This window comes from Dyella humi, assembly GCF_044904605.1.
Classification (GTDB): Bacteria; Pseudomonadota; Gammaproteobacteria; order Xanthomonadales; family Rhodanobacteraceae; genus Dyella_B; species Dyella_B humi.
Genome location: NZ_JADIKI010000019.1, coordinates 1 through 53006 on the forward strand (window position 1 = coordinate 1; position 53006 = coordinate 53006).

A 53006-nucleotide genomic window follows, 5' to 3' on the forward strand; every position below is an offset into this window, starting at 1 on the left:
GGTGTAGCTGTAACCGGTGGTGTCCGTGCCGGCCGCCGTGATCTTTTGCTTCTGAATCACTCGGCCCCAGGCGTCGTAGCAGTACACGGTGGTGACGGCGCTCTCGATAATCCGCGTGAGGCGGCCGTTCGCGTAACTGCTGGGGCAACCGGTAACGCTGTTGGCCTCGTCGTAGGCGTAGGTGATGTTCTGCGTGCTGTCCGGGTAGCTGACGGTGAGCGGGCGGTTCAGTACATCGTAGGTGGTGGTGACGGTGATGCCCTTGGCATCGGTGCGGGTCAGCACGTTGCCGGCCGCGTCGAAGGTGCGACTGGTCGTGCCGGTGTCCGGGCTTTGCTGGCCGGTGGCGTTGCTGAGGCCGTCGTAGCTGTAGGTGGTCGCCAGGTTGCTGGGATCGGTCAGCTGGGTGAGGCGGTCCAGGCTGTCGTAGGTGTACGCCGTTTTAGTGTTCTGGGTGGCGCTGTCGGTGCCGTTGTAGTTGTCGAGGGTTTGCACCAGGCGGTTGAGCGCGTCGTAGCCCAATTGGCGCTGGATGCCGAGGCCATCGGCGCTTTGCACCAGGTTGCCGTTGGAGTCGTAGCTGCCGCTGGCGCTGGCGTCGAACACGGTGTGGCTGAGGCCATCCATCACCTTGGTGAGCTGGCCCAGGGTGTTGAAGCTGCGGGTGAGGCTTTTGTGCAGCGTACCGCTGGTGTCGTAGACCTGCTCGGCGGTTTTGTTGCCGGCGGCGTCGAGGGTGTATTGCACATAGTTGCCCAGCGCATCGGTGATCTTCACCAGACGATGGGCAGCGTCATAGCCGTAGGTGGTGACGATGCCGTCCGCGTCGGTGATGGTCTGGACGGCGCCATAGGGTGTGTAGGTGAAGGTGATGGTTTGGCCGTTGATGCTGCGGGAGGCCAGCCAACCACGCGGGGTGTAGGTGAGGTCGGTGTTGACGCCGTTGATGTCGGTGAGGCGCGTGATGCGCCCGGCCCCATCGTAGGAACCGATGGTGGTGACCTGGCCGTTGGCGTTGGTGAGGGTGTGCAGGTCGCCGGCTTGATAGCAGGCGGCTCCGGGCGTGCCGCAGTTCACCGCGCTGCTGGTGAGGTAGTAGCTGTAGGTGGTGGTTTGCGTGGTGTCGGTACGTGGACTGGTGGAGGTCAGCATCAAGCCGACGAGGGGGCATTGCGTGGTGTCGGCGGCGGTGCAGTAGGTGTAGGTGCTGCGGCGAACGCCGGTGGGAACGGTGCCGCTGGTGCTGCATGTGTAGCCCGAGGCGGTGCTGCTGGTGGGGTCGATGTCGCAGCGGGCCAGCGTTTGGCCAGTGGCGTTGTAGACCCATTGAGTGGTGCTGACAGTGTTGCTATTAACATCCTGTACTGTGCGGGTCAGCGGCACACGTAGTGTGGTGTTCCAGGTGAAGTCGGCGGCTCGTTGCGAAGCGGTGTTTTGCGCGTCGATTTTCTGGGCCAACAATCCAGCAGCGTTGAAATTGAACTGCGTCGCAATCCCGTTTCCGTCCGTCTCGACATAAGGCTGGCCGATCGCATTGTACGAGTACTTCAAATTGATGGCAGGCGAGTTGCCTGTAGCGGCGCTGCTGGCGGCGCTGCTGGCGGCACTGATGTGCTGGATGCCCTGTACCACCTGGTATTGATAATTGACGTCGTGACCTAAGGCATCGCTAACTGTGGTTGATCCATCGCCGTTATACGAAAACGTAGTCTGATCTACGCCATTGGCATGCACACTCGACACACCTCGACTTTGACTATCGTATGCCCAGGTCGTATAGCGCACGCCGCTTTCATCGATAAACCCAGTAAGCAACGCACTATTGCTCGTATCTTCGTACATATACCGCTTCTGGCTCGACCCTCCAGACCATGCATAGGTGACCGTAGTTAACTCACCCGGGCCGTTATATGCATACGTAACATTCAAGCCGCCTACCGAGAGAGAAACGGGCCGATTGCTGCCATCGAGCGCAAATGAAAGCGTTCGCCCGAACGAATCCGTTACGGTGACAAGGCTGCCGCCTGTTTGGTTGTCGGTGGAATAGCTCAACGTTTGAGTTAGGCCGCTGCGTTGTCGCCATGCCGATAGACGCCCCTGACTATCGAACGTCATCGAATCGCCATTCGGATCAGCATAAACCCAACTTCCATTGACTTGACTCAATTGACCCAGCTCAGTTGACTCAGCAGTAGCCACACCGTTCGCTAGCGTAAAGAGCGTAGCCTCACCGGTTTCTCGAACGAGCTCGACGCTATCCGTAGTGATAGTGAGATTCGTTGAATAATTGTCGCGCCACACTCCATCCACGCTGTTGTAGTAGCGAATGAACTGAAGTGGGAAAGCCCCCTCCCCCCAATAGTCGGCTTCAGACTCAAACAGATTTCCCGTCGCGGAATTGATCGGCTCGCCCTTGAATGAGGTTGGGCCATTCAACTTGTCGCAGCCGCATCCGATCTGTTTGCGCGGAATGGGTTGACTCGGATCTTCGCATGCACCTGCTACGGAATTATAGGTAGTACCTGTGGCGCAACTATCCCCGGATCGCACCAGGGTAGCTGAGCTAGAACCAAGCAAATAGGCTGTATTTCCAAAACTTAGCTGGCAATACATCGCATTCGAATAAGGTCCCAGGTAAGGGCTTTGATAGGGGTATAGGAAAGACTGTCCGTAATCGGCCTGGAAGGACGGTGTTTCGACCGTGTTGACGTTGTAATAGTTGTAAGCGGCTCTGCATGCCGCATCTGCCGATAGAAACGTTCCAGACGGTCCCAAATTACTAACGATCCAAGCGTAATCGGTCGCCCTTATAGGGGAGATAAGAGCGAAGAAAATTCCAAAGATGAGTGTGACTGCCTTAAATCGCCTATGCCAGCTGACACACAGCGCCCATTTCATTTTCCGGCAAATTCCATTTCGAAATTCAGCACTAACTGACTGAGGCGACCTCATTGCAGCAACCTCGGTCGTGCGCAAGACGCTCTCAACACATTCCATTTGATTTCCCTGTTGTCGTCGACAGACCCCTCGCGAGGTTCCCCTGGAGTCGAAGCCAATTTATAGCAGCCTCTTTCGCCGCTGTCTGCCAGCCTCAACAGCCCGCGTGATAAACGGATATTTCAGTTGCGTTACTTCGCAACTGTATGCCTCGCCCTAAATGCGGCACAACCCTCCTCATTGGCGTGCCGTAGCTGAAGATCATACGGACGCGAACGGCTTATTCGCCTGACTCAGAGTTGAGCGCGTAGGCAAGTACTTGCTTGCCGCGGGATTTAGGTTCGCCGCGAGTTTGCTTCACCCCACTTCATCCCTCGCCCACTACACGTGGGCGAGGGAGAAAGGCGATGGTGAGCTATGGCTTGTTGGACGATGCGTCCTCGGCCGTCCACTTCTTCAACCAGGCATTGACCGTTTCGTGCCATTGCACGCTGTTCTGCGGCTTCAATACCCAGTGATTCTCGTCGGGGAAGGTAAGGAATTCGCTAGGAATGCCCTGGCGTTGCAGTGCGGTGAATGCGCCCAGACCTTGCGTGACGGGGATGCGGAAATCGTTGCCCGAGTGAACTACCAACATTGGCACGCGCCAGTCCTTGACGTGGTTGACCGGATTGAACTTCTCGTAGTTCTCCGGCACGTCGAATTGTGCGCCGCCGTTTTCGCGCTCCTCGAACCACAATTCTTCGGTGGCGTAATACATCATGCGCACATCGAACACGCCATCGTGATCGACCAGGCACTTCCACGGCTTGTTCCACACGCCAGCAATCCAGTAGGTCATGTAGCCGCCGTAGCTGGCACCGAGTGCACAAGCACGATCAGCGTCGAGGAAATGGTATTTGTCCAGCGCGGCCTGCCAGCCGAGCTTGAGATCTTCCAGGGGTTTGCCACCCCAATCACCTGAAATGGAGTCGGTGAAGGTCTGGCCGTAACCAGTGGAACCATGGAAGTTGATGGTGACCACCGCAAAACCCTGGCCCGCATAAGTCTGCGGATTCCAGCGATAGCTCCAGTCGTTGCTCATCGCGCCCTGCGGGCCGCCGTGGATGATGAAGGCGACGGGATATTTGTGGCCTGCCTTGTACTCCACCGGCTTCACCACGTAGCCCTGCACGGCTTCGTTGTTCCAACCCTTGAAGGTGAAGAACTCCGCCTCGCCCATCTTGGCATTCTTTAGGCGCTCCGCATTGAAATGCGTGACCTGCTTCAGGCCCTTGCCTTCGATGGTGACGGTGTAGAGGTCGGCGGGGCGCTTGAGATCGTCTCGCGCCAGCAATATACGTTTTCCGGCTACGGCGTAGCTGCTGACGGCGCCGTTGCTCACCAGCTTGTCGACCTTGCCACTGGCGGTGTCCACGGCAAAGAGCGGATGCTGCCCTTCATCATCGGCAGCTGCGAACAAAGTTTTGCCATCGCCGCTTATCTGCATACCGCTTGGCGAACGATCCCAGGAAGGATCGACTTCGCGCGTAGCACCTGTCGCCAGATCCATCGCCATGATGGCGAAGCGGTCTGCCTCGAAGCCGGGGGTTTTCATGGCGAGGTAGTAAAGGGTCTTGCCGTCCGGCGAAGGTACGGGGTAGGCATCCCAGGCATTGTTCGCCTCAGTGAGGTTCTGCGGATTGGATGCACCATCCGCCGGTATCTTATAGACGTCGAAGTTGGTGGACCACGGCTCGCTGTTGCCCGCGATGCGCACGTCGAAATACACGGTGTTGCCATCCGGCGAGAAAGCGAATTCACTGTCGTCGCCAAAGGGCCTGCTGGGGACATCACCGTCGATGCCGCGGCTCAACAAGGTCGGTTCCGCCGACAGGCTGCCGTCGGCGCCGAAGTGGGCGATGTAGAGCTGGTTGCGGCGACCATCCGCCCACGTATCCCAGTGGCGCACGAACAGCTTTTGATAAACCGTGCCGGTGGACTTGTCCTTGGCGCGGCCATCGAGGCGCTCTTTCGTGCAGGCCAGATCGTTGCAATCGGTAAACACTGCGTAGGACAGCAGCACGCTCTTGCCATCCGGCGAGAGTTTGTAGGCTTCGATGTCCAACGGCCCATGGCTTACCTGCACGGGTGTTACAGCGTGCAGATCAAGGGCGTCTTTGTTTACAGCAAAGTCCAAGCGCCAGAGTTGAGCCGTCTCGCTTGCCGGCGCTATGTAGTAGAGGCTGTGGTCATCCGCCGACCAGCGCGGCGACGAAACCCCTTTTGCCACCAGCTTGATCGGCTCGCTGCCCGCCTTTGCCAGGTCCAACACGTAAAGCGCGCTTACACCCTTGTTGGCTACGTAGTCCGTGCTGCGCACGCTAAAGGCCGCATACCTTCCATCCGGCGACAACTGAGGGTCGCTGACACGATCCAGCATCACCAGGTCGTGCACATTGAAGGCATGTGGGGAGCCGCTTTCAACCGGCACACCATTCGTAGCGGCCACGGCGGGCACAGCCCACGCCAACAGCAAGGCAGCAAGCAAAGGCTTCATGGAAACTCCTTGATATCGTGAAGCCCTTGACGGTAAGGGGGGCTACCTTTCCGTGCAAGCTCCTCATTCCGGAAGCCATTCTCTGTGGCAGACCCAGCAAACAGCGGGTCGCATCACATTCCAACGAAAGTCCTGGCACAGAACGTGCGGCAATATAGCCTAAACACCAGGGGGAAAAACGATGTCACGCCAGTGCTCATCCGCGGGCTTTACCTTGATTGAATTGATGATCGTGGTGGCGATCGTTGCCATTCTGGCAGCTATCGCCATACCGATGTATCAGATTTATGTCGCTCGCTCGCAAGTGACGGCGGCGCTCGCTGAAATCAGCCCCGGGCGCACGGCCTATGAGTTGTTGATTGACGCCGGTGTGCAGACCAATGGCACGTACGAGAACGTCGATAACCTTGGCCTGCCAGCCGCCACTCCGCGCTGCAACATCACAGCAGCCGCTCCCACTAATGGTCAGGGCACCATTACCTGCGCGTTCGTAACGTCATCGACCTTGCTTAATAACGGGCACGTCACCTGGCAACGAAGCAGCAGTGGGGATTGGCAATGCATCTCGCCCGACCTGCCCAGCAACGTACTGCCAGCTGGCTGCAGCAATAATTGACCCAAAGTAGTGACCAATAACGTCACTCCTTGACCCAATTCGTCCATTGGCAAAATTCCTATCCGATGGAGTCCACAGTTCTAATATTTCTGTCCTACCGGGAGGTTGCCGGCTACTGAGACCCCATGCACAATCCCGCCACCTTCGGTAATACCGGTAGCACTAGGCCGGAGGAATGGCATATATAGTGCTACCCACAGCGAGAGCTTCCTGATTGTTCCTGACCTCGTGTTGGGGCCGGTTCCAAAAAACGCGGAACTCGGGCGGGGCGCAGGGGGCGAGAGTAACGGTCATTCGACCCAAACAGAGGAACCATCATGAAGAGCATGCAAAAGGGCTTTACCCTGATCGAACTGATGATCGTGGTTGCGATCATCGCCATCTTGGCAGCCATCGCCATTCCGCAGTACCAGGCTTATGTAATCCGTTCGCAGGTCAACCGCGTCATGGGTGAAGCCGGGGATCAGAAAGTAGTTGTTGAAGACTGTCTTAATAACGGTGGCACGCTTGGCACGGGTAGTTGCCAGGAGACCGCATCGAGCTCCGACCTTCTGAATCCGAGCAAGCCGGTGATCACTTTGGGCGCTGCTGGTGCTCAGTCGACGATCGTTGCTACTTTCGGTAATCATGCCAATACGGCCATCGCAACCAACACCTTGACCTGGACCCGTACGGGAAGCGGCTCATGGTCCTGTGCGACCACGGTTAACGCCAAGTACGCTCCCACGAGCTGCCCGTAAGGCTAACTGAAGTATCGTTTAAAGAGGGCCGCCCAAAGGCGGCCCTCGTTCTATTTAGAGAGCGCTGGAATTCATCATGTCACTTGCGTCTAGTCGCTACCAAGTCAGATACCTCTTGGCTCTATTGGTGACGCTAGTACTTACTGCCGTGGCGTTTTGGCCAGCATTGTCGGGTGGATTTATCTTCGACGACTACCCGATCTTCGCGGAAAACCCGGTTGCTCATGTCACATGGAACTGGCAGTCATGGCAAGCACTTTGGACATGGTCACATGCCAACATCCAGCGCCCCCTGGCGATGTTCAGTTATGCGCTCAACTACGCGCTGGGCGGTGAAACATGGGGCTTCAAAGCGGTCAACCTGGCACTGCATCTGCTGAATACAGTTCTTGTATGGCTGCTCAGCCGACGTCTACTGGTAACCGGATGGGCTCTTTCATCGGCAAACCAAAACACACCAGCCCGTCAGATTGATTTTTGGGCGATAGGCCTCACCCTCGCCTGGGCGATTCACCCGCTGCAAGTTTCCACCGTGATGTACGTAGTACAGCGCATGGAACTGATGGGATATACCTTTACGCTGCTGGCGCTGTTGGCTTACTGGCGTGCGCGTCGGCTACAGCAAATGGGTCAGTACGCGTGGCCATGGTTGCTACTTTGCGGTGGACTCACGCTTATCGGTTATTACGCGAAGGAAACGGCAGTACTGGTAGCTGGTTACGCTTTTTTATTGGAGCTTACCGTGCTGCGCTTTGCAGCCTACCGCCCCGCCGTAAGTCGCGCATGGAAGGTAGCCTATGCGCTGGCTGTTATCTCGGCCATTGCCATTTTCCTTGGGTATCTGCTCCCTCACTATGCAACGGCATCGGCTTACGCCGACCGTGGCTACTCTGCATGGCAACGCGAATTGACCCAGTTGCGCGTATTGCCCATGTATCTCGACTGGAGCCTGCTGCCGCTGCCAAGTCGACTGTATTTCTACTATGACAATTATTCGGTATCCACAAGCCTTCTCGACCCTATAAGCACTTTGCTTGGGGGGCTATTTCTCATCTTCTTGCTTTCGCTCGCCCTTTGGATGCGCCACCGGCGCCCCTTACTGGCCTTAGGCATAGGCTGGTTCTTCGTAGCGCAAACGCTTACCAGCAGTCCTCTTCCATTGGAGTTGGTATTTGAGCATCGCAACTATCCCGCGCTGTTCGGAGTCTTGCTAGCGATAACCGATCTCCTATGGTTGATTCAAAGCCGTTTACAGTCACGGCTCATCGTCATTATTGCTCCTATTCTTATCCTCAATCTGGCGGTGCTGACTACCTTGCGCGCCGCGACTTGGGGAAATCCTCTCTTGCTCTCGTCAACGCTGGCTCAAAACAACCCTGATTCCTCGCGAGCAGCACTCGATTTAGCCCGTCACTACATAGTGATATCGGGCGACGATCCTCAAAAGCCCATCTATGCTCTCGGCATCCGCGAACTGCAACGAGCAGCAGCACTGCCTTCTTCAACGATAATGCCGGAAGATGCACTACTGATTCAGGCTGCCAATCACCCTGGACTCGACAGTGCTCCCTTGTGGGCTAGCCTGGAAAACAAACTAAGGACCCGCCCCTTGGGGCCGGAAACCTACCTGGTGCTTAGTGGACTACTACAAGCTCGTTTCAGCAGCAACGTCAACATTGATGTGCACCAATTAGCTCGCGCCTATGCAATTGCCGTTGCACGCGATCCCAGTCGCATAGGACTCCACGTGCAATATGCTGAGCTAGCCTACCGTGGGTTGCACGATCCTGCGCTTGCCATCGATCAATGGCAACAGGCAGTAGCTCTCCAGAAAGATTCACGCGGCTACAGTATTGAGCTGACGAAGTATCTGATCGACAACCAGCGCGGCCAAGAGGCGCAGGCCGTTATCGCCAAGGCTCAAGCATTACAGCCCTCCTTGCTTAAAGACCCCGAGCTGATAGATCTTTACAACAAAGCCAAGCAACAGATCGACCAAACACAAGCCGCGCAACCTAGCCAATTGGCCTACCCGCATCCATCGAACTGACAAGGTTATGATTCGTTCGTAAGCGATCGTTATGATATCGGGATGAATTTAACCTCCTTCCGGCCAATCCGATACCAACCATCCTTCAGTGAGCCTTGCCACGGGGACGAGAAATGAGTTCGTGGGGCCACGCTCGAAATAGCTGGGTGCTATTGGCCAGTACGTTGTGCATCACGATAGCGGTATATTGGCCGGGACTTTCCGGCGGCTGGTTGTTTGACGACTATCCAAATATCGTCGATAACCCCGGTGTGCAGCCCCACGAAGTCAGCATCGCTTCGTTGACAAGTGCAGCACTTTCCTCGCCTGCTAGCGATTTCAAACGCCCGCTCGCCTCTCTCAGCTTTGCACTCAATTACCTGGCAGGCGGCCTTAATCCCTTCTGGATGAAGCTCAGCAATCTGATCATTCATTTACTGAATGGATTGCTCGTCTTTTTGCTTACGCGTCAACTGCTCAATCAGGTGCAGCCCCAGTCGGGGAAAGAGCACAACGGGCTGGTTGCTGTGTTAATTGCGCTTGGGTGGATGTTGCTACCTATCAATCTGACGTCCGTGCTCTACACTGTGCAGCGCATGGAGAGCATGGCAACCCTGTTTGTATTGCTTGGATTAGTGGGTTATGTGGAAGGCCGCCGGCGCATGCTTTCGCTTTCTGGCATTCCGCCGCTCGCCCAAAGCGCAAGTTTGGATGGTTTTGTCGTTGCCCTATGCAGCATAGTCACAATGACTGTAGTAGGGCTGCTGGCTAAAGAAACCGCCGTGATGCTGCCCTTGTATGCCTTCCTGATTGAATGGATCGTCTTTGGGTTTAAACGTGCAGGGTACACAGGAGATACCCGTGTCCTGCGCGATCGACGTGTCGTCTGGCTCTTCTTCTTTCTGCTGCTGCTTCCGGCCATTGTAGGTCTGGCAGTCATCGCCCCAGGCTTATCGGAGCCCTCTACATGGGCCACCCGAGACTTCAACCTACACACGCGGCTATTGAGCGAAGCGCGCGTCGTCGTTGATTACATCATCTGGACAGTATTACCGTCACCGCACGCGCTGTCGTTCTATCACGACGATTTCAAGATTTCGACTTCGCTGCTATCTCCCTGGACAACACTCGCCTGCATCATCTGTCTGATCGCCTTGGTGGCAATAGTTTTCCGGCTCCGCACGCGACGCCCGTTGATAGCGCTTGGCATCGCCCTCTTCCTTGGATGCCACCTTCTGACAGCCACCATTCTTCCTTTGGAGCTGGTGTACGAACACCGCAATTACTTCGCGAGCTTGGGTATATTGATCGCCCTCATGCCATTCCTGGCGTTCCCCGGCGTCAACGACATAAGCGCACGGACGCGACTGCTATGTCGCGTGTTGATTGGTACATTGATGCTGCTCTGGGCTGCCGAGACTTCACTCACTGCCATAGCGTGGGGCGACCCCTTGAAGCTCGCCGAGACTCTCGCCGTGCGCGGGCCTGATTCGCCACGCGCACAATATGAGCTAGGCAGAACTCTCATCATCTATTCCGAGTACGACCCACTTTCCCCATTCACCAAGATGGCCTATGCACCGCTGGAGAGAGCAGCAAGCCTGCCTGGGTCATCGATTCTTCCGGAGCAGGCCCTGATCTTCATGAACGCACGCATGCATCGGCCACTCGAAGAAGCATGGTGGAAAAGCATGATTGCCAAGCTGAAAGCGCACAAGCCCGGCGTACAAGATGAGAGTTCGCTAGGTGCCCTCACACAATGCGCGCGCGACAATGAATGCAATCTACCAAAAGACGCCATGATCAATGCGTTTTCAGCAGCACTATCGCATCCGGATCCTAGCGCGCGTCTACTAGACACATATGGTGATTACGCCTGGAATGTACTAAACGATCATGCACTAGGACAGCGAATGATCGAAGCTGCCGTCCAAGCTCAACCCTATGAACCTGCTTATCATATTTCTCTGGCAAGAATGCAGATTGCCCTCGGACACACCGCCGAAGCAGAAGAGCAATTGAAACAACTTGAAGCACTCAATATCGGAGGTAGATTGAATAGGGATATCTTCGAATTACGCAGATTATTGCGTAAGACCTCTTGAGGACGAAATTTCGCTGGCCACTTCTACCGAAGGCTTCAAGCTATGACCGATACACAAAATTTGCCATTCATTGTTTTTGGCTCACCTCTCATCGAGCAAGCGGAGATCGATGAAGTGGTTGCATGTATGCAATCCGCGTGGCTGGGCACCGGTCCACGGGTGGCGCAGTTTGAGTCGGATTTCGCCAATTACAAAGGGCTACAACCCATTCATGTCGCTGCAGTAAATTCATGCACTGCAGCGCTACATGTCAGTATGGTCGCCGCGGGAATTGAGGCAGGGAGCGAGGTCATCACCACACCTATGACTTTCTGTGCATCGGTCAACGCCATCATCCATGCCGGGTTGAAGCCGGTGCTGGCAGATGTGGACCCCCGTACGCAAAATATCTTACCCTCCGCGATCGAAGCCGCCATTACGCCACGTACCCGCGCGATACTTCCAGTGCATTTTGCAGGGCGCCCCTGCGATATGGATGCAATTACGCAGATCGCAAGAAAGCATGGGCTCTTGATCATCGAAGACTGCGCCCACGCCATTGAAACCACCTATCACGGCAAACAGGCAGGCACCTTCGGCGATTTCGGCTGCTTCAGCTTTTACGCCACCAAGAATGTGGCGACCGGTGAAGGAGGCATGATCGTCAGCCACAATCAAGAATTCATCGCTCGCGCAAAAGTGTTAGCACTCCATGGCATGAGCAAGGATGCATGGCATCGTTTTGGAGATAAAGGCTACAAGCACTACCAGGTGGTGGAGGCTGGCTTCAAATACAACATGATGGACCTTCAAGCTGCCATTGGCATCCACCAGCTCGCACGAGTGGAAACCAGCTGGAAGCGCCGCGAAGCGATCTGGCAGTACTACATGCAAGCCTTCGCTGACCTTCCTGTCGAACTACCTGCCGCACCCGATGCAAATACCCGCCACGCTTACCATCTATTTACAGTTATGATCGATGAGTCGCTTACCGGCATTTCCCGCGACGCGTTTCTCAATACCATGAATGCTGCACGCATTGGCACAGGAGTGCATTATCTCTCTGTGCCTGAACATCCCTACTACCAACAACACTACGGTTGGCGGCCTGAGCAATGGCCCAATGCGACGCGCCTTGGCCGTCAAACTGTTAGCTTACCGTTATCACCAAAACTCAGCGATGGCGATGTTGAACGCATTGTCGCTACGGTGAAACGCTGCCTAAGAAGTGGTCCTTGATGACTGTCATCAAGTCCAAAGCTGTGGTGGCCATCCGGTACCCATCCGACGAATCTTACTCTGCGGAGGTGAATACAGAATCGTCGAGTTGCGGGCTCGATTTCTGGTTATCTCCTATTGCACTACGCTGGACGGCAACGTATCTAAATGCCGTTCCCGCGATAATACAGATCGAAAATGGAGAACGAAGCGCCAGAACTTTTTGCTTGCTCCGGCGCCTGCCATTAGGCTTCGCGTTGGCATGTTCGTATCCGTATGGTTATATAGTAGGTGACGAAGATTTATTCTGGTCTTCAATCAACGAGATTTCTCGTGAATTTTCACGACGAAGAATACTGAGACTGGAAATGGCCTTCACTGGACCATACCTCAGCCAATGGGATGAGCATCCGCGCGATCACACTGGCCTATTAAATTCCCATTCATTAGACGCTGTGCGGCACGTCTTCCACCTTCGTCCAGAAGACTCAGCATCTCTTGAAGGACGCTTTGATTCAAATATCCGCTGGTCAATCCGAAAAGCTGCGCGCAGCGGCTGCACGATACGTCGCGCTTGCATTAACGATGTGGAGCTACTTCAATCACTCTATGCAAACACCATGCGCTCAAAAGGGGCTCCTGTTAACTATGGGCAGGCCCGCTGGGAGGGCATCCTCTCAGAAATGGAGGCGCGGGATAAGGGATGTATTTACATCGGTGAAATTAATGGCGACGCTCGCGGCATGGCTGCTGTCGTGGATGGCAAAGTATCTCGTCACCTCATTCAACTCGCAGTCCCGCCTGATGCGCACTCGTCCAGACTGGGTGAATTACTCGTTGCCACCGCCATGCACGATGCCAGAGCTGGCGGCAAGTACTTTTTCGACTTCATGGCGAGCTCCAAGACAGACGCAGGCTTGATCGCATACAAAGCAAAATGGGGCACAGACTGTGAGCCCGTCAACTATGTCGTCATCAAGGGTATTTCCGGAATGCAATTTCTTATTGATGCAGGCCGATGGTTCAACCGCGTAGGAGCCCGTTTTCGTGGGCTATAATCACGCACGTAGCTTTTTCATTTTGCTGAGCACCAACGTGATTACCAAGATCTGTTGGGCTCTCACTCTGTTGCTACTGTTGCGTGGCTTGGGGGTAGAGTCCTTCGGGGTACTTGCGACTCTATGGTCGGCCGCAAGTATTGCAGCGGGTCTCACGGATCTTGGCTCCGGGCAAGTTCTATTGCGCGAGGGCTCGCGCAACCATTCTTTGGCACAGCCACTTGCCATTCAAGCAATGATTATCCAGTCGGCCCTGACTTGCCTCATCGCTCTCATACTTTCCATTGGCGCCTGGTGGCTAGTTCCCATGGCCAATCTTAGCCCCGCACAGCGGGCCTGCGTTATCGTCTTAGGCATACTAACTCCGTTAGTGGACTGGTTCCAGTCGCTCTTTACCGTATACAGCCAAATCGGTGGGCGGTACGGAGTCTACTCTCGGATACGTTCTATACGCTTTATTGCGGTACTCGCGTGCTTGGCGCTAGCTGTTGCCGCAGGCGGAAAGATAGTTGCCGTGAGCGTTACATATTTCTTGCTCACTACTGCGTTTGCGCTATGGATGGCAAAGGAAACTTGGCCCTTGCTCCCAAGGCCAAGTAATGGTTCAGAGCCATTACCTTATAAACAATTAATTAAACAAGGCATTCCCTTCCTTGTCGTCATGACATTAACTCTTGCCTATGGCCGAATAGAAGTGTCGACTCTCGGCTCGTTTGGGTATATCTCTATTGCAGGCGCTTATCACATTATCTATCAATTAGTTCTTCTGATGTATTCGGTAAGCGGAATGTTTTTCACAGTACTGAATCCGAGACTTTATAGCCATCGTGGGGATCGCGCAGCACTAGTATCCGATTTTCGGGAGACTGCGAGATGGCTATCTTTGCTTACTTGGCTGACCACCCCTTCTTTGTTCATATTTGCACATCCAATTCTAGTCCTTATAGGAGGAAGTGGCTTTGACATCTATGCGAATATGTTTCGAGTGCTACTATTATTAATAATTCTGATAGCTCCAGCCTCTACTTCCCTTAACTTCTTGCTTCCTTTAGACAGGCTACATGCACGAGTAATATGCGACGTCGTCGGCATCGCAATGACCACGGCCGGTGTCATTTTATGTTGCCTACAATCACACCCTGAATATACAGCGTACGCTGCCGTGGTTGGCTACACCTTAGCAGCTACCGCAGCACATTCCATTATTCATGGCATGCTACCAGGTTCGACATTCGCGCTATTTAGCGAATACCTGAGCGCGGCTTCCAGGGCACTTCCTTCTACGCTGATAACTTGGTTTGCACCAGGCCCGTGGTGGTTCAGAGCAAGCATTGGCGCTCTTTCTTTTTGTTGCCTTTTATTAGTCACGCGACACCCGATCAGCCAACATCTTCGATTAAGGCGCTTATCTACTTAAGGAAATTGGCATGCAAAAATCGAAAGCCACTTGCCATATAAAGCGAAATCCAGCCGGCTTGAGGAAATACACTGGAGAATGCGTGTGGATGCTTGAGTCGGAGAGCCTCGTAAGAGAGAGCCTCCCACTTTCCGCTGACATTTATTGCGTGATTCAGCCCGGCTCCCAAAGCCCATATTTCAGAACTCCATCAGCTGAAAGCGACTTTGCATATGCGGCCCTCTCATCGCCACGTTCGATGGTAGAACGAGCCATTTGTTATGAAAAAAATCGCCAATGAAGGAGATAGTCGCTAATAGCTTATCCAAAGAAGAATATGCCGCATTTTTGGCGACTGTGCCACATTCGGCCTTTCATAAACTGGAGTGGCTGGCTGCATTGCAAGTAATTTATCCGTTGCAGATACAGCTCATTGGGTATTTTCAGGGTCAAGATCTCTTTGCTGTCACGCCGTTAATGGGACTGCGACGGGGACCATTTACGTTTTGGGGTGCGCCGATCAGAAAGTGTAATACGCCGCCTGCGACGATTTTTTGCTCACCTCGGAACGAGGCAGCCAAAGCACTCCCAGCCCTGCATATGTGGGTACGTCGTCAACGCTTAAGTTATGTACAGGTCACGTTACCTGACGAAAACAACCATGCGGAAGACTTAGCGGACAAAATTGAGGCGCTGGATAATCTTGAGCTCGATCTTTCCATGCCTCTTCAATCTATCTGGGATGGACTATCACAGCAAAGAGCAAGCGTCCGGAAAGCGGTAAAGTCCGGAGTGCATGTGCACTGGGGCTACCGATCAGAAATTCTTAGCGCTCAACGCAAAGTAGTCCAGGACACCTATCGTTTGCAGAGGATTGAACCAAATATTCCAGATAAGCTCTACGCCACATTGCTGACCACACAAAAGAGTAATGATGTCAGAGTGCTCTACGCGACTCACGAGGGGCGGATCGTAGCAATTGTGTGGGTCATCTGTGACGCAACTCGTTGTTATTATTGGGACGCGGCAGGACTTGCTGAAGCGCGGGAGTTGAATGCCAATCATCTTCTGGTTTGGTGCCTTATTCGCTGGGCTTCAAAGCATGGCTTCAAAACACTGGATCTTGTCGGTACCAGTATTGGTGGAAAAGGGGGGAGTCGCCCTGGCATTGGGCGTTTCAAGCAGTCCATGGGCGGTCGTCCTGTTGCTTATCGAATCGCTTATTGGTACTCCCCGTTCATGAAGATACTTTTTGCGTGTTATCGGCAAAGCCTCCAACTAAGCAAACGGCTCAAAGAGATACGGAGTGGAAAAGATGTTCGACATTCATGATTCCTCGCTTCGCCTTCAGCCTGCCAAGCCGTCGCACTATCTGTTATCGCCAGTCGTCCAACCGCAGTGGAGACTATCCGATCTTTGGCACCGTTCCGCTACCGACGAACTCGAAGCACTCCGCCAGAGGCTTTGCGAAAGCTACGGAGTGCGCCATTGCTTGTTGCTGGATCGGGCTCGCTCGGGACTCTACCTGCTTTGCAGAGCGTTTGGGTTGAATCGGGAATGGATCCTAACATCTGTAATGCATCGCCCTTCTGCGGTTGTTCTCAGCAACCACTCATCAGGACTTGCATTCGCAGACATAAACGAGGACATGACCATTGATCCTGTCTCGGTGGAGCGATTATTGACACCGCGCTCGTGTGCGATATTGGCTACACATACGTATGGTAAGGCGGCGGATGTCATTGCACTGCGCGCGCTTGCCGACAAGCATGGACTCGTGTTGATCGAAAACGCCGTGCATATGGCGGGAAAATACCAAGTTCATGGACAGACTCTCGGTTCATGGGGGGATGCAGCCATCGTAAGTTTCAATGTAGACAAACCTCTTGGGGGAATTCTTGGGGGCGCACTGCTCACAAATCGTGATGATATTTGGCAAGCCGTAAGTACCCAGCAACTCGGTCCGCCGAATACCAAGGAGATGCGAGAACGCATTCGCACCACCTTTACGGCCTACAGGCTCAAACCGTTGATACTACGGCTACCTGCAGGCCGCGAGCATCGTGCCGCTGCTGACGGTCTGACCGAGATCGAAAGTTTTGGCCTATCTACTTACCAGCGGTACACACCCCGTCAAATACACCCCACGCAAGCGCGAGTGGCACTCTCTTGCATGGACCGGGAAAAACATTCGGTTGAGCAACGTACCGATAATGCAGAAAAGCTTAATAGACAATTGGCACAGGATGATCGTTACGGGCTGCCACAATCCACCCCCGATCGTCCTCACACATTTACCTACTATCCACTGCTCGTGCGTAAAGGGCTGCGGCTAGAACTGGGCCAGCATCTGGCCGACGCTGGCATTGAAAGCAAGTGGCGCCTAGCGCCTCTGCACACACAAGAGGGCTTCACTGAGGCTCGACGAGATGACTTGACTCGGAGTGAAACTCTTTGGGGTCAACACTTGCTCCTACCCATGGGCCCTTCAATTACTCAAAGCCAGATCGATTACCTTGCCAACACATTGTTGCGCTGGAAGGTTTAGTCCGCACTTGGTTTGCTCAGCACAAAAACAAAGCCCGGCGCACACCAAGCCAAGCCGAGGAATATCTCTTTCGGAGTACCCGCAAATACCGATGCCGAGCGCCTCATGTTCTTTGCATAGAACGATGCAATCAATCTCTCACGTATGGCTAAAGAGTGTTTAAATCCTGCTCGAGCGAATGCACGTGTTAAGCGCCAATACGACCAGGAAAACGCGTCAAAACGCTCAATGCTTTTGGATCCCATTATCCTCATCAAGGCATGAGCCCGCTTACGCGGAATCCAATGTACGAACGGCCAAGAAATATGCGGCTCTATCGGCCACAGCAAGTTTGGCCCTGCAAAATAACACACGCCATGTGGCTTCAGGACTTGATAAATCGAATGCAGTAAGGCTTCTGGATCATCAACGTGTTCATACACTTGGTTGCATATGACCACATCAGCCGAATCCCTGCCTAGCAAACGCTCCAAATCGGCATACGTACCTTTGTGAAAGGCAATGTTCGGGCTTTCTTCGTGCACAGCCGACCATTCTTTCCACGGATCAGGATCGATACCAACTATACGCTTAGCTCGCGTCGCCATATTTTTCGCTATGACGCCATTTCCGCAACCGAGATCCAGCCAAAGCTCATCTTTCAAGCCATCGCCGCAATGCAGCAGCAACGTGGCCAAGATGTCCTGAGCTTTACGATCACGACCTTCTGGCCACCATCTAGGACTCGCCAGAGATTCAGGTTTTTCAGCCATTACTGAAGTGTCCCGACTATGTCCCTAGCGATTTGAGCGAGATCGAAGCGCGCCGCGTACTGGCATATACCCGCCTCAAAGAACCGCGGATTTGTTGACAATGCCAAACGTAACGCCTGACCTATTGCCACTCCAGAGACTTCACTCGCCGCGATGCCGCAAGGAGAGTCCGCGACTAGGCGTGGCAGATCGCCCACAGGAGTAACTACAACAGGACGACCTAGCTTCATTGCATCGGAAAACATAACGGGGATGCTTTCAATTCGAGAAGGAATAATTACCCAATCCGCACGTGCAATAGCTTCTTCCGCCTGTGATTTGTCTAGAAAACTGCCGTCTCTGACAGAGCGATCCAACTTTTGTAGTGCAGAAACACGCGAGCGAACCAACTCCTCCATCGGGCCGCCACCTTGTATGTCAACGCATTCAATCAATCCCCAATCCGCATCGGTTAATTGATCTAATGCATCCAACAACAAGTCTACTCCCTTGTTAGGGTGCCAACGGCCTAGAAACAACAACCGATAGGGTGGCGCCATTCTTGGCAACGTATGCTCACCAAGTCCAATGCGGCGCGCACTTGGTAGAAAGTTCACAGGCACTCCGCTTATGCGCCTCGCATCATCTGCGAGCAAGTAGCCATCCGCGTAAGCACGTGCTGCATTGCGAATCACACGGGCGAGGAAACCTCGGACAATAGGAATACGTCCCAACGACCATACATCACTTCCGAGCATCCAGGCCGAATAGTCGATGCCACACTCATGTGCAATGCGTCGCGCCCATTCTCCACATGGAAGTCCCCACAAAGCCAGGATATGGTTCGTATCATATGAAGTCGCTAAACGCGTAGCCGCTAACCCCCCGCGCATAATGCGCATGATCCATAGCAAGTCGTCTATGCGCCAAGGCTTTAGCGTGGACAGTGGTTGGGACGGAGATGCGTATCGATATACTGAAACTCGATCACCCCACGTCTCTTCCGCATTGCGTTCCCCAGGGGCAACTACACGCACTTCTACGTGTCTCGCTAGTTCATCCACCATATCAGCAACAAACGAGCCTGCCGCCTCACTGCCATCACGACGCATGGGGAATGAGCTGGTAACGACGACAAGCACCTCAGTCATGACAACTACCCCCGCATCTTTATTTCGACGCCTCAATGGCGTGTCCAGACGCCAATAGGCGATCTGCCCCAACGCATGTAAGTATCCAACCAAGAACATTGATGAGCGGGATAGCTAATATCAATAAAGGCGTGCATAGCAAACGCCAGCGACGAGTGCGCAGCGAAGCAAGCATTGTTTCTGCGCACGCAATGGCCCCAAGCAATGCAACTGCCTCGAACCCCGCATTCCGAGGAATCGGCTCACCTGGAATCAACCCCGATTCTTTCAGGGCTCGCACAAGTCCAGGGGCGGTATATCGACGATAATCATGTGGCGCGTCGTGTAGCGGGTAAAGAAACGGAACACTCAATAGAAGCCGTCCGTTTGGCCTTAGCACACGCTCGATCTCGGACAGCATTGCATCCGCATTATCTACATGTTCGAGCACTTCAAGCAGCAAAACTGTATCAAAGGTGTCGTCGGCAAACGGCAGATGCGTACCGCTAGCGAATACGTTTGGTCGCGTGTCATATAGATTCTGCGCGGTCGTGGGATAGTCCAGGCCAATATAATGGCAATCCTGGTGCAGAACCTCCCTGACCCATCCATCGGCGCAGCCAATATCTAGTACCAAGCCACGCGCCCTTACGTGAACCCATTCATGCGTACGATGTACGTCGCGAAACACGAACCATTGCGGATGAAATGGCGTTCGTTGAAGGGGCTTCATCAGCCTGCGAAGCATCGGCGCAAACTTGCCCATTGATTAGATACGCGCCTTATAAGTCAATACCGTAATTTGCTCCGAAACTAAACCGATCAAAAATACAACTACGGCGGCGCTCCACATCAATGTGCTCATATTGGTCAATCGACCTTCATGCATATAGGTCCATGCATAATTGGCGCAACCAAGCAAGAAAAATAATGCACTGACAGGAGCAAACAGTTTCAGCGGTGAATAAAGCGTGCCGATCTTGAAAATAATCAATAAGAATCGCAAGCCATCACGCAGCGGCCGTATGTGACTACTGCCCACACGCTGGGCAGCCTTGATGGGGATATATGCCACCGGATAAGCACTGCGAAAGAAAGCCATAGTGCTTGTGGTGGGATAACTGAATCCATTTGGCAACATATGCAGAAATTCGCGGAACTTGTCTGCACGCACCGCCCGGAATCCAGAGGTCAGATCGGCCACCATATGTCCGGTCATGCGCGATGCCAGCCAGTTATATAAGGTATTGGCCACTCCTCGCCCTATACCGGCCTGGCTTCCCCAGTCACGCGCCCCCACCACCATGTCGTACCCTTGATCAAGTTTCTCCAGCATGCGTGCGATGTCCCCTGGATCATGCTGGCCATCACCGTCCATGAACACCAGTACCTCCCTGGTGGCAACACGAGCACCGCGCTTGACCGCCGCGCCATTCCCCATTGAGTAAGGTGATGGAAGACGGCTTACCCCACAGTCGGCGCATATGGCCGCGGTATTGTCTGTAGAGCCGTCATCCACAACGATAATCTCGGCCGTGGGCTGCGCGGCTTTCAGACACGGCAGCAGAACCGCAAGCGCGGATGCCTCATTTTTAGCTGGCAAGATGATGCTGAGGGACAAACTGGTCGCTCCCTTGAGGAATAGCTGGATAATACCCTGGCGTTGTCATGTAGGCCATGGCAGTCCAAGCGGTAAGCCTGAAAGTGATGACTGTCCAACTTCAGCAGCACTCGAAACCATAATTTTCCACAAATTGCGTTTTGCAGCGTACCCGATACCGGTCGGCGGTGTTATCAGAGGTTGCGGACCGGGTCGTAGGTATTATAGGTCGTCCAAGCAGCGCAATATCAATTTAATCGTATGTGAAGCTGCTATTGAGGCTTGTCGTGGAATAGCTGATGACCGTCGAGCGGCTAAGTGCGCCATAGGTAGTGATGGTGCCGTTGATGCCGTGCGCGTCGCCGCGATCATCCGGTTGTCATTGCCGTTGCAGGTCGAAGCATGTGCATCGTTGTTGGTTTCGCTGGTAATGTCGACCGCATAGCCATGCGGTTTGCGGGCCATTTCACATATCAACTGCATACTCCATCGCCCGTTCACGATCGCCACACACCTCCTCGGCAGCGGCTACTAAGCGCACGACGTGATGCATGAGGGTTTGGACAGCAGTGGATTCGGAGTGATCGGAAAGCGTTTGTCGATCCATGCCGGCAATGTTTGCCAGCTCATTGATCGAGATAGATAGCTGTGAAGCCAGTTTGACTAGTGACAAGATGAGCGTATCGCTTTGTTGTAATTATTCGTTGAATGAAATCAGCATAACCAAAAAATCGAATTAATTTTGACAAATTCCATTCAATTTGCCATGGATTTTGATTTGGGCCAGACATTAGTGTGGTGTAACTCAACTGTTGAGCCAACCCCATTGCATCAATGACGATCATCGGATCGCTGCCTGCGTAGGCACAGACAATTGCCCCTGACACAATTCCGTCGTAGCGGAGCGGCTTTTCTCTAGACTTAGAGCCGGCTTGCAAGCCACTGATGAAGGACACCCCCGAGTCGATGCGATTTTCCCTAGATGCGAGTTAATGTCCAATTCGTCGCATAATAATCCATCTCAAAGCATGCCAACTACCAAATAATGCACCAAGCCAAGAACTACTATAAATACGCACTCATTACAAAGTCTTCGACTCCACGGTGATGCATCGACATCACCTCGCAAAAATTTCGCAAGCAGTGAAAGCGGAACACTAAAGAGCCCAAGAACACTCGGCATTCATTTCTATAAAAAAACATATGCCATACGCAAAGAAAAGAGCAGATAGGCAAATGCCGGAATAGTAAATACTGCGCTTTTAAATATTTTGCCAAGGGACATTGGATAACCTCGTAACATTGCTGCCCGGTCGATTTGAAAGATCGTCGAGTGCCGAATTCTGTTGTAGTCGTGCGTATAAATCGGCGGAAACGCGCCACCGCCCTGAAAATTGGTGACTTCCTGATATTCGTTGCCCGACCCAGCATCAATGGGGTCACCGATGCATATTTTTTTGCATGATAGGCCGTTGTTCTTGCGCGCCTTTTCGCCGGACAAGGTGTTGCAGCCGGTGCCGGCGCTGCTCATCACCGTCCCGGGGCCGCACGTGGGCGGCTGGTTGTTGACGATGCACTAGGCGTTGCTGCTCAGCGCAACGTCGCTTGGGCACTTGGCGGTAAGGTTGTTTTGGTTGCCGGCCGAGGCTCACGATCCGCGCGCACCGATCAATGCCAAATACTCCGGGAAGTAATACGTTTCGTAGCAATGCGTGAGACTGGCTTCGATCCAAGCGCAGAAAGTAGGAGGACCGTAGTTGGCGGGATAGCCGCTGGGTGCATTGCATGCGATCTCTGCCGCGCCGAGAGTGCGGAAGATAGTGGTGAAACCGCATTGGCCCCACCACGCCGCATAGGTTTGGGTGGCGGTGGTGCCACTAGCCGATGCTCTTTTATGAACCATCCAAGGGTGCAAAGCCATACCAACAGCGCGGCCGGCACCATACGAAATCGTTTCGCGCAGATATCCCTATCGCGAAGCTGTATAGATATCCAGCATCACCTGCCGCAAGCGTTCCGCCGAACCGGTCATCCGAAATAGGTGACATTTCCTTAACACTAGACCGTGTAGGGGAAGCTTTCTCCTACGGACAGGAGGAGTCTGACCATGTCGCGGCGCCTTGCCCCCGAGCAGACGAAGCTCCAGGCTGTTGAATAGGACACGTAAAAGCAATGGCTTGCTCAGGTGATGTACGGTAAATTCCCTACCAATCAGGGGGCTGGATCAAGTTCATCATGTCATCGCAACCACAATCGTCTGCCACGGGACTGTCGGGCATGGCTCGCCGGCTGGTGTCCGAGGGCATTTTGCCGGAAGCCGATGTGCGCAAAGCCGTCACCGATTCCGCTCAAAGCAAAAAGACGCTCACCATCTGGCTACTGGAGCAGAACCTAGTTGATGGCCATCGGCTAGCCCAGGTGGCGTCGGCAGAATTCGGTATGCCCATTATGGATGTTAGCGCGCTGACACCAGCGAGCATGCCGCTTAATTTGATCAGCCAGGAACTGATCAGCAAGCATCAGGCATTGCCGCTTCTTAAGCGTGGCAAGCGGCTGTTCGTAGGTATTTCGGATCCTATGCAGTTGCATGCTTTGGATGAAATTAAATTTCATTCGAACTGTATGGTCGAACCCATCCTGGTCGACCGTGCTCAACTAAGTCGAGCCATCGACAATGCGATGAGCACACTCAATAACGTAACGCCCGATATGGGTGGGGGTGACCTGGAAGATCTAGCCCTGGAGTCCGTGGACGAAGACGGTGAGGGAGCAGGTACAGGTATCGACGCCACCGGCGGCGATGACGCCCCGGTGGTGAAGTTCGTCAACAAGATTCTGGTGGACGCTATCCGCCGAGGCGCTTCGGACATTCACTTCGAGCCATACGAGAACCAATACCGCGTACGCCTGCGTATGGACGGTATGTTGCGCGCGGTAGCCAGTCCGCCGCCCAAACTAGCCAACCGCATGGCCTCGCGCCTGAAGGTGATGGCTGGCTTAGACATCGCCGAGCGCCGTGTGCCGCAGGACGGCCGTATCAAGCTCAACCTGTCTAAGAGCCATGCGATGGACTTCCGCGTCAGCACACTGCCGACCCTGTTCGGCGAAAAGGTCGTGCTGCGTATTCTGGACAGTTCCTCGGCCAAGCTAGGCATCGATAAGCTGGGCTATGACGAAGACCAGAAACAGCTTTACCTGGACGCTATCCACAAGCCCTATGGCATGGTGCTGGTCACTGGCCCAACCGGTTCAGGTAAAACAGTCTCGCTGTATACCGCGCTGAATATTCTGAACACAGCGGAACGCAACATCTCCACCGTGGAAGATCCAGTGGAAATCCGTGTGGAAGGCATCAACCAGGTGCAGCAGAACGTCAAGCGCGGCATGACCTTCGCGGCGGCACTGCGCTCATTCCTGCGCCAGGACCCGGACGTGATCATGGTCGGCGAAATCCGTGACCTGGAGACGGCCGAGATCGCCATCAAGGCGGCCCAGACCGGCCACATGGTGCTCTCGACTCTGCATACGAACGACGCCCCGCAGACCATCGCGCGCCTGATGAACATGGGCATCCCGCCCTATAGCATCACCTCATCTGTGACGCTAGTTATTGCCCAACGACTGGCACGACGCCTGCATAGCTGCAAGAAGCCGATAAGCCTGCCGCCGCAGGCGCTGCTGGCGGCGGGCTTTACGCAGCAGGATATCGATGAAGGCTTCGTCGTCTACGAAGCCGTGGGTTGCCCCGATTGCAACGAGGGCTACAAGGGGCGCGTGGGCATCTATCAGGTAATGCCGATGGTGGAGGAGATCCAGAAGATCGTGCTGGAAGGCGGCAACGCCCTACAGATCGCAGAGGTCGCTCGCAGGATCGGTATCAACGATCTGCGCGCGTCGGCCCTGCTGAAGGTCAAGGCGGGAGTTACCGGCCTTGCGGAAATCGATCGCGTGACCAAGGATTGATGACAGATCGCGATCGTTTTCATACCAGACTTGCGCCGGAGGCCACGAAATGGGTCGCCAAAGTACCGTAAGCTGGTGATTGTCTTGCCCGCTACGCCCACATCTGGCGTCGGGTCCGATTCATTGGGGGATTAGACATCATGGCCACGGTTACCGCCGCCACCAAGAACACCCGACAGCAGGCCGCCCAGCGCGCCCAGATCACGCAGATGCCCACCTATGAGTGGGTGGCGCTGGATAAACGCGGCAAACGCATGAAGGGTGCGATGCCAGCGAAGAATGCTTCGCTGGTAAAAGCCGAACTGCGCCGGCAGGGCATGAATCCGCAGACGGTGAAGGAGCGCACCAAACCACTATTCGGCAGTTCCGGCAGCGCCGTCAAGCCGCGCGATATAGCTATCTTCAGCCGCCAGATCGCCACCATGATGGCCTCCGGCGTACCGATGGTGCAGTCTTTCGACATCATTGCGGACGGCCAGAAAAATCCCCGCTTCAAGAACATGCTGATCCAGGTGAAGCAAGGCATCGAGGGCGGCTCCACGCTCCATGAAGCGCTGGGCCAATTCCCTGTGCAGTTCGACGAGCTTTACCGTAACCTCGTGCGCGCCGGCGAATCGGCGGGTGTGCTCGATACGATCCTCGACACGGTGGCCACGTACAAGGAAAAGACCGAAGCCATCAAGGCCAAGATCAAAAAGGCGCTGTTCTACCCAGTCATGGTGCTGGTCGTGGCTTTTCTCGTTTGCATGGTCATGCTGCTGTTCGTGGTACCCGTGTTTGCGAAGACGTTCAAAGACGCTGGCGCTGAATTGCCGGCACCCACGCAAGTCATTGTCTCAATGTCGGAGTTCATGAGGGACTACTGGTGGGTCGTGATTTTCGGCATGGTCGGTAGCATCGTTGCCCTTGTCATGGCCAAGAGTCGCTCAGTGAAATTCGCGCATTTCCTCGACCGCGTCACATTAAAGCTCCCGGTCATGGGCAACATTCTCCGCCAGTCCGCCATCGCACGTTTCTCACGCACACTCGGTGTTACGTTTAAGGCAGGTGTTCCTTTGGTCGAAGCCATGGATGCCGTTGCGGGAGCTACAGGCAGCGTCGTCTACGCAGAAGCCGTGCATCAGATGCGCGATGACGTAGCCGTCGGTCACCAATTGCAGCTGGCCATGCGTCAGACCGGTTTGTTCCCCAACATGGTCGTGCAAATGATCGCCATCGGTGAGGAATCCGGTGCGTTGGACCATATGCTGTTCAAGTGCGCAGAGTTCTACGAAGAAGAAGTCAACAACGCAGTTGACACCCTGGCCTCGCTGCTTGAGCCGTTGATGATGGTGATCCTTGGCGTACTGGTCGGTGGCATGGTAGTTGCGTTGTATCTACCTATCTTCAAACTCGCCAGCACTGTCTAATACATCCGCGCGCCACATGATTGCCGCCAAGCGGCGGTAATGTGGCGCGTTTTCATACCCATGGTTCACGCATGCCCGATTTGCCGCTCACAATCTGGATTGTCGTCGCAGGCGTGCTTGGCCTGATCGTAGGCAGTTTTCTCAACGTCGTGATCCTGCGCCTGCCGGCCCGGCTGGATGCTTTCTGGCGACGGGAAGCGCATGACGTCCTGGGCCTCGAACTGCCTGAAGAATCCCTGCCACCAGGCATCGTCCGCGAGGGTTCGCACTGCCCGCATTGCAAACATTCGCTGGCTGTCCGCGACAACATCCCACTGTTTGGATGGCTTTTGTTGCGTGGACGCTGCCGCTATTGCCAGGTACCCATATCCATTCAATATCCATTGATCGAACTGCTGACCGGCATCCTCAGCGCCATCATCATCTGGAAATTCGGCCCCACCTGGGCTGGCCTCGCAGGCATGTTCCTTACCTGGGCTCTGGTCTCGCTGTCAGGCATCGATTTCCGCACGCAGCTGTTGCCGGACCAGATCACCCTACCCCTGTTATGGGCAGGCTTGCTGTTGAGCCTCATCCACCTTTTCGTCGAACCGCCAGCATCGATCCTCGGCGCTGCGATCGGCTACCTCAGCCTGTGGAGCGTGTACTGGCTATTCAAGTTGCTCACCGGCAAGGAAGGTATGGGCTTTGGGGATTTCAAATTGCTTGCCGCGCTCGGTGCCTGGATGGGGCCGATGGCGTTGTTGCCGGTGATCCTGCTTTCTTCGTTTATCGGCGCGCTGGTGGGCGGCACGTTGATCGCCCTGCGCAAACATGGGCGTGAAGTGCCGATGCCGTTCGGCCCATTCATCGCCATGGCGGGATGGGTTTGGTTCATTGCGGGCGGTCAGTTGTGGCATGCCTACATGAGCTTCACCGGGATGCGATGAGCAAGACCATGCCGTTTACAGTGGCGCTTACCGGTGGCATCGCTTCTGGCAAGAGCGCGGTGGAGCAACGCTTCAAGGCGCACGGTGTGCACGTGTTGGATGCCGATCAGGCATCGCGGGTGGTGGTGGAAGTTGGCAACGATGGATTGGCGGCGATCGTCGCCGCATTCGGCAGCGAGGTGCTGGATGCCAAGGGCCGGCTCGATCGTCCGCGGATGCGCGAGCGCGTCTTTGTCGATCCGACCGCGCGCAAGACGCTGGAATCTATCGTGCACCCGCGCGTGCGGCAGTGGCTGCTGGAACGCGCGCAATCCGACGAAGGCCCGTACGTAATGCTGGCCATTCCGCTGCTGGCCGAGAACATCGGGCATTACCGCTGGGTGGATCGGATCGCGGTGGTGGACGTGCCGGAGGCCACCCAGTTGCAACGCCTGATGCAGCGCGACGGCATGGACGAGGACCTGGCCGTCCGCATCCTTGCCACCCAGACTTCCCGCACCGCCCGCCTGGCGTTGGCGGATGACGTGATCGATAACAACGGTCCGGAATCGGCCTTGGAATCGCAAGTGGCTGCCCTACATCAGCGTTACCTGGCCCTAGCCGCCGCCCGCAGTTGAGCGCGTCGTTGTTACGCGGCTGCTCTGACCTGTTCAGAGCATCCTTCCCCTTCAAACGGTTAAACTTCGGGATTCCCGCTCCTTCTGCGAACTCCTGACCCGATGTCCACCTCGTCCGCTGCCGCTAAGCCTGCTGCAACCCCTGAGACCGACGCGCCGCGCGATTTCATCCGTCAGATCATTCGCGAGGACTTGGCCAGCGGCAAACACACCGCCATCCGCACGCGCTTTCCGCCCGAGCCCAATGGCTACCTGCACATCGGCCATGCCAAGGCGATCTGCCTGGATTTCGGCATCGCCCGTGAGTTCGCCGGCTGGTGCAATCTGCGCCTGGACGACACCAACCCCGGCAAGGAAGACCCCGAGTTCGTCGAAGGCATCAAGGACGACGTGCGCTGGCTGGGCTACGACTGGCACGACCTGCGCCATGCCTCCGACTACTTCGAGGTGCTCTACCGCGCTGCCATCAAGCTGATCCAGGACGGCCACGCCTACGTGGACGACCTCAGCGCGGAGGAGATGCGCGAATACCGCGGCACTCTCACCGAACCAGGTCGCAATTCGCCCCACCGCGACCGCAGCGTGGACGAGAACCTGGATTTGTTCCGCCGCATACGCGCTGGCGAATTCGCGGACGGTAGCAAGACGTTGCGCGCCAAGATCGACATGGCCTCCGGCAACATGAACATGCGCGACCCGGCCATCTACCGCATCCGCAAGGTCACCCACCAGAACACGGGCGACCAGTGGCCGATCTACCCGATGTACGACTACGCGCATTGCCTTTCGGATGCGCTGGAAGGCATCACCCATTCGCTGTGCACGCTGGAGTTCGAGGATCACCGCCCGCTCTACGATTGGTTCGTGGACAAAGTGGACCTGCCCAACCATCCGGAACTGTGGGAACACATGCGCCAGGCCGGTTTTCGCACCGAGCCGGCCAAGCCGCGCCAGATCGAGTTCTCGCGCCTGAACCTCACTTACAGCATCACCAGCAAGCGCAAACTGGCCCAGCTGGTGAACGAAGGTCTGGTCGACGGCTGGGACGACCCGCGCATGAACACCCTGCGCGGCCTGCGCCGCCGCGGCTTCACGCCCAGCGGCATCCGCCTGCTGATCGAACGGCTGGGCGTGAGCAAGCAGAACAGCGTGATCGACTACGCCATCCTCGAAAACTGCGTGCGCGAGGATCTGGACGCCACCGCCCCGCGCCGCATGGCGGTGATCGATCCGCTGAAGCTGGTGATCACTAACCTGCCGGACGGCCACGAGGAATCGCTCACCTTCCCCAATCATCCCAAGGACGAAAGCGTCGGCACGCGCCAAGTACCCTTCTCGCGCGAGCTGTGGATCGAGCGCGAGGATTTCGCCGAGGTGCCGCCGAAGGGCTTCCATCGCCTAAAACCCGATGGCGAAGTGCGCCTGCGCGGCGTAGGTATCGTGAAGTGCGAACAGATCATCAAGGCCGCCGACGGCAGCGTGACGGAAGTGCATTGCACGCTCGATCCCGAATCCCGCGCCGGCATGCCCGGCGCCGATCGGAAGGTGAAAGGCACCATCCACTGGGTCAGCGCCAAGCACGGCGTCGCCGCGGAAATCCGCCTGTACGACCGCCTGTTCAACGTAGCCACGCCGGATGACGAAAGCGACGGCAAAAGCTGGATCGAACACATCAACCCGGACGCCAAGCGCATCGTACGCGGCTGGCTGGAGCACTCCGCCGCGCAAGCCGCGCCAGAACAGCGCTACCAGTTCGAACGCCTGGGCTACTTCGTGGCGGATCGCCTGGATCACCGCTCGGAAGCCCCCGTGTTCAACCGTGCCGTCACCCTCCGTGATACCTGGGCCAAGCAGGCGGCGGGTTGAGGGTAGGCTGAGCGCATGCTGCCGCTGCAGATTCACCTCACCCTGCCGCCCTGGATCGAAGACGTCGCCATTACAAGCCGGCGATACCTTACGGACGAGGAGCGCGTGGGGCTGGCGATCGAGCTGTCGCGACGCAACATCGAACACGGCCAGGGCGGCCCCTTCGGCGCTGCCGTGTTCGATGAACATGGGCGCCTGATTGCCGCCGCCGCCAACCGAGTGATTCCGCAGACCTGTTCCGTGGCCCACGCCGAGATGCTGGCCTACATGGCCGCCCAGCAGCGCCTTGCCAGCTATCGCCTCAACGAACAAGGCGGCCACTACACCCTGGCCACCAGCGCGCAGCCCTGCTGCCAATGCTATGGCGCCACTTTCTGGGCTGGTGTCGACACCTTGCTGATCGGCGCCCGGGGGGAAGACGTGGAAGAACTCACCACCTTCGACGAAGGTCCCCTGCCCGCCGACTGGACCGGCGAGCTGGAGCGCCGCGGCATCGCCGTGCGGCGTGACATCCTGCGCGAAGAGGCGCGCAACGTGCTCGCCGCTTACGGTGCCCGAGGGGAAACATATTGAAACGCCTACGCGCCGCGCTGCCGCTGCTGCTGCTGATCGCGGCGGGCTTTGTACTGTTGGCCTCGGGTGTGTTCGACCGCATTCACCCTGAGCAGCTCGTCAAGCATCAGCACGAGTTGCACGCGCATCTCGCCGAGCATCCCTGGATGAGCCGCCTGGCCTACATCGGCCTGCTGGTGTTGGCGACCTGCACGGGCGTTCCCGTCACCATCCTGCTGATCCTCGCGGCCGGGTTTGCCTTCGGCATCGTGGAGGGCACGACGTATTCGTCCATCGGGCTTACCCTCGGCTCACTCATCTTGTTCCTCGCCAGCCGCTACGCCTTCGGCGCGGGCAGCAAGCACCCACCCGCCCTCGTGGACAAACTGCACCACGGCTTCGAACGTCATCCGGTGGTCTACACGCTGTTCCTGAGATTGGTCCCGGTCGCACCGTTCGGACTGGTCACCATGGCGCTCGCCTGGTTGCGCTGTTCGCTGTGGCTGTTCCTTGGTGCCACTTGGTTCGGCGGCACGCTGATGCTGCTGTTCGAAACATCCGTGGGCGCGGGCTTAGGACGTGCACTCGCTCATGGGCGTCACGTTGGCTTTGGCTTGATCTTCGACCCCGACGTGATCGCACCGCTCGGCGTGCTCGCGCTGCTGTCGCTGGCGCCACTGGTAATGGAGCGGTTCAAGTCACGCTGGCATCCGTCGACGCCGCGCGCGGATGACTCGACCGATCAGTCTTGAGTCGTCATTGCGTCCGCGAATTTAGGATTCGAGGACATTGCTTCAGTGAACATCGCGCAAAAAAAGAAGGTTCTGCAGCGATGCAGAACCTTCTATATGTGGTGGGCCGTGACAGATTCGAACTGTCGACCAATAGATTAAAAGTCTACTGCTCTACCGACTGAGCTAACGGCCCGAAAGAAAGTTAGTCGGCCATTTTATGGCCTGGACGCCCGCGGCACAAGCTGACGGTTAGGCGTAATGGGTGGGGTCGGGCAAACCGGCCTCGCGGAAACCTTGCGCACGCAGGCGGCAGGCATCGCAGTGGCCGCAGGCACGGCCTTCCGCGTCGGCCTGGTAGCAGCTGACCGTGGCGGAGAAATCCACGCCCAGGCGATGGCCTTCGCGGGCGATGTCGGCCTTGCTCATGGCCATTAGCGGCGCGTGGATACGGATGCCCGCGCCTTCCACGCCGGCCTTGGTGGCGATGTTGGCGAGATGTTCGAAGGCTTCGACGAAGGCCGGGCGGCAGTCGGGATATCCCGAGTAATCCACGGCATTCACGCCGCACCAGATATCGGTGGAACCGAGCACTTCGGCCCAGCCCAGCGCCACGGAAAGCATGATGGTGTTGCGCGCCGGCACGTAAGTGATCGGAATGCCTTCGCCACCCTGCTCCGGTACGTCGATGTCCGCTGTGAGCGCGGAGCCGCCGATGGTGCGCAGGTCCACATGTACGGTTTTGTGTTGGACAGCGCCGAGCATGTGGGCGACACGCGCGGCTGCATCCAGCTCGGAACTATGGCGCTGACCATAGGCGACGCTCAGTGCAAGCACCTCATAGCCTTGTTCGCGCGCGATGGCGATGGTGACGGCCGAATCCATGCCTCCTGAAACGAGGATGACGGCCTTGCGGGGTTTGGAAGCTGACATGGTAATTCCAAGTGCAGAAGAACGGCCGGTCACCGGCCGGGAACGCTGACCGGCAACACAGGCCGGGGCGCATGGTTTTATCTCTCCACGTAATGGAGAACTTCATCTCGTCCTTATGGCGAAGCGAGCTCACACATTTCGCACAAGCGAACGAGCTCAATGCCCCGGCGCATCATTCCATAACAGCTTGTGCAGCTGCAGTTGAAAGCGCACCGGCAATTTGTCTTCGATGATCCATTCGGCCAACGCACGCGGCTCGACAGCGCCGTGCACGGGCGAGAACAGCACCATGCAGCGCCGATCGATGCGATGTTCGGCAACAACGCTGCGCGCCCATTCGTAATCAGCGCGACTGGCAATTACGATTTTCACCTGATCGTGCGGTAGCAGGTGATCGAGATTGGACCAGAGATTGCGTGCGCTTTCGCCGGAATCCGGCGCCTTCAGATCCATCACCTTGCGCACGCGCGGATCGACGTTGGAAACATCAAGCGCACCAGAGGTTTCCAGCGACACTTCGTAGCCGGCGTCGCATAGCTTGTGCAGCAGGACCAGGCAGCGTTTCTGCGCCAACGGTTCACCGCCGGTGACGCACACATGGCCGGCGCCGTGCGAGGCGACCTCGGCGAGAATGTCGTCGATATCACGCCAGTTGCCGCCGTAGAACGAATACTCCGTATCGCACCACACGCAGCGCAGCGGGCAGCCGGTGAGGCGCACGAATACCGTGCGCCAGCCAATAGCATCGGCTTCGCCCTGAATCGAATGGAAGATCTCGGTAATACGCAGACGTTCGACCGTCGACGGAGTCGACGTGGTCGACGTGGTCGTTTCCACGTTCACCGGACTCGTGATGCTCACCGCTCTGCCCTCAGAGCCTGTCTATGGTCTGTGCGTGGTCCGCGTTGCGTCTGAGCAGTCGTTAGGTGGTAGTGCGGGGCGCAGCGCCAGACTGGCTGTCTGGTCAAGCCACGTGCTGCCGCATAGCGACTGCTCAGGCGTAACGAGGGCTGCGCACAGATCATAGACAGGCTCTCAACGAGCCGTCTGCTGCGAGAGACGGCGCAGGCGTTCCTGGGCCAGCTTGGCCGCGTTGGAATTGGGATACTTGCTCACCACCGACTTCAGCGTGGCGATGCCCTCGTCCGTCTGCTTCATCTCCAACTGGCTGTAGCCGAGCTTGAGCGTGGCATCCGCCGCCTTATCGCTTTGCGGGTACTGACTCAGCAGACGCTTGAAGGCTTCCACGGCAACTTGGTAATTGGTGGTGGCGTAGTACGACTCGCCCAGCCAGTAGAACGCATTCGGCGTGAGCGCGTCATTCGGGTATTTCTGGATGAATTCGCGAAAACCGCGCGATGACGAAACGTAATCGCCCGCGCGCAGCGATTTGAACGCGACGTTGTACGCAGTGAGCGCAGCGGCCTTCTCGGCGGCCGATTCCGCTGGCGCGGAAGCTGCGGCGGGCGCTGCTGCAGCAGGTGCGGAGGCGCCAGATGCCGGAGCCGGTGCACTAGCCGAAGGTGCCGGATTCGCGCTACCCAGTTTTTCCAGTCGGCCGATGCGGGCATCTAGATCGGTGTACTGAGCCTTGTTCTGCTCCCGCAACTGCTGCACCTGATGCTGCAGTTCTTCGATCTGTCCCTGCATCTGCTGCATCGTCGACTGCATCTGCTGCAGTTGATTAAGCTGGTTGACCTTGTTCTGGTCCTGGTTCTGCTGTAGCTGCTCGAGCCGCGCGACACGATCGGCCAAGCTCATGGGAGAGCTCTGGGCATGCACGGACGCCACAAACAGCATGGCGGACGCCAAGGCGCCCGCCATGCTGAGATTGGCCATGAAACGATAAGCCAACCGGAACACCATTATGTCGCCGTGTAGACGATCTCAACGCGACGGTTCTTGCTCCAGCAATCCTCATTGTGCTCGCGACACACGGGCTTTTCTTTGCCGTAGCTGATCACGCTGACCTGGCTGGCGGAACCGCCATTGGCCTGCAGCGCGCTGGACACGGCGTTCGCACGACGCTCGCCCAGGCCCAGGTTGTATTCACGCGTACCGCGCTCGTCGGCATTGCCTTCCAGGCGCATGCGAGCAGTCGGCACGTCCTGCAGGAACTTGGCATGGCACTGCATGATCTGCTGGAACTCCGGCTTCACTTCATCCTTGTCGAAGTCGAAGTACACAACGCGCTGCTTCAAGCATGCGTCGGTGTCGAGGTCAGCGGCGGTGTACTTGCCGGTACCTTGTTGGGCCGGAGCGGTCGTGGTCTCCTGCTGCTGCTGCGGCTGGGGCTTCACTTCCTGCTTCTTGGAACAGGCGGCCGCGCCGACGCAAAGCAGGGCGACCAGGGCGATACGAACGGTCTTATTCATGGTGACGTTCCTTCAAACGGGTTTGGTTTCCGACAGTCAATGACGATTGCGGTTACGGGACAGCCATCGCCGGTGTACCGGCTGTTGTTTTATTTTTTCTTACACCTACAAACTTACGGCCACGCATTGTACTGCAGAGGCCAGTAAAACAAGCATGGCAAACCGCCACGCCCGTTGCGGCCGGAACACTTGCGAGCCCCGGGCCCCTCTTCAGACATCCGACCGCGCCCACTTAGGTTCGCGGCCGGACCAGATTACTGCTTGCGATAAGGTCCCCAAGCCGGCTGGCGGACGTCGCCGTCGGCGAGCGCCAGGCGCTGCCGCACCATGCCGTCGTTCGACACGGCGTAAAGCACGTCTCGAGCTCCATCGGTGGCGGCGTAAATCAGCATGCTGGCGTTCGGCGCGAAGCTTGGCGATTCGTCAATCGGACCGGGCGAGATGAAGCGCACCTGCCCACCGAGGCTCTGGTCCACGATGGCGATACGATACACGTTCCCGTTGGCCTGCACCATGGCAATCTGCTTGGTGTCGTAGCTGATATCGGCGTCCAGGTTCTGCTGGCCCTGGAAGGAGACACGCTCGGGCGTGCCACCGCTGGCCGGCATGCGATAGATCTGCGGCTTACCGGAGCGGTCGGAGGTGAAATAGATGCTCTGGCCATCTGGCGACCAGACCGGCTCGGTATTGATCGCCAGGCTGCGGGTCAGGCGGGTTTCCTGGCGGGAGGCCACGTCCATCACGTAGATCTCGGGGTTACCGGTATAAGAGAGCGACAGGGCCAGCTTGCTGCCGTCGGGCGACCAGGCCGGTGCGCTGTTGATGCCCTTGGCACGGCCGGAAATGAGCTGACGGGCCCCGGTGTTGATGTTCTGGATGTAGACGGCCGAATTGCCGCTTTCGAACGACACGTAGGCAATACGGCTGCCATCGGGCGACCACTTGGGCGACAGTAGCGCTTCATGCGAACGCGCCACCACCTGCGGGTTGTAGCCATCGGAGTCGGCCACGATCAGCGAATAGGTGGCGTTGTTGCCGCTACCGACCATGGTGATGTAGGCGATGCGCGTCCAGAAGGCGCCGCGCACGCTAGTGATCTGCTGGAAGATCGCATCGGCAACCTGGTGCGCCACGCCGCGCAGATCGCTGGTGGCGGCCGGTGGCATCGCGCCACCCAACAGACGCTGCTGACGGGCGACGTCCCACAGCTCATATTCCACCGACACCATACCGTTACCCGCATCCTTGATGCGACCGATCACGATGTAGTCCTGCTTGAGCAAACGCCACGTAGCGAATTTGATGTCGGAACCCTGGCTGGGCTGTTCGACGATCTCGCTCACGGCCAGCGAGCGGAATTTGCCGCAGCGATTGAGGTCGTTGCGAATCACGTCGGCCACATCTGTGGGCAACGGTGCGCCTTGCTGAGCAAACGGCACGACGGCAATGGGTGTCGCGGTCTTGATGCCGCCGACGATCTGCACGTTCAGCGCCTGAGCCACAACGGGGCCTGCGGCCAAGCCGACGATCAGTAGCAGGATGAGATGGACGAGCGATCGGAATGATCTACGCATAAGGGCTTGCTCACTGCGGAATGAAGGTGAAATTGAGATCACGCTGGAACACGCTTTCGAAGCCTTGATACGGCAACGGCTGCGCCTTCAGCACCGCGTTTTCGACCGACCGCTTGCCGGCCTCGTCATAGGGACAGTTAGGCGATGCCTTGGCGCTCAGCACTGTGCCACCCGGACTTTGCACAATGTGGACCACGCATGGAACGCCCGGCATGTTATCCGGGCGCGTCCAATTCTGCGTGACGGCGTTCTGAATCGCCGCCAGATATTGCGATAGCAGCGTGCTGTTGGAATTGTTGCCGGTCTGGCGCTGCGCAGCGTTCGGCAGGTCGGGCAAGCCGTTGGCCTGAGCGTTTTTCAGGTCCGCCATTTGCTGCTTGGCCTGCTTGGCCTTGTTCTCGGCTTTCTGCGTCTGCGCCGAGGCGGCATCGAGCTGCTTGAACAGCTCATCCACCTTTTGCTGCTCGGCCTTCTTTTTGGCCGCCTGGGCGTCCAGTTCGGCCTGGCGCTGGCGCTGCTTTTCTTCCTGTTCCTTCTTGGCTTCCTCGGCCTTTTGCAGACCTTCCTGCACCACGCGCTCTTGATCCACCACGTCCGGATGCTCCGGCGGGGGCGGCAGCTGGCTCTGCTTCGGTTGCTCTATCGGCGGTGGAGGCGGAGGTGGCACCGAGGGCGGCGGCGGCACAGTGTTGGGGATCGGCTTGACCTTCTCCGCCTTGGGTGGCGGCGCGCCGGTATTGCCGATCAGCGTGGCCTCGATCACGGGACCACTCAACTGCAGCGGCGGCGGCGTACAGGTGATCGGATTGGGCAGATGCAGCTCGGTGAGAAATTTCTCGTACGACGTGCAAGGCAGCATCGCCAGAAACAGGAATGCCACGATGCCCAGATGGAGAATGGCGGACAGCGCGACCGCCAAAGGGGTGCCTTTGGGGTTACGGTCTTCCATTCGGACTGCCCGACTCCGGCGCACTCATCAAACCGACCTTGGCCACTCCGGCCTGCTGTAACAAGGCCAGTACCTGGTAAACACCGTCGTACTTGCCGTCGCGATCGCCTGCGACCAGCACGCTCACGTCTGGGTTCTGCTTCACGAACGCGCCGACCTTTACCTTCAGCGCATCTGCGTCGATGGGTTCTTTCTTGCTGGTACCGAGGGTGAGATACATCTGTCCCTTCGTATCGACCGAAACGATCACCGGCTCCTTCTTGTCCTGCAGCGACTTGGCGTTGGCTTGCGGCAGGTTGACGTCGACGTTGGCGTTGAGCATCGGCGCGGTGACCATGAAGATGATCAACAGCACCAGCATCACGTCGATGTAGGGCACGACGTTGATCTCGGATTTGAGCTTTAAACGCTTATGGCGCGCGGAACTGAGCATGGTCGCGGCCTCTTCTTAATGGGTTTCGTCGGTCTGGATCTGGCGCTGCAGTACGGAGGAGAACTCTTCCTGGAACACTTCGTAGCGCGAGGCGACGCGTTCGACCTTGTTGGCGTAGCGGTTGTAAGCCCACACCGCCGGAATCGCGGCGAACAGGCCCATGGCGGTGGCGATCAGCGCTTCGGAAATGTGCGGCGCCACCACGGCGATGGTGACGTCCTTCATTTCGCCCAGGCCCTGGAACGCGCCCATGATGCCCCACACGGTGCCAAACAGACCCACGTACGGACTGATGGAACCGACGTTGGCGAGGAATTCCAGATTGCGCTCCAACAGGCCGATCTCCTTGGTGCCGGCTACGCGCATCGCGCGCTCGGAGCCTTCGATCACCGTGCGCACTTCGGCGCCACGACGCTGGCGCTGACGTACGAATTCGCGAAAGCCCGACTCGAAGATGTTCTCCATGCCGCCGGAGTTGTCGCCGTTGTTGCTCACTTCGCGGAACAGCTGCGCCAGGTCTGCACCGGACCAGAAGCGCTCCTCAAAGGATTCGGCATTCTCCATCGCGGCTTTCAGCTGCGAATATTTGCGGATGATGATCACCCAGGAGAAGAACGACCCTATCACCAACACCAGCATCACCAGTTTCACTGGCAAGCTTGCATCCGCAAGGATCTCGAAAACGTTCAATCCACCGTTCATGGCTTGGGGGCTCTCCACCGCATGGGTATGTCTAAGGATGCTCTGATCAATTCTGTGCAGGTGTCACCGGCTCTGTCCGTTCGCAGGCCACAGGAGCATCGGCGAAGGCAGACTGGCCGTCTGTCGAGACGATGGGCCGAAGGCATGCGGACGGACAGAGTCGGCCCCACGTGTTCGATTTTAAATGATGGGGTGATGTCCAGAAGGCTCGCAGGCTGCGCCGCGCGGCTTGAAAAGACGGCCAGTCTTCCCTGTGCCGCGCAACACACCCTGCAAGCCTTCTGGACATCATGCCACCTACACAGAATTGATCAGAACATCCTCCAATACTTGGATCAGGCCGGGACGCGATCGATCCGGCCGATGATGTCATCCGGGATCCGCGCGGGCTGCATCCGTTGCAGGTCCACGCAAGCCGCGCGGACCTGCGCCTGGATAAGCACAGCGCCATCCGCCCGGGCGATCGTTTGCACGAAAAGAATACTGGCTGAACGACGTTCTTTGACTTCCACCGTGACTAGCAGTTCATCGTCCAGCAGGGCGGGCTTGAGAAAGTCGATCTCCATCCGGTGCACCATGAAGGCCAGTCCGGTCGCCTGCTTGAACGCCATCTGGTCCACGCCCAGGTAGCGCAGCCATTCCGTGCGGGCACGTTCCAGGAAGCGCAGGTAGCTGGCGTGGTACACCACGCCGCCGGCATCGGTGTCTTCCCAGTAGACGCGCACGGGCCAATGAAAAAGCTTTGCCTCAGACATCTTGGCCACCACCAAACAAATCGCCCGGCTGCGCTTGTCGCGGAGGCGGCGTGAGGCCGAGGTGACGCCAGGCCTTCGCGCTGGCCATGCGGCCGCGGGCGGTGCGTACCAGGAAGCCTTGCTGGATAAGGTAGGGTTCGACGACGTCCTCCAGCGTGCCGCGGTCCTCGCTGAGCGCGGCGGCCAGCGATTCCACGCCGACCGGACCGCCGTCGAAATTCTCGATGATAGTGACCAGCAGGCGGCGGTCCAGCTCGTCGAAGCCCTCGGCATCGACCTTGAGCATATCCATCGCCGCATTCGCCACGTCGCGCGTGATGTGCCCATCGGCACGCACCTCGGCGTAATCGCGCACGCGACGCAGCAGGCGGTTGGTGATGCGCGGAGTGCCGCGCGAGCGACGCGCGATTTCCTGCGCGCCTTCCACTTCGCAAGTGATGCCGAGAATGCGCGCTGAGCGGCGCACGATTGCGGTCAGCTCCTCGGGAGAATAGAACTCCAACCGCTGCACAATGCCGAAGCGATCGCGCAGGGGCGCCGTCAACAGGCCCGCGCGCGTGGTCGCGCCGATCAGAGTGAACGGCGGCAGATCCAGCTTGATCGAACGCGCGGCAGGGCCTTCGCCGATCATGATGTCGATCTGGAAATCTTCCATCGCCGGATAGAGCACTTCCTCCACCACCGGCGAGAGGCGATGGATCTCGTCCACGAACAGCACATCGTTCTTTTCGAGGTTGGTAAGCAGCGCGGCCAGATCGCCCGCACGTTCCAGCACCGGACCGGAGGTGGAACGGATGTTCACGCCCAGTTCGTTGGCGATCACATGACTCAGCGTGGTCTTGCCCAGGCCCGGCGGACCGAAGATCAGCACATGATCGAGTGCACCGCCACGCCTTTTCGCTGCTTCGATGTAGATCGAAAGCTGTTCGCGCACCGCCTGCTGGCCCAGGTATTCGTTGAGCCGCTTGGGACGGATGGAAGCCTCGAGGGCTTCGTCATCCAGTTGCGCGGCGGCGGTGATGATGCGGTGATCGGACATAAGGGGATTATGCGGGGAACGGGGAATAGGGAACAGGGAACGTGAGGCATAAAGCGTGGATTTGACGCTTTTTCTGTCTCAAATGGCCATCTGAGCAAAGACAGGAACACTTGCGCGAACTATCAGGTTCCCCGTTTCCTGCTCCCCGTTCCCAGCTTCATCAAATCTCCACCTGCGTCCCCAGCTCGATCAAGCGATTGCCCGGAATCTGGAAGAACGCCGTCGCCGGCAACGCATTGCGCGACAGGAAGGCGAACAGCCGATCGCGCCACAGTGCCATGCCGGGGCGGCGTTTGTCGGCGACGATGTTCTCTCGCGACAGGAAGAAGGTGGTGTCCATCAGGTCGAACGGCAGACCGATCTTGGCGCACTTGGACAGCACGAGCGGGATGTTCGGATCCTCGGCGAAACCGAAGCGCACTGCCAGGCCGTAGAAATCACTACCCAGCGGCGACACGTGAATGCGTTCTTCGCGGTCGGCAAAGGGGGCTTCCAGCACCTCCACGGTGAGCATCACGTTGCGCTCGTGCAGCACCTTGTTGTGCTTGAGATTGTGCAGCAGCGCATGTGGCACGGCGTTCTGGTTGGCGGTGAGGAACACGGCAGTGCCGGGCACGCGCAGCGGCGGGTGCTCGGTGATGTTCTCGATGAACGGCGACAGCGCCAGACCGCCCTGCTTAATCTCGCGCACCACCAGTTCGCGTCCGCGACGCCAGGTAGTCATCACCACGAACACACACAGGCCCAGCACCAGCGGGAACCAGCCGCCGTATTCCACCTTGATCAGGTTGGCAGCGAAGAACGAGACGTCGATGATCAGCAGGGTCGCGCCCACGACCAACAGAATCGGCACGCGCCAGCCCCACTGGTGACGCGCCACGAACAGCGCCAGCACAGTGGTGATGGTCATCGTGCCGGTCACCGCGATGCCGTAGGCCGCGCTCAGGTTCTCGGAGCTGCGGAAGCCGAATACCGCCAGCAACACCATCACCAGCAGGAAGGCATTGATCCACGGCACGAAGATCTGACCGGACATCTCGCGCGAGGTATGCACCACCGGCATACGCATCGAATAGCCCAGCGACATCGCTTCGCGCGTCATCGAGAACGCACCGGAGATAACTGCCTGCGAAGCGATCACCGTCGCGACCGTGGCCAGCGCGATCATCGGATACAGCAATATCGACGGCACGGTCTTGAAGAACGGATTGTCGATCGCTTCCGGATGCTGCAACAGCAGAGCACCCTGACCAAAGTAATTGAGTATCAGCGCGGGCAGCACGAAATTGAACCACGCCAGGCGAATCGGGCGCTTGCCGAAGTGCCCCATGTCCGCGTACAGCGCCTCGGCGCCGGTCAGAGCCAGCACTACACCACCTAGTGCAACGAAGGCCTGCGTACCGTGCGTGAGGAAGAAGCGCCAACCGTAATACGGATTGATCGCGTACAGCACGTGCGGTTCGTTGAGAATCATGCGCGCGCCGAGCAGCGAAATGGTGATGAACCAAATCACCATCACAGGACCGAACAGCTTACCCACGCGGTCCGTGCCATGCCGCTGCAGCGCGAACAGGAAGAACAGGATCACCGCCGTCACCGGTACGATCCAATGCTCCAATCCCGGCGCCGCCACTTTCACGCCTTCCACCGCCGACAGTACCGAAATCGCCGGCGTGATCACGCCATCGCCGTAGAACAGCGAGGCGCCGAAAATGCCGATGATCGCCAGCAACCAACGCAACTTCGGTTGGCCGCCCACGCCGCGCAGCGCCAGCGCCATTAGCGCCATGATGCCGCCTTCGCCCTTGTTGTCCGCGCGCATGATGAACAACACGTACTTCAGCGACACGACGATGATCTGCGCCCAGAAGATCAGCGACAGCACACCGTAGATGCTTTCCGGCGTGGGCTGCATGCCATCGTGACTCAGCGTGGTCTGCAGGGTATACAGCGGACTGGTACCGATGTCGCCGTAAACGACGCCGACCGCGCCCAGCGCCAATACCGCTAGCCGCTTCTTGGTATCGACTTCGCTCACGCCGTGATGAATGTCCTGACCCACGATCAACTCCCAAGTGCGGCGCGCAGCGCCTTGCGGATAATGGTTTCGGCGTCGTCGCCCGAAGCGGCGACCTTCTGCACCAGCCGGGCGACTTCCGCCGGCTTGTAGCCAAGCTGTTGCAACGCCACGGTGGCTTCGGCGGCCGGATCGAGGGGTGCGCCCGACGCTGCGGCAAATCCGGGCACATTCACACCAAGCCCGTCCACGCGATCGCGCAGTTCCACCACAATGCGTTCGGCCGTCTTCTTGCCGATGCCTGGAATCTTGGTGAGCGCCACCACATCGCCCGCATGCACCAGCCGCGCGAAATCCTGTGTGGACACGCCCGACAACACGGCCAGCGCGGTCTTCGCGCCGATGCCGCTGACTTTCAGCAGATTGCGGAACGACGTGCGCTCGGACTCATGCAGAAATCCATACAGCGCAACGCTGTCTTCCTTCACCGCGTAGTGCGTAAGCAGCGTTACTTCCTTACCGGTTTGCGGCAGGTCGTAGATGGTGGACATCGGCGCTTCCAGCTCGTAGCCCACGCCACCCACTTCCACCAGCAGCCACGGCGGCTGCTTGGAAATCAGGATGCCTCTGAGTCGACCGATCATCGGCGACGCCTCCATGCCGTGCGCGGAATACCCACGCGTTCGAGACTGGATCGGGTGTGTGCGTGCGCCACCGCAATCGCCAGCGCGTCGGCCGCGTCCGCCTGGATCGGGCCCTTGAGGCCGAGCAATACACCGATCATGTGCTGTACCTGGGTTTTATCGCTGCGACCGCCGCCGACCACGGCCTTCTTCACTTCGGTGGCGGCGTATTCGTGCACTGTGATGCCGCGGTTGACCGCCGCGCAGATGGCTGCGCCGCGCGCCTGCCCGAGCTTGAGCGCCGAATCGGGATTGCGTGCCATGAACACACGCTCGATGCTGCATTCCACCGGACGATACAGGGTGATGATCTCATCCACGCCTTCGAAGATGCGCTTGAGGCGCAGCGTGAAATCTTCTTCGCCGGCAACGACCAGCGCGGCATGAAAAACATGCGACAGCTTGCCGGCGGCATCGACATCCACGATGCCGATGCCGGTGCGCTGACTGCCTGGGTCGATGCCGAGGATGCGAATCATTAGGCGGCTCGAAAGCCCATGATTAGCCGGCGACGTCTGCGGGCAGCAGTGCGTTGTGATACACCTCGCTCACATCGTCGAGCGAATCGAGTTTTTCCAGCAGCTCGAGCAGCGTTTCCAGCGTTTCGCCCGATACCGCGGTACGGTTGTTCGGGCGCATCACTACGCCCGCATGCGCGGCGTCGAGGCCGGCTTCAAGCAGCTTCTGCTGCACCGCTTCGAAGTTTTCCGGCGCGCAGATCACCGTGCTTTCGCCGTTCTCGTTGACCACGTCGTCGGCGCCGGCGTCGAGCGCGGCTTCCAGAATCTTTTCTTCCTTCGCCGCATCACCGCCGGTGTGGAACACCAGTTCGCCGCAGCGCGTGAACTGGAATGCCACCGAGCCGCTGGTGCCGAGGTTGCCGCCATGCTTGGTAAGCGCATGGCGCACGTCGGCGACGGTGCGAGTGGTGTTGTCGGTGAATGCCTCGATGATCAGCGCGATGCCGCCCGGGCCATAGCCTTCGTAGCGCAGTTCTTCCATCTTGGCGCCGCCGTCGGCGCCGGAGCCGCGCTTGATCGCGCGCTCGATGGTGTCCTTGGACATATTGGCGGTCAGCGCCTTATCCACGGCCGTGCGCAGGCGCGGATTGAGCGCCGGGTCGGGCACGCCGGCTCGCGTGGCGACGGTGATTTCGCGGATCAGCTTGGTGAACACCTTGGCGCGCTTGGCGTCTTCGGCATTCTTGCGACCTTCGATGGACGGGCCTCTACCCATGGGGACACCTGGCTGGGGTTTGAAAGTGGAAAGCGGGGGATTTTACTGCATTGCGCCATCGCTCTTCCTTCTTCCCTTCGGGGAGAAGGTGGCCCGAAGGGTCGGATGAGTGGTCAATCTTGCGTAGGGCTGGCTTTTGCATAAGGGTTTCTTGGCGAAATATTGCGCAAGAATGACCCCTCACCCCACTCCTTTCCCCTTGGGGAAAGGAAAAGAAGGTGATGGGCTCCCCGGAGGGGAGAGGGGGTCGAAGTAGCCCTCACGCAAGAAGTTGGCCGTCAGCCGCGCGACTTCTGCCGAAAACAGCAACCCAGTATGGCTGGTTTCCACCACGCAATGGGCGGCCAAGCCCGGCACGACGGTTTCCTCCACCGCCACGGTGCCGTCGTGCTCCCCGGTGATCGGGCTGAGCATGGCGCCCAGGCCGATCGGCATGCTGCCGGCGATCACCCCTACTTCGCGCGTGCCCTTCCAGGCTTCCAAGCCCAGTTCCAGCAGTTCGCGATTGCGGCCCAGCAGCACCTCACCGCCGCGCCCCAAACGCGAGAAAGCACGAGCCGCGGCGCTGCCCTTCAGTGGGGAACCGAGGCAGACGATGCGACCGGACGGCAGATCCTTTGCTTCCAGACAGGCGCGCAGTGCGAGCAGACCGCCCAGGCTGTGGCCGACCAGATGCACCGGTCCGGGCGCGTAGTCGAGCATGCTGGCCTGCAGCCGGGCCAGGATGTGCTGCTGTGTCGCCGCCACGCTCATGTAGTCGAAGCGATGGACGCGGAAACCCTCTTCCATCAGGCGGCGATGCAGCAAGCCCAGCGCAAAACCGCGCATCCACAGGCCATGCAGCAGGATGACGTGTTCAGTCATGAAGTCAGACAGCTACGAAACGGCAGCCAGCATGCCATGCCGAACGCGCGGCATGGCATGGCCGGCTCAACGCTTCGTATTTTCCGTGACGGACACCGCGACGTGCAGTTCTTTCAACTGCGCCTCGCTCACCAGCGACGGCGCATCCGTCATCAGATCCTGCGCACTGGTGGTCTTGGGGAAGGCGATCACGTCGCGGATCGATTCGGTACCCGCCATCAGCGCCGCAACGCGATCGATGCCGAATGCGATGCCGCCGTGCGGCGGCGCGCCGAACTTCAGTGCCTTGAGCAGGAAGCCGAACTTCATCTCGGCATCTTCCGCGCCGATGCCGAGCAGCTCGAACACGGCGCTCTGCATGTCCGGACGATGGATACGGATCGAACCGCCGCCGATCTCGTTGCCATTGAGCACCATGTCGTACCCGCGGCTTACTGCGTTGGCGGCATTGGCGCGCAGCTCGGCAATGTCATCCACGTTCGGCGCGGTGAACGGATGATGCAAGGCGACGAAGCGCTGTTCTTCCTCGTCGTATTCGAACATCGGAAAGTCGGTCACCCACAGCGGCTTCCAGCTGTTTTCCACCAGGCCGCGGTCCTTGCCGACCTTCAGGCGCAGCGCGCCCATGAAGTCGGTGACGGTTTTCCACTTGCCGGCGCCTAGGAACACCATGTCGCCGGATTGCGCGCCGGTGGCCTTGAGCACGGCGTTAAGCGCGGCATCGTCGAGGAACTTCGCCACCGGCGAGTTCACGCCCTCGCGGCCCTTGGCGAGGTCTTCCACCTTGATCCAGGCCAGGCCCTTCGCGCCGTACTTGGCGACGTATTCGGTGAGCTGATCGATTTCCTTGCGGCTGAGCGTGGCGCCGCCCGGCAGGCGCAGCGCGGCGACACGACCGGCGGGATCGTTGGCCGGTTCCGCTAGGACCTTGAATTCCACGTACTTAAGCATTTCGGCCACGTCGACCAGTTCCAGCGCAATGCGCAGGTCCGGCTTGTCGGAACCGTAGCGGCGCATCGCTTCGTCCCAAGTCATGCGCGGGAACGATTCGGCCAACTCCACACCGACCACTTCTTTGAACACGTAGCGGATCATCGCTTCGACGAAATCCTGCACGTCGCGCTCTTGCACGAAGGCGAACTCCATATCGAGCTGGGTGAATTCCGGCTGGCGGTCGGCACGCAGATCTTCGTCGCGGAAACAGCGGGCGATCTGATAGTAGCGATCGAAGCCAGCCATCATCAGTATCTGCTTGAACAACTGCGGCGACTGCGGCAGCGCGTAGAACTGGCCTGCATGCACGCGGCTGGGCACCAGGTAATCGCGCGCGCCTTCCGGCGTGGCCTTGGTAAGGATGGGCGTTTCGATGTCCTGGAAGCCGCGCGCATCCAGATAGCGGCGCAGTGACTGCACCAGCTTGATGCGAGTGCGCATCATCTGCTGCATCTCGGGGCGGCGCATGTCGAGGTAGCGGTAAGTCATCCGCATGTCCTCGTTGGGGTTCTCGTGCAGCGCGAAAGGCAGATCCTTCGCGGCATTGAGAATCTCTACCTGCTCGGCCAGCAGTTCCACCGTGCCGGTCTTGAGCTTGTCGTTAGCCGACAGACGCTTGCGGATGCTGCCGGTGACGCGCACACAGTATTCGTAGCCCAGCTCGCCGGCCACGCCGAAAGCGGCGGCGTTCTCACGCTCGATCACCAACTGGGCGATACCCTCATGGTCGCGCAGGTCGACGAAGGCGACGTGGCTCTGCAGGCGGAGGGTGTTCACCCAGCCGCACAGGGTGACGGTCTGGCCAACCAGCGACTCGTTGATGAGGCCGCAGTAATGCGTGCGCATGCGCTTAAAGCTCCGGGCCGCCGGGGCGGCAGATCAGCGTGGAAAAGACTCGGAATGTTAACACTGCCGCCGTCTTTACTCCCCCTCCCCTCCAGGGAGAGGAGTGAGTGCGCGATAGCGTCGACCTTCAACGCTCAGCTGGCGGTGGTCGGTGTGGTCGGTTTGCTTTCCGCTGCCGGAGCAGGCGCAGGAGCACTCTCCGCCGGCTTGGTCGCGCCGGCATCACCTACCAGGTTGCGCTTTTTGTCGCCGTCTTTCTTGAAATCGGTCTCATACCAGCCGCCGCCCGCCAGCCGGAACTGCGGCGCGCTGATCTGCCGCTGCACTTGCGGCGCGCCGCAATCAGGACAGTTGGCAGGATCGGGGTCGGACAGTTTCTGCAGGCGGTCAAAACGATGACCGCAGGCGTTGCATTGAAATTCGTAAATAGGCATAGGAAAGGCTCCGCAAATTCCATCGGGGCCGATGGCCGCGGGTGATTATCGGGACGGAAAGGCCAAATTCAACGGTATTGGGCCCGCCTCAGCGTACGGCCAAACCCACCAGCACCGCTACCTCCACCATTTCGGCCAGCGCACCCGCGGTGTCGCCGGTGCAGCCGCCCAGCCGGTTCAGGCAGGCCTGTCGCCACAGACCGAACACCGCCGCCGCGAGCACGAACGACAGCAGGCCGCGCCCGCCGAACAACACGCATCCGGCTGTCGTAAGCGCCAGCGCCAGCCCGCAAGCATATCGGGGGGCATCCGTCAGCGCCGTACCCAGGCCACTGCTGCGCACATAAGGCGTGGTGAGAAACAACGCGGTAAGGCCGGCCCGCGCCAGCACCGGCGCCAGCAGCAATGCCGCCCACGGTGCCGGCCCCAGGCTCGCCAGCGCGGCGAACTTGAGCAGCAGTACTAGCACCAAGGCCACCACGCCGGCGGGACCGCTGCGTGGGTCCTTCATGATCGCCAGTGTCTTTTCGCGATCGCCCATGCCGCCGATCCATGCGTCGGCGCTGTCAGCCAGGCCATCAAGATGCAGCGCGCCCGTGACTGCTACCCATGCCGCCGCCAGCAAGCCGGCAGAGAGCAATGCAGGCGTATCGCGCAGTAGCCACGCGAGCGCGCCAAGCAGCAGGCCGATCAGCAAACCGACCAGCGGGTACCAGGCCAGCGACGATGCCTTGGCGCGCGCATCGTCATACGCATGGGCCGGCACGGGCACCCGTGTCAGAAAGCCGATCGCGACCAGCAGCGCACGCATCACGCCATTTCCACCGCGGGCCATGGCAACGGATGCAGCGACGCATGCGGCACCTCGATGCCAGCCATGTCGCCGTAGCTGCGTCGCTCCACCAGGCAGCGCAGCAGGCGGATTGCGCCGCCGTGCGTGATCACCAGAACGCGCGGCCCTGTTGCTTGCATCGCGATGTCATCCAGCGCCGCGGACAATCGCTCGCGAAATGCCTCGAAGGTTTCGGCTCCCGGTGGCGGATGCTTCACCGGATCGGCCCAGAAGCGCCCCAATGCATCGCCCTGCTCTTCCGCAATCCGCTCGATCGGCACACCTTGCCAATCACCGAAATGATATTCAGCAAGCCGTGCGTCGATGCGCAACGGTAGTTCGCGCGCAAGCGTCAACTCGCGCGCAAACGCTGCGCAACGCTGCAACGAGGACGACACGACGCAATCCCACGCGCGCCCCTGCACCGCTGCGCGCAACTGCGACCAGCCCAGCTCGCTCAGCGCATCGTCGAGCTGCCCGCGATAACTTCGCTGCGCCGTATCGCCGTGACGAAGCAATTCGATCTTCATGCTCATGCTGTAGACACACCCGCTTGTTCGAACGTCGCCATGCCGTTGTGCAAAGCGCAGGCAAGCCGCAGCAAGGGCACTGCGGTAGCCGCGCCGCTGGCTTCACCCAGACGCAACCCGAGATCGATCAGCGGCTCCGCCTCCAGTGCCATCAGCACCCGTACGTGACCGTGCTCCTTCGAGCGATGTGCAAACAGCAGCCATGGTCGCAATTGCGGCTGGATCGACACCGCCGCCAGTGCTGCGGTGGTGGTGATGAAACCATCGACCAGCACCGGTATGCCCGCCTGCGCAGCGGCCACATAGGCGCCGACCAGCGCGGCGATCTCGAAACCGCCCAGGCAGCGCAATTGTTCCAGCGCAGTCTTCGCCGTGACGTGTTGCGCCAAGGCGCGCTCCAGCACGCTCACTTTATGCTGGATGCCGGCTGCATTGAGACCCGTGCCCGCGCCAGCGAGGCACGAAGGCGGCTCATCCAGCAAGGCACTCGCCAGCGCGGCGGCCGAGGTGGTGTTGGCGATACCCATTTCGCCGCCGATAAAAAGCTGCGCCTCTGATTTCCGCGCGGCGCGCACGCTTTCTGCGCCGACGTCGAGCGCGGCGTCCAGTTGCGCTTCCGTCATGGCGGGACCGTGGCAGAAATTCGCGGTGGATGCCGCGATGATCGCGCGACGCACGCCCGGGATATCACCCGGATCGTTCACCGTGCCCAGGTTCACCACGTCCAGCTTCGCATCCAGGCTGCGCGCCAGCACGCTGATCGCCGCGCCGCCCGTAGCAAAGTTGCGCACCATCTCACCGGTGACGACTTGCGGGAAAGCCGAAACGCCCTCCTCCGCCACACCGTGATCGGCGGCGAACACGCTGATCCACACGCGATCCACCGCGGGCGCAGCCGTACGCTGCAACGAAGCAAGCTGGATCGCCACCGCTTCCAGCGTGCCGAGCGAACCCGGCGGCTTGGTCAGTTGCAATTGATGCGCGCGTGCCGATTCGGCCAACTCGGCATCGGGCTGTGCGCATGGCGAAGAAAGCCAGTCGAAACTCATGGAAGTGTTCCTTTGAGAGCAAGAGGTAGACCTGCGGCAACGAACACTACGCGCTCGCTGATCGCGGCAATGGCTTGATGCAGGCGCCCAGCCTCATCGACGAACCGGCGTGTCAATGCGCCCATCGGCACGATACCGAGGCCGACTTCGTTGCTGACCATCAGTATGTCGCCTTGCAAGCCGGGCAACACATCCAGCAGCCGATCACGCTCGCGTTCAAAATATTGCGCGTCGGCGTCACCGAGCAGATTGCTGAGCCACAGCGTAAGACAGTCGACCAGGATGCAGCGATCTTCCCGAGCATGCCCGCGCAACACATCGGCCAGATGCAGCGGTTCTTCCACGCATTGCCATTGCCGCGGACGGCGTGCGCGGTGATGCGCGATGCGCACCGCCATTTCCGCATCGCCGGCCTGCGCCGTGGCCACATAGACGACATCCCGCTCGCTTTCGCCTGCCAGCCGTTCGGCTAGCGCGCTTTTGCCCGAACGGGCGCCGCCAAGAATTAGGGTACGCATGCGGTCATTCCCAGCCATTTTTCCAGCAGCGCAGTATTCAAATGATGCTCCACCATATCAGCCAGCCGTTCGATGCTGGCTTCGCGCAGGGCACGCACGTCCACCGTGGCGGCATGGTGCAAACCGGCCCATTGCAGCAAGGCGGAAAGCGTCTGTGGATCGTCGAACAAACCGTGCAGATAGCTGCCCATCACCTGACCATCCGCCGACATTGCACCATCGCTGCGGCCATCGTCGAGTCGCGCGAAAGGTGAGGTTAACGCCTCACCACGACTGATGCCGCAGTGAATTTCATAACCCTGCACATGCGCATCGGCGAAGGCCAGGCGGCCCGCTACACGATGAAGCTGCTTGCGAGTCTCCAGCGTCGTGTCCAGTTCCAGCCAGCCCAGACCTTCGCTGGAACCGGGCGCGCCTTCGATGCCCTGCGGATCATGCACGGCGCGTCCCAGCATTTGCAGTCCACCGCAGATGCCGAGCACTTTGCCGCCATAACGCAGATGCCGCGCCATCGCGCGATCCCATCCCTGCGCGTGCAGCCATGCCAGATCGGCGCGCGTGGATTTGGAGCCGGGCAGGATGATGAGATCGCAAGCGGGTGGCGTTTCGTTCGGCCCCACGAAGCGCAGATCGACATCGGGGTGCGCACGCAGCGCATCGAAATCGGTGTGATTGCTGATGCGCGGCAAAGCCGGCACGGCCACGCGCAGCAATGCCTGCGGCTTGTTTGCGCGCTCGCGCGGCAAGGCGTCTTCTGCTTCAAGCTGCAATCCGTGCAGATAAGGCAGTACGCCGAGCACCGGCTTGCCGGTCTCGCGTTCCAGCCAATCGAGGCCCGACTGCAGTAAAGCGAGATCGCCGCGGAAACGATTGATGACAAAGCCGATGACGCGTGCGCGTTCACTCGGCGACAACAGCGTCAGCGTGCCGACCAGATGGGCGAATACACCGCCGCGATCGATGTCAGCGATCAGGATCACCGGACAGTCCACCGCTTCCGCATAACCCATATTGGCGATGTCACGGTCGCGCAGATTAATTTCGGCCGGGCTGCCCGCACCTTCGACGATCACCGCGTCATAGGTATCGACCAGACGTCGATGCGATGCCAGCACCGCATCGAAGGCGCGGCGTTTGTAGTCGTGGTAATCGCGCGCATCCATGTTGGCGACGGGATGGCCGTGCACGATCACCTGCGCGCCGACGTCACTGTTCGGCTTCAGCAGCACCGGATTGAAATCGATGCTCGGCTCGAGCCCGCAAGCCTGCGCCTGCACCGCCTGCGCGCGCCCGATCTCACCGCCATCAGCCGTTACCGCAGAATTCAAGGCCATGTTCTGCGGTTTGAAAGGCGCAACGCGCAAGCCGCGCCGATATGCCCACCGGCACAGCGCGGCAACCAAGGTGCTTTTGCCGGCATCGGAAGTACAGCCTTGCACCATGAGCACGCGCGCAGTCATCGCAGCACCTCCGCCAGTGCTCGATCGAGGCGTTCAAAAGCGACCTCATCCGGCGGCAGGCCGAAACGCAGGCTGGCTGGCGTATCGAACAGGCGGGTGAGAATGCCGCGCTGCGCCAGCGCACGGTGAACGCGCCCAGCATCTTCGTGGCGGCACCACTGGAATAGCCCGCAGCCTGCGGTGGGAACCCATCCATATTTGGCAAGCAACGCTGCCAGACGCTCGCTGGTTTGCAGCAACCACCCGCGCGCCTGTGCGTGCCAAGCGCGATCCGTCAGCGCCTGTTTCAATACATGACGTGTAGGACCACTCAAAGTCCACGGACCAAGCTGTTCGTGCAAGGCGTCAAGCAAGGCCGGTGATGCGCAGACGAAGCCAGCACGCGCACCAGCCAAGCCAAAAAACTTGCCGGCCGAGCGCAATACGATCAGCCCTTCGCGATCCGTGTAGCGGCACAAGCTTTCATTCGGCGTCACGTCCATGAACGCCTCATCGATCACCAGCCAACCGCCACGCGTCGCCAGCTCGGCATGAATGCTCAGCAGTGTTTGAGGATCAAAGCGCTCGCCACCGGGATTGTTGGGATGAATCAGCACCAGCACATCCCACGATGCTACGTTCGCGAGCAGCGCATCGACGGCTTGTGTTTCCACGCGATGACCTGCGCGTTGCCATGCCTGCGCATGCTCGGCATAACCCGGCGCAATCACGCCGACGCGCGACATCGATCGCAGCAGCGGCAGCGCTTGAATAGCTGCCTGCGAACCTGCCACCGGCAATATGGCAGGTGCTTCGTAATACGTGCAGGCCGCTTCGATCAGGCCATCGTCTTCTTCGGGTAAACGCCGCCACGTCGAAGCCGGAATATCCGGGAGCGGCCAGCCGAAAGGACTGATGCCGGTGGACAGATCCAGCCAGTGCTCCAGCGCAATGCCGTATTCGCGCGCTGCGCGCCGCAACCGTCCGCCGTGTTCAAGCATGCGCGCCTCCCTGCATGGCGAGGCCAAGCAACAGCGCCGCAGCCATCCAAATGATCACGCCACGATGCAGCAAACGCAGCGCGCGATAAATGGCGTCGGCATCGGGCGGGTGGCCCTCTCCAAGTTCCGGTCTGGCTTCCCATACGCCGTGATAAGGCGCCGCGCCGCCCAGTCTCACGCCCAAAGCACCCGCGCCCGCCGCCATCACCGGCCCCGCGTTGGGACTGTCCCATTGCGGCGCCTGCGCATGCCAGCAGCGAACGGCGCTTTCGAAACGTCCGCCCAACGCATAGGTAAACGCCGTCAACCGCGCGGGCAGGAAATTCAGCACATCGTCGATGCGTGCCGCGGCCCAGCCGAAACGCTCATAACGTAGCGTGCGATAGCCCCACATGGCATCAAGCGTATTCGCCAACCGATACAGCAAGGCGCCGGGCGCCCCCAGCACGGCGAACCAGAACAAGGCGCCGAACACCGCATCGTTGCCGTTTTCCAGCACCGATTCGGTGGCGGCAGCCGCGACCTGCTGAGCGTTCAACGCTGCGGTATCGCGGCTTACCATGTATCCGACCGCTTGGCGTGCTGCATCGAGATCGTCTCCCTGCAATGCCGCGGCGACCGGCCGAGCATGTTCACCGAGACTGCGCAGGCCAAGCGTCAGGTAAAGCACGATCACCGCCATGCACCAAGCGAGCCACTTCGGTAGGCATTGCTGCACGGTTTGCAGCAGCAACACACACGGCAGCACCGCGAGCAGCCATGCGAACACGCCTCTCGCACGCTGATGCGCATGCATGCGTTTTTCGATCCAACTAGCTATGCGCCCGAACGCCACCAACGGATGTGCCCGGCGCGGCTCACCAAACAGACGGTCGAGTAAGACGGCGGCGAGCATGGCCAGGGCGGTGCTCATGTTGTCTCCTCGCCAGTGCTCCTCCCCCTGCTTGCAGGGGGAGGTTGGGAGGGGGTGAACACTTGCGAGGAAGTTGGAGGTCTGAGGCAAGTGTTGGGCCCCCCCCCACCCCCCCCCCCCCAAACCGGGGGGGGGGGGGTGTTGGTGGGGAGAGTTGGTTCCGCCGGGGGGGGGGGCACAACCCCCCCCCCCGCCGCC

Annotated in this window: 48 protein-coding genes, 1 tRNA gene and 2 pseudogenes; 16 read left to right on the forward strand and 35 right to left on the reverse strand. The window is 58.6% G+C overall.

The window, feature by feature from the left end; translation table 11 throughout:
• The 3 genes and pseudogenes from ISP18_RS00190 to ISP18_RS00200 all read right to left on the reverse strand — a co-directional run.
• A pseudogene (locus tag ISP18_RS00190) lies at window positions 1-2115 on the reverse strand (RHS repeat protein); the annotation flags it as partial.
• A 111-nt stretch (window positions 2116-2226) separates the two neighbouring features.
• Window positions 2227-2997, reverse strand: a pseudogene (locus tag ISP18_RS00195) (DUF6531 domain-containing protein); the annotation flags it as partial.
• 355 nt (window positions 2998-3352) lie between these two features.
• A complete protein-coding gene (locus ISP18_RS00200) occupies window positions 3353-5476 on the reverse strand; it encodes a S9 family peptidase (protein WP_380007489.1) in 2124 nt (707 codons plus the stop codon).
• A gap of 181 nt (window positions 5477-5657) precedes the next feature.
• On the opposite strand from ISP18_RS00200, the gene ISP18_RS00205 reads away from it, so the two are divergent.
• From ISP18_RS00205 to ISP18_RS00245, 9 genes are all read left to right on the forward strand, one after another.
• Entirely contained in the window at window positions 5658-6092 is a 435-nt protein-coding gene (locus ISP18_RS00205; protein WP_380007486.1) for a pilin, read from the forward strand.
• 317 nt (window positions 6093-6409) lie between these two features.
• On the forward strand, window positions 6410-6832 hold the full coding sequence (locus ISP18_RS00210) for a pilin (RefSeq protein ID WP_380007483.1): 423 nt from the start codon (window positions 6410-6412) through the stop codon (window positions 6830-6832).
• Between the two features lie 76 nt (window positions 6833-6908).
• Window positions 6909-8882: a hypothetical protein gene (locus ISP18_RS00215; protein ID WP_380007480.1), complete on the forward strand. Its 1974-nt coding sequence runs from the start codon at window positions 6909-6911 to the stop codon at window positions 8880-8882.
• 146 nt (window positions 8883-9028) lie between these two features.
• The gene (locus ISP18_RS00220; RefSeq protein WP_380010907.1) at window positions 9029-10966 is read left to right on the forward strand and encodes a tetratricopeptide repeat protein; all 1938 of its coding nucleotides are present in this window, start codon (window positions 9029-9031) and stop codon (window positions 10964-10966) included.
• A 42-nt stretch (window positions 10967-11008) separates the two neighbouring features.
• Entirely contained in the window at window positions 11009-12184 is a 1176-nt protein-coding gene (locus ISP18_RS00225; protein WP_380007477.1) for a DegT/DnrJ/EryC1/StrS family aminotransferase, read from the forward strand.
• Window positions 12184-13221 (forward strand): GNAT family N-acetyltransferase, encoded by a 1038-nt coding sequence (locus tag ISP18_RS00230; protein WP_380007474.1) that lies wholly within the window; start codon window positions 12184-12186, stop codon window positions 13219-13221. The genes ISP18_RS00225 and ISP18_RS00230 overlap by 1 nt, the downstream gene beginning before the upstream one ends.
• Entirely contained in the window at window positions 13211-14638 is a 1428-nt protein-coding gene (locus tag ISP18_RS00235) for a lipopolysaccharide biosynthesis protein (protein ID WP_380007471.1), read from the forward strand. The genes ISP18_RS00230 and ISP18_RS00235 overlap by 11 nt, the downstream gene beginning before the upstream one ends.
• A 276-nt stretch (window positions 14639-14914) precedes the next feature.
• On the forward strand, window positions 14915-15949 hold the full coding sequence (locus tag ISP18_RS00240; protein ID WP_380007468.1) for a lipid II:glycine glycyltransferase FemX: 1035 nt from the start codon (window positions 14915-14917) through the stop codon (window positions 15947-15949).
• Entirely contained in the window at window positions 15933-17165 is a 1233-nt protein-coding gene (locus ISP18_RS00245; protein WP_380007465.1) for a DegT/DnrJ/EryC1/StrS family aminotransferase, read from the forward strand. The genes ISP18_RS00240 and ISP18_RS00245 overlap by 17 nt, the downstream gene beginning before the upstream one ends.
• Here ISP18_RS00245 and ISP18_RS00250 read toward each other — a convergent pair.
• From ISP18_RS00250 to ISP18_RS00280, 7 genes are all read right to left on the reverse strand, one after another.
• Window positions 17162-17917: a class I SAM-dependent methyltransferase gene (locus ISP18_RS00250; RefSeq protein ID WP_380007462.1), complete on the reverse strand. Its 756-nt coding sequence runs from the start codon at window positions 17915-17917 to the stop codon at window positions 17162-17164. The two genes, ISP18_RS00245 and ISP18_RS00250, sit on opposite strands and share 4 nt — an antisense overlap.
• Window positions 17917-19146, reverse strand: coding sequence for a glycosyltransferase (locus ISP18_RS00255; protein WP_404559226.1), 1230 nt, complete (start codon window positions 19144-19146; stop codon window positions 17917-17919). Before ISP18_RS00255 ends, ISP18_RS00250 begins: the two co-directional genes overlap by 1 nt.
• Entirely contained in the window at window positions 19067-19792 is a 726-nt protein-coding gene (locus ISP18_RS00260; RefSeq protein ID WP_380007459.1) for a class I SAM-dependent methyltransferase, read from the reverse strand. Before ISP18_RS00260 ends, ISP18_RS00255 begins: the two co-directional genes overlap by 80 nt.
• Window positions 19793-19795: 3 nt before the next feature.
• Window positions 19796-20647, reverse strand: coding sequence for a glycosyltransferase family 2 protein (locus ISP18_RS00265; RefSeq protein ID WP_380007456.1), 852 nt, complete (start codon window positions 20645-20647; stop codon window positions 19796-19798).
• Between the two features lie 605 nt (window positions 20648-21252).
• Entirely contained in the window at window positions 21253-21582 is a 330-nt protein-coding gene (locus ISP18_RS00270) for a hypothetical protein (protein WP_380007453.1), read from the reverse strand.
• Window positions 21583-21815: 233 nt separating this feature from the next.
• Entirely contained in the window at window positions 21816-22157 is a 342-nt protein-coding gene (locus ISP18_RS00275; RefSeq protein ID WP_380007450.1) for a hypothetical protein, read from the reverse strand.
• Between the two features lie 117 nt (window positions 22158-22274).
• On the reverse strand, window positions 22275-22529 hold the full coding sequence (locus tag ISP18_RS00280; RefSeq protein ID WP_380007447.1) for a hypothetical protein: 255 nt from the start codon (window positions 22527-22529) through the stop codon (window positions 22275-22277).
• A 332-nt stretch (window positions 22530-22861) separates the two neighbouring features.
• On the opposite strand from ISP18_RS00280, the gene pilB reads away from it, so the two are divergent.
• From pilB to ISP18_RS00315, 7 genes are all read left to right on the forward strand, one after another.
• Window positions 22862-24589: a type IV-A pilus assembly ATPase PilB gene (gene pilB / locus ISP18_RS00285; RefSeq protein WP_380007444.1), complete on the forward strand. Its 1728-nt coding sequence runs from the start codon at window positions 22862-22864 to the stop codon at window positions 24587-24589.
• A 140-nt stretch (window positions 24590-24729) separates the two neighbouring features.
• Window positions 24730-25998 carry a type II secretion system F family protein gene (locus ISP18_RS00290; RefSeq protein WP_380007441.1) on the forward strand — a complete coding sequence of 423 codons (1269 nt, stop codon included), beginning with the start codon at window positions 24730-24732 and terminating at the stop codon, window positions 25996-25998.
• A 71-nt stretch (window positions 25999-26069) separates the two neighbouring features.
• Entirely contained in the window at window positions 26070-26927 is an 858-nt protein-coding gene (locus ISP18_RS00295) for a prepilin peptidase (RefSeq protein WP_380007438.1), read from the forward strand.
• Window positions 26924-27544, forward strand: coding sequence for a dephospho-CoA kinase (coaE, locus tag ISP18_RS00300; protein ID WP_380007435.1), 621 nt, complete (start codon window positions 26924-26926; stop codon window positions 27542-27544). Before ISP18_RS00295 ends, coaE begins: the two co-directional genes overlap by 4 nt.
• 102 nt (window positions 27545-27646) lie before the next feature.
• Window positions 27647-29410: a glutamine--tRNA ligase/YqeY domain fusion protein gene (locus tag ISP18_RS00305; RefSeq protein WP_380007432.1), complete on the forward strand. Its 1764-nt coding sequence runs from the start codon at window positions 27647-27649 to the stop codon at window positions 29408-29410.
• 15 nt (window positions 29411-29425) lie between these two features.
• On the forward strand, window positions 29426-29983 hold the full coding sequence (locus tag ISP18_RS00310) for a nucleoside deaminase (RefSeq protein ID WP_380007428.1): 558 nt from the start codon (window positions 29426-29428) through the stop codon (window positions 29981-29983).
• Window positions 29980-30714, forward strand: coding sequence for a TVP38/TMEM64 family protein (locus ISP18_RS00315; protein WP_380007425.1), 735 nt, complete (start codon window positions 29980-29982; stop codon window positions 30712-30714). Before ISP18_RS00310 ends, ISP18_RS00315 begins: the two co-directional genes overlap by 4 nt.
• 99 nt (window positions 30715-30813) lie before the next feature.
• On the opposite strand, the gene ISP18_RS00320 is transcribed toward ISP18_RS00315, so the two are convergent.
• The 25 genes from ISP18_RS00320 to cbiB form a co-directional block, all read right to left on the reverse strand.
• Window positions 30814-30889 (reverse strand) — tRNA-Lys (locus tag ISP18_RS00320).
• A 56-nt stretch (window positions 30890-30945) separates the two neighbouring features.
• A complete protein-coding gene (gene queC, locus ISP18_RS00325) occupies window positions 30946-31626 on the reverse strand; it encodes a 7-cyano-7-deazaguanine synthase QueC (RefSeq protein WP_380007422.1) in 681 nt (226 codons plus the stop codon).
• A gap of 156 nt (window positions 31627-31782) precedes the next feature.
• The gene (queE, locus tag ISP18_RS00330) at window positions 31783-32463 is read right to left on the reverse strand and encodes a 7-carboxy-7-deazaguanine synthase QueE (protein ID WP_380010901.1); all 681 of its coding nucleotides are present in this window, start codon (window positions 32461-32463) and stop codon (window positions 31783-31785) included.
• A 198-nt stretch (window positions 32464-32661) separates the two neighbouring features.
• Window positions 32662-33489 carry a tol-pal system protein YbgF gene (gene ybgF, locus ISP18_RS00335; RefSeq protein ID WP_404559227.1) on the reverse strand — a complete coding sequence of 276 codons (828 nt, stop codon included), beginning with the start codon at window positions 33487-33489 and terminating at the stop codon, window positions 32662-32664.
• Window positions 33490-33491: 2 nt separating this feature from the next.
• Complete coding sequence (gene pal / locus ISP18_RS00340) at window positions 33492-34001, reverse strand: peptidoglycan-associated lipoprotein Pal (protein WP_380007416.1); 510 nt, start codon at window positions 33999-34001, stop codon at window positions 33492-33494.
• 254 nt (window positions 34002-34255) lie between these two features.
• Window positions 34256-35575 carry a Tol-Pal system beta propeller repeat protein TolB gene (gene tolB / locus ISP18_RS00345; protein WP_380007413.1) on the reverse strand — a complete coding sequence of 440 codons (1320 nt, stop codon included), beginning with the start codon at window positions 35573-35575 and terminating at the stop codon, window positions 34256-34258.
• A gap of 10 nt (window positions 35576-35585) precedes the next feature.
• Entirely contained in the window at window positions 35586-36524 is a 939-nt protein-coding gene (gene tolA / locus ISP18_RS00350) for a cell envelope integrity protein TolA (protein WP_380007410.1), read from the reverse strand.
• Window positions 36511-36957: a protein TolR gene (gene tolR / locus ISP18_RS00355; protein WP_380007407.1), complete on the reverse strand. Its 447-nt coding sequence runs from the start codon at window positions 36955-36957 to the stop codon at window positions 36511-36513. The genes tolA and tolR overlap by 14 nt, the downstream gene beginning before the upstream one ends.
• Window positions 36958-36972: 15 nt before the next feature.
• The gene (tolQ, locus tag ISP18_RS00360) at window positions 36973-37659 is read right to left on the reverse strand and encodes a protein TolQ (RefSeq protein ID WP_380007404.1); all 687 of its coding nucleotides are present in this window, start codon (window positions 37657-37659) and stop codon (window positions 36973-36975) included.
• A 335-nt stretch (window positions 37660-37994) separates the two neighbouring features.
• Window positions 37995-38414 (reverse strand): tol-pal system-associated acyl-CoA thioesterase, encoded by a 420-nt coding sequence (gene ybgC, locus ISP18_RS00365; protein WP_380007401.1) that lies wholly within the window; start codon window positions 38412-38414, stop codon window positions 37995-37997.
• Window positions 38407-39453, reverse strand: coding sequence for a Holliday junction branch migration DNA helicase RuvB (gene ruvB, locus ISP18_RS00370; protein WP_380007398.1), 1047 nt, complete (start codon window positions 39451-39453; stop codon window positions 38407-38409). The genes ybgC and ruvB overlap by 8 nt, the downstream gene beginning before the upstream one ends.
• A 160-nt stretch (window positions 39454-39613) precedes the next feature.
• Entirely contained in the window at window positions 39614-41515 is a 1902-nt protein-coding gene (locus ISP18_RS00375; protein ID WP_380007395.1) for a potassium transporter Kup, read from the reverse strand.
• Between the two features lie 2 nt (window positions 41516-41517).
• Window positions 41518-42114, reverse strand: coding sequence for a Holliday junction branch migration protein RuvA (ruvA, locus tag ISP18_RS00380; RefSeq protein WP_380007392.1), 597 nt, complete (start codon window positions 42112-42114; stop codon window positions 41518-41520).
• Window positions 42111-42632 carry a crossover junction endodeoxyribonuclease RuvC gene (gene ruvC, locus ISP18_RS00385; protein WP_380007389.1) on the reverse strand — a complete coding sequence of 174 codons (522 nt, stop codon included), beginning with the start codon at window positions 42630-42632 and terminating at the stop codon, window positions 42111-42113. Before ruvC ends, ruvA begins: the two co-directional genes overlap by 4 nt.
• Before the next feature lie 22 nt (window positions 42633-42654).
• A complete protein-coding gene (locus ISP18_RS00390) occupies window positions 42655-43389 on the reverse strand; it encodes a YebC/PmpR family DNA-binding transcriptional regulator (protein WP_380007386.1) in 735 nt (244 codons plus the stop codon).
• Between the two features lie 180 nt (window positions 43390-43569).
• Complete coding sequence (locus tag ISP18_RS00395) at window positions 43570-44253, reverse strand: esterase/lipase family protein (protein WP_380007383.1); 684 nt, start codon at window positions 44251-44253, stop codon at window positions 43570-43572.
• Between the two features lie 66 nt (window positions 44254-44319).
• On the reverse strand, window positions 44320-46092 hold the full coding sequence (gene aspS, locus ISP18_RS00400) for an aspartate--tRNA ligase (protein WP_380007380.1): 1773 nt from the start codon (window positions 46090-46092) through the stop codon (window positions 44320-44322).
• Between the two features lie 134 nt (window positions 46093-46226).
• A complete protein-coding gene (locus ISP18_RS00405) occupies window positions 46227-46526 on the reverse strand; it encodes an FmdB family zinc ribbon protein (protein ID WP_380007377.1) in 300 nt (99 codons plus the stop codon).
• An 88-nt stretch (window positions 46527-46614) separates the two neighbouring features.
• Complete coding sequence (locus tag ISP18_RS00410; protein ID WP_380010898.1) at window positions 46615-47340, reverse strand: adenosylcobinamide-GDP ribazoletransferase; 726 nt, start codon at window positions 47338-47340, stop codon at window positions 46615-46617.
• Window positions 47337-47894, reverse strand: a complete 558-nt coding sequence (locus ISP18_RS00415; RefSeq protein ID WP_380007374.1) for a histidine phosphatase family protein — start codon at window positions 47892-47894, stop codon at window positions 47337-47339. Before ISP18_RS00415 ends, ISP18_RS00410 begins: the two co-directional genes overlap by 4 nt.
• A complete protein-coding gene (gene cobT / locus ISP18_RS00420) occupies window positions 47891-48937 on the reverse strand; it encodes a nicotinate-nucleotide--dimethylbenzimidazole phosphoribosyltransferase (RefSeq protein WP_380007371.1) in 1047 nt (348 codons plus the stop codon). The genes ISP18_RS00415 and cobT overlap by 4 nt, the downstream gene beginning before the upstream one ends.
• Complete coding sequence (gene cobU, locus ISP18_RS00425; protein WP_380007368.1) at window positions 48934-49455, reverse strand: bifunctional adenosylcobinamide kinase/adenosylcobinamide-phosphate guanylyltransferase; 522 nt, start codon at window positions 49453-49455, stop codon at window positions 48934-48936. Before cobU ends, cobT begins: the two co-directional genes overlap by 4 nt.
• Window positions 49443-50915, reverse strand: a complete 1473-nt coding sequence (locus tag ISP18_RS00430) for a cobyric acid synthase (protein ID WP_380007365.1) — start codon at window positions 50913-50915, stop codon at window positions 49443-49445. Before ISP18_RS00430 ends, cobU begins: the two co-directional genes overlap by 13 nt.
• The gene (gene cobD / locus ISP18_RS00435; RefSeq protein WP_380007362.1) at window positions 50912-51895 is read right to left on the reverse strand and encodes a threonine-phosphate decarboxylase CobD; all 984 of its coding nucleotides are present in this window, start codon (window positions 51893-51895) and stop codon (window positions 50912-50914) included. Before cobD ends, ISP18_RS00430 begins: the two co-directional genes overlap by 4 nt.
• Window positions 51888-52808, reverse strand: coding sequence for an adenosylcobinamide-phosphate synthase CbiB (gene cbiB, locus ISP18_RS00440; RefSeq protein WP_380007359.1), 921 nt, complete (start codon window positions 52806-52808; stop codon window positions 51888-51890). The genes cobD and cbiB overlap by 8 nt, the downstream gene beginning before the upstream one ends.
• Between the last annotated feature and the right edge of the window lie 198 nt (window positions 52809-53006).

Coding starts and splice junctions, on each gene's coding strand:
- tolR (WP_380007407.1), bottom strand. CDS start 36,957: ATGCTCAGTTCCGCGCGCCATAAGCGTTTAAAGCTCAAATCCGAGATC.
- ISP18_RS00250 (WP_380007462.1), bottom strand. CDS start 17,917: ATGGCTGAAAAACCTGAATCTCTGGCGAGTCCTAGATGGTGGCCAGAA.
- ISP18_RS00245 (WP_380007465.1), top strand. CDS start 15,933: ATGTTCGACATTCATGATTCCTCGCTTCGCCTTCAGCCTGCCAAGCCG.
- ISP18_RS00310 (WP_380007428.1), top strand. CDS start 29,426: ATGCTGCCGCTGCAGATTCACCTCACCCTGCCGCCCTGGATCGAAGAC.
- tolQ (WP_380007404.1), bottom strand. CDS start 37,659: ATGAACGGTGGATTGAACGTTTTCGAGATCCTTGCGGATGCAAGCTTG.
- tolB (WP_380007413.1), bottom strand. CDS start 35,575: ATGCGTAGATCATTCCGATCGCTCGTCCATCTCATCCTGCTACTGATC.
- cbiB (WP_380007359.1), bottom strand. CDS start 52,808: ATGAGCACCGCCCTGGCCATGCTCGCCGCCGTCTTACTCGACCGTCTG.
- ISP18_RS00210 (WP_380007483.1), top strand. CDS start 6,410: ATGAAGAGCATGCAAAAGGGCTTTACCCTGATCGAACTGATGATCGTG.
- ISP18_RS00280 (WP_380007447.1), bottom strand. CDS start 22,529: ATGGTTCATAAAAGAGCATCGGCTAGTGGCACCACCGCCACCCAAACC.
- ISP18_RS00430 (WP_380007365.1), bottom strand. CDS start 50,915: ATGACTGCGCGCGTGCTCATGGTGCAAGGCTGTACTTCCGATGCCGGC.
- cobU (WP_380007368.1), bottom strand. CDS start 49,455: ATGCGTACCCTAATTCTTGGCGGCGCCCGTTCGGGCAAAAGCGCGCTA.
- ISP18_RS00415 (WP_380007374.1), bottom strand. CDS start 47,894: ATGAGCATGAAGATCGAATTGCTTCGTCACGGCGATACGGCGCAGCGA.
- aspS (WP_380007380.1), bottom strand. CDS start 46,092: ATGCGCACGCATTACTGCGGCCTCATCAACGAGTCGCTGGTTGGCCAG.
- ISP18_RS00215 (WP_380007480.1), top strand. CDS start 6,909: ATGTCACTTGCGTCTAGTCGCTACCAAGTCAGATACCTCTTGGCTCTA.
- ruvB (WP_380007398.1), bottom strand. CDS start 39,453: ATGTCCGATCACCGCATCATCACCGCCGCCGCGCAACTGGATGACGAA.
- pilB (WP_380007444.1), top strand. CDS start 22,862: ATGTCATCGCAACCACAATCGTCTGCCACGGGACTGTCGGGCATGGCT.
- queC (WP_380007422.1), bottom strand. CDS start 31,626: ATGTCAGCTTCCAAACCCCGCAAGGCCGTCATCCTCGTTTCAGGAGGC.
- ISP18_RS00305 (WP_380007432.1), top strand. CDS start 27,647: ATGTCCACCTCGTCCGCTGCCGCTAAGCCTGCTGCAACCCCTGAGACC.
- ISP18_RS00395 (WP_380007383.1), bottom strand. CDS start 44,253: ATGACTGAACACGTCATCCTGCTGCATGGCCTGTGGATGCGCGGTTTT.
- ruvA (WP_380007392.1), bottom strand. CDS start 42,114: ATGATCGGTCGACTCAGAGGCATCCTGATTTCCAAGCAGCCGCCGTGG.
- cobD (WP_380007362.1), bottom strand. CDS start 51,895: ATGCTTGAACACGGCGGACGGTTGCGGCGCGCAGCGCGCGAATACGGC.
- ISP18_RS00290 (WP_380007441.1), top strand. CDS start 24,730: ATGGCCACGGTTACCGCCGCCACCAAGAACACCCGACAGCAGGCCGCC.
- tolA (WP_380007410.1), bottom strand. CDS start 36,524: ATGGAAGACCGTAACCCCAAAGGCACCCCTTTGGCGGTCGCGCTGTCC.
- ISP18_RS00295 (WP_380007438.1), top strand. CDS start 26,070: ATGCCCGATTTGCCGCTCACAATCTGGATTGTCGTCGCAGGCGTGCTT.
- ISP18_RS00390 (WP_380007386.1), bottom strand. CDS start 43,389: ATGGGTAGAGGCCCGTCCATCGAAGGTCGCAAGAATGCCGAAGACGCC.
- ISP18_RS00275 (WP_380007450.1), bottom strand. CDS start 22,157: ATGAGCAGCGCCGGCACCGGCTGCAACACCTTGTCCGGCGAAAAGGCG.
- ISP18_RS00240 (WP_380007468.1), top strand. CDS start 14,915: ATGAAGGAGATAGTCGCTAATAGCTTATCCAAAGAAGAATATGCCGCA.
- ISP18_RS00200 (WP_380007489.1), bottom strand. CDS start 5,476: ATGAAGCCTTTGCTTGCTGCCTTGCTGTTGGCGTGGGCTGTGCCCGCC.
- cobT (WP_380007371.1), bottom strand. CDS start 48,937: ATGAGTTTCGACTGGCTTTCTTCGCCATGCGCACAGCCCGATGCCGAG.
- ybgC (WP_380007401.1), bottom strand. CDS start 38,414: ATGTCTGAGGCAAAGCTTTTTCATTGGCCCGTGCGCGTCTACTGGGAA.
- ISP18_RS00255 (WP_404559226.1), bottom strand. CDS start 19,146: ATGTTCTTGGTTGGATACTTACATGCGTTGGGGCAGATCGCCTATTGG.
- pal (WP_380007416.1), bottom strand. CDS start 34,001: ATGAATAAGACCGTTCGTATCGCCCTGGTCGCCCTGCTTTGCGTCGGC.
- ISP18_RS00405 (WP_380007377.1), bottom strand. CDS start 46,526: ATGCCTATTTACGAATTTCAATGCAACGCCTGCGGTCATCGTTTTGAC.
- ISP18_RS00225 (WP_380007477.1), top strand. CDS start 11,009: ATGACCGATACACAAAATTTGCCATTCATTGTTTTTGGCTCACCTCTC.
- ISP18_RS00205 (WP_380007486.1), top strand. CDS start 5,658: ATGTCACGCCAGTGCTCATCCGCGGGCTTTACCTTGATTGAATTGATG.
- coaE (WP_380007435.1), top strand. CDS start 26,924: ATGAGCAAGACCATGCCGTTTACAGTGGCGCTTACCGGTGGCATCGCT.
- ruvC (WP_380007389.1), bottom strand. CDS start 42,632: ATGATTCGCATCCTCGGCATCGACCCAGGCAGTCAGCGCACCGGCATC.
- ISP18_RS00260 (WP_380007459.1), bottom strand. CDS start 19,792: ATGGGCAAGTTTGCGCCGATGCTTCGCAGGCTGATGAAGCCCCTTCAA.
- ISP18_RS00230 (WP_380007474.1), top strand. CDS start 12,184: ATGACTGTCATCAAGTCCAAAGCTGTGGTGGCCATCCGGTACCCATCC.